Genomic DNA, 54,240 nt, shown 5'->3' with positions numbered 1-54,240 from the left:
ACCGACGCCATGGGTCAGGCTGCCTCGGGCACGGCTTCGCCACTGGCCTGTTCGCGCGACTCCATCGGGATGAACTGCGACAGGATAGTGACCGGGATCGCGGCCACCAGCACCCATAGGAAGAAGTTCTTGTAACCCAGCGCCATCTGGATGTCGCCGCTGATCCAGCGGAACAGCACGAAGCCAAGCTGCATCACGCCGGTGGAGAAGGCGTAATGGGCGGTGGTGTAGCGTCCCGGCGCCACCACCTGCATCATGTACAGGATCACGCCGACGAAACCGAAGCCGTAGCCGAACATCTCGACGCTGAGCGCGACGCCGATCAGGGTCAGGTCGGTCGGCAGCGCATGCGACAGGTAATAGAACACCAGGTTGGGCAGGTTCACCGCCAGGATCAGGAACAGGATGGCGCGGCGCAGGCTGAGCCAGGAAGTGAAGTAGCCGCCGGCAATGGAGCCGATGATGAAGGCGATAGTGCCGCTGGTGCCGTACACGGCGCCCACTTCGGTCGTGCTCAGGCCAAGTCCGCCCGCTTCGCGTGCTTCGCGCAGGAACAGCGGGCCGATGGTCTGCACCTGGGCCTCGCCGGCGCGGAACAGGATGATGAACAGGATCGAAACCCAGATGCCCGGTTTGCGGAAGTAGTCGAGGATCACTTCCTTCAGCGTGCGCGCTACGCCCGCCACAGTATGGTCGTCCATGCGTGCGTTGGGGCTGAGCGGCAGCGCCCAGAAGTTGTAGGCGCCCAGCGCGCACATGGTCAGGCCGAGGATGCCGAAGATGACGGTCCAGGCGGAAGTGACGCCCTGGGTCTTTTCCAGGTAACCGGCCAGCATCAGCAAGCCGCCCTGCGCCAGGAAGCGCCCGGCGTTGAAGAAGGTGCCGGTCCAGCCGGCATACTGTGCCTGGGCCTTCTTGTTCAAGCTGGCGATGTACAGACCGTCGCAGGAGATATCGTGCGTAGCCGAGGCAATCGACACCAGGAACAGCACGCCGATGCTGGCGCTGAGCCAGAACGGGAACTGCAATGCCAATGCCACCATGCCAAGGCACACGCCGCCGAACAGCTGCAAGCTGACCACCACCAGCTTCTTGCTGGACGCCAGTTCCAGGAAGGGACTCCACAATGGCTTGAAAATCCAGGCGCCGCCGAGGAAGGCCAGCCAGTGGCTGATCTCCGCGTTCGACATATTCATGCTCTTCATCATCTGCCCGAAGACGAGGGCAATGGCGAAGTAGGGCAGGCCCTGCGCCAGGTATAGCGTGGGAATCCACTTCAGCGGGTTGTTGCGTGCGGCGTCCATCTTGTCTCCTTAAGCTTCAAGCAAAGCCGGGAACCGGGCAGCGCCCGGTGGCTTCGAGTTCGCCCGACAGCCAGGCGTTGATGGCTTCCAGCGCGGGCGCGGCAAAGCCGTAGGTCATCAGGGCGGGGGACTGGATGTCCAGCGCCTGGTAGGGATTCCACAGCGCGAGATGCAGGTCGGGCTTCCAGTTGTTGCGGGCGTTGTCGCCGTAGCGCAGGCGGGAAGTGGAGGCCAGCACGGTAAAGCGGCCATCCTGCGGCAGCGAGGACCAGTCGAAAGTGTTGGCGTCGGCGAAGGTGAGCAGTTCCACGTCGTACAGCTTGCCCAGCGAGGCGGCCACGCCGGCTGCCGGTACGCCCGCTTCGGACACGCCGTCGCTCACCACGTCCTGCCGCACCACCAGGCGCAGCCTGCTGCCCGCTGCCGGGCGCTGTGGGTTGCCGCGCGCCGTCAGCGCACGGCGCCAGCCTTCGGCCATGATCGCGCGGTCGGCGGCATCTTCTTTATAGGAGCGCTGCTGGCAAGGGTAGGCTTGCGCCAGGGCGTTCAGGCGCGCCAGGCGTTCCTCCACGGCGCCTTGCGGCAGGGAGCCGTCGGCCAAAGCGGCCGCAATGGCGTCCAGGGTTTCATCCTGGGTTTCCGTGGTGCCGAGCGCCATCACCATGTCGGCGCCGGCCAGCAGGGCGCGCACGGCAGCATTGCCCACGCCGTAGCGGCCGGCGATGGCATGCATGTCCATGCCATCGGTGATGATGATGCCCTTGTAGTTCCATTGCTTGCGCAGGATGCCGTCCAGGATGGCGGGCGACATGGTGGCCGGATTGTCAGGGTCGATTGCCGGGTAGACGATGTGGGCGGTCATCATGGCTGGCGCCACCGGCGCGGCGGCGCGGAACGGCGCCAGTTCCAGCAGGTCCAGTTCGGGCAGCGCTTTGTCGACGGTCGGCAGGTCGCGGTGCGAATCGACGTGGGTGTCGCCGTGGCCGGGGAAATGCTTGACGCAGCAGGCTACGCCCTCGGCATGGCTGCCGGCCATCCAGGCCATGGCCAGTTCCACCGCGCGCTGCGGTTCGGCGCCGAAGGAGCGTTCGGCGATCACCGGGTTGTTCGGATTGTTGTTCAAGTCCAGCACGGGCGCGAAGTTCCAGTTGAAACCAAGCGACTTGGCGGCGCGCGCGACGGCGGCGCCGGTACGGTAGGCCAGGTCGGTATCGTTGGCGGCGCCCAGGCCCATCGCCGCTGGCGGCGCAGGGACCCAGGTCGAGCGCACCACGGCGCCGCCTTCCTGGTCGATGGCGATCAGGGAATTCGGGCCCATGGCGCCTCGCAGGTCGGCGGTCAGCTTGGCCAGCTGCGCGGAGTCGGTCATATTCCCGCGGAACAGGCACACGCCGCGGATGCCGTTGGCGCGGATGAAGTCTGCCGTCGCCGGCTCCAGCACTGTGCCGGGGAAGCGGATCATGATCAGTTGTCCCGCGATTTTTCGTAATTCTTGTGTGCTCATTTAACTGCTCCGTCCATGCCGCGCATGAAGTAACGTTGGGTGAAAAGGAATGCCGCCAGTGTCGGCACAATAGTGATGATGGTACCTGCCGCTATGACGCGCGTGCTGCTGCCGAAGGTGCCGCGCAAATACAGCACGCCTACCGACAGCGGGAATTCGTCCGGCTTGCTCATCACGATCGAAGGCCAGATGTACTCGTTCCAGGCTTCGACGGCGGTCAGGATGCCGACGGTCGCCAGCCATGGTGCGACCAGCGGCAGCATGATTTTCGTGAAGATGGTCCATTCGGACGCGCCGTCGACGCGGGCGGCATCGACCAGGTCCTGCGGCACTTCCTCGAACGCTTGCTTCAGCAGCAGGATGGCGACCGCGTTCACCACGTTCGGCAGGATCACGCCGGAGTAGGTGTCGACCAGACCCAGTTCGGTCACCGTGATGAAGTTGACCAGGAAGTTGACTTCGGACGGCAGCACCATGGTCGCGACGATCAGCCCGAAGACCAGTTTCTTGCCTTTGAAATGCAGGCGCGCCAGAGGATAGGCGGCCATGGAGCAGAGCACCAGTTTCCACAGTACGGTAAAGGCGGTGATCAGGATGGAGTTTTTCAGGAAAGACCAGATCGGGATCACGCGGAATACCTCCGCGAAGTTTTCCAGCGATGGCTGCTTCGGCCAGAAGGTCGGCGGGTACGAGAAAATATTGCCCTCAGTCGACAGCGCCGTGACCAGCGTCCACCAGAACGGGAATATGCAGAGCAGCGCGATGGCGGCCAGCAGAAGGTATTGTGCGGTCTTTTTCATCGGTGCTTTGGCTTCAGGTAGCGCAGGCAAAGCAGGGCGATGCCGATGCAGATCAGCGAGACGATGAAGCTCGCAGCCAGGGCGCGCGGCAGCTTCAGGTGCTTCAGGCCCTGGTCGTAGGCGTAGTACAGGGCGGTGAAGGTGGAATTCATCGGGCCGCCCTGGGTCAGCACGTCGACCTCTTGGTAGGCTTTGAGCGCGCCCAGCACGGACAGGATGGTGCAGACCATGATGGTGGGGCGCAGCATCGGCACGGTGATATGCCAGAAGCGCTGCCAGCGTGAAGCGCCGTCGAGGATGGCGGCTTCCTGCATTTCCTGCGGCACCGACTGCAGCGCGGCCAGGTACATCACCATATACCAGCCCAGGCCACGCCACAGCGTGACGAACATGATCGCGGCCAGCGCAAAGGTATCATCCTGAAGCCAGCCGATGTTGGTGCCGAGGATGTAATTCAGCGCGCCCTGTTCGTGGAACATGAAGCCCCACATGATGCCGACCACGGAGACGGTCGTCACCACCGGCACGTAATAAGCGGCGCGGAACAGCTTGATGCCGGGGAGCTGGTTGTTCACCATCACCGCCAGCGCCATTGCGCCGAGCTGCACGCAGGGGACGATCAGCAGGAACAACAGCGAATTTTTCAGGCCGGTGACGAACATCTCGTTGTTGAAGATGTAGCGGAAGTTGTCGAAGCCGACCCAATGGGTCGGACGCACCAGCGAAAAGTCGGTGAACGCCAGCACCGACCCAAACAGCACCGGCCAGAACGCAAAAACCGCCAGCAGCACCAGCGCCGGCGCCAAAAACAGCCAAGCCGCAATCGAGCGCCTCATCGCGCATTCCCCCGCGAAATGTCCACTTTCGTTCCTGACCCCGGGGTGGACAATTTGCGGTTCCAGATAGCGACGGCGGTGTCCAGCGCTTGCTGGATGTCTTGGCGGCCGGTGACGCCGGCTTCCACGGCTTTTGCCAGCGCGCGGCGCAGTTCGTCGTAGTCTTCGATGCCGGCCACGTACATGGTGCGCGAGTAGGGCATGGACACGGCACCGGCGGCGACGGCTTTCTCTGCCGCGCCGGCATTGGGCGGCACCACGGTGAAGAAGGGATCATTGGCAGCCTGCGCCGAAGCGGGAAATACGCTGGCCTGCCGGGCGAATTCCAGCTGGTTCGCGTCGCTGGTCAGAAAGCGTGCGAACTTGCCGATGCCCGGCAAATCCCCGGCCGGCACGCGCGCCGGTACGCCGAAGTGGATCAGCCAGCCGCCATCGGCAATCCCGGTCGGCCCCAGCGGTGCGGGCGCCACATCGGTAATCGCATACACCTCGTGCGCATCGGCCTGGATGCGCTTCAATGCCGTCGGCGGCGCCAGCAGCATCCCAAGGCGTCCGCTCTTGTAAGCTTCCACTGCAGGCGGGAAGTTATCCTCCGCAAACAGGCCGTCTTTCAGCAGGCCGCCCGCGCGATACGTCTCGGCCAGCTTGCGCACAAAGGCGACGTGCGCAGGGGAGTTGAACACCGCGCGGCCGCCAGCCAGCACCGGCAAGCCTTGCTGCAGCATCAAGCCATCGACTTTTGCGAGGGCAGGGCATAGCCCCGCCTTGCCGGTGCGCTGGGCGATCTGGCGCGCGAAAGCGAGCTGTTCATCGAGGTTGCGCGGCGCCCGAGCAATGCCTGCCGCACGGAAGATGTCGCGGTTGTAGGCAATCACAGCGACATTGCTGTACATCGGGAAGCCGTAAGTCTTGCCGCCGAAGGAGAGGTCCTGCAATGCGCTGGCCAGGTAGCGCGGACGTTCGCCGCCGAGCATCGCATCGACAGGCGTCAGCAGCCCGTCGCGCGCGAACTCTTCGGCCCATGGCACATTCAGGTTGACCAGCGCCGGCGGCTTGCCAGCCACGATGCGTGTCACCAGCTTGGTCTGGATAATATCCCAGGGGAAGTCGACCCATTCTAGCTTGACGCCAGGGTTGGCCGCTTCGTAGCGCTTCACTACGTCCTCGAAATAAGGCGTGAAGCGCGGCTTCATGCTGAAGGTCCAGAACTCGATGCGCTGCGCCGGCGTCGCGAGCGCGGCGCCGGCAACGGCCATCAATGCAGCAAGCAGGAGACTGTTCTTCATCGATGGCCGCGCGCTGGAATCTCAGTGGATCAATGGGTTTTGGTGACTTTGTTCAGGTGACGCGGACGATCCGGGTCCAGGCCGCGCGCTGCGGACAGCTTGGCCGCCATCACGTAGAAGGCCTGGATCGCGACGATCGGATCAAGATCCGGTGTTGCCGCCACAGGCAAGGTCAGGTCGCGCGTTGCCACGTCTTCCGGCGCCGCCAGCAGCACGCGCGCCCCGCGGCCGCGCATCTCCTCCGCCAGTGCCAGCAAGCCGGCCTGGGTCGGGCCGCGCGTTGCGAAAATCAGCAGCGGATAGCCTTCTTCAATCAGCGCCATCGGGCCGTGCTTGATCTCGGCGCCGGAGAAGGCTTCCGCCTGCAGGGCCGAAGTCTCCTTGAATTTCAGCGAGGCTTCCAGCGCAACCGGGAAGCTGATGCCGCGGCCAACCACCATGATGTTGCGGGCCGGCGCCAGCACTTCAATGGCCGCCGTCCAGTCCACGTTGCAGGCTGCGCGCAGCGCTTCGGGCAGGGCCGCCAGGCCCTGCAGCAGTTCAGGATCGTTCTGCCAATGCGCGACCATGCGCGCGCCGGCGACCAGGGAAGTGATGAAGCTCTTGGTCGCAGCCACGCTTTGCTCTTTGCCGGCACGCAGCGGCATTGCCCATTCGGCGCTATGCGCCAGCGGCGAATCGGCATCGTTGACCAGCGCCACGGTGGTGGCGCCGCCGTCGCGGAAGTAGCGGATCGGCTCCACCACGTCCGGGCTCTGGCCGGACTGGGAGACCGACACCACCAGGGTGTCACGCGTAATCAGCGGCGACTTGTGCAGCGTTACCAGCGACATCGGCAGCGAAGCCACCACCCGTCCCAGGCGCGACATGATCAGGTAAGCGATGTAGTTGCAGGCATGGTCCGAGCTGCCGCGGGCCACGGTCAACGCGGAGTTGAACGGAGTGCTCCTCAGTTTGCGGCCCAGTTCCGCGTAGCGGTCGGTGTCGTTCGCCAACTGCTGTTCCACGCAGTCGGCGGCAGACAGGGCTTCTTTAAGCATCATTGAGGTCACAACGTTCTCCTTCGATATAAACGGCTTTCAGTTTCAAGTCCCGGTCCATTACGACCAGGTCGGCATACGCACCGCGTGCCAGGCGGCCGCGGTCCTGCAGGCCGAGGTAATCGGCTGCATGGGTGGAAACTCGTTTGGAGGCGTCGGCCAGGTCCAGGCCCAGCCCGACCAGGTTGCGCAGGGCCTGGTCGAGCGTCAGCGTGGAACCGGCCAGGGTGCCGTCGGGCAGGCGCACACCGCCCATGCATTTATGCACGATGTGGCGGCCCAGCATGTACTCGCCATCCGGCATGCCGGTGGCAGCGGTGGAATCGGTCACGCAGTACAGGCGCGGGATGGCGCGCAGCGCGCCCTTGATTGCGCCCGGGTGCACGTGCAGCAGATCGGGAATCAGTTCGGCAAATTCGGCATGCGCCAACGCGGCGCCGACCATGCCGGGCTCGCGGTGGTGCAGCCCGCTCATCGCGTTGAACAAATGGGTGAAGCCGGTGGCGCCATGGTCCAGTGCTGCCACGCCTTCTTCATAGGAGCCCAGCGTGTGGCCGATCTGCACGCGCACGCCGTGGCCGGCCAGGTCGCGCACCAGTTCCAGGTGGCCGGAAATCTCCGGCGCCACGGTGATCACGCGCATCGGCGCCAGCTTTTCCAGGCGATGCACTTCTTCGATCGTGGCGGCGCGCGCAAAGTTCGGCTGCGCACCCAGCTTGCCGCTATTGATATACGGACCTTCCAGGTGGGCGCCCAGCACGCGGGCTTCGCCTTTGCCGCGCTGGCGCACCGCCTTGCCAATGGCGGCCAGCGCCACGTCGATATCCTCCGGCGGCGCGGTCATGGTGGTGGCCAGCATCGAGGTGGTGCCGTGGCGCGCGTGGATCGCGGCAATCGCATGCACCGCGTCGCCGCCTTCCATCACATCCTTGCCGGCGCCGCCGTGCACGTGCAGGTCGATGAAGCCGGGCAGGATGTAGTCGTCGCTGTTTGATTTCGGGTCGCTGCCGCTGCCCGCGACGTCCTCGATCCGCTCGCCGAAGGAAATGGTTCCGTTCAGCCAGCCGGACGGTGTCAGGATATTACCTTTGATTGCCTGGTTCATCGACGCGACTCCGCTACAAATTCATAATAGTCACTCCGGCAGTAGGAGTGGGTAAGTTCTACCGCTGCGCCGCTCTCCAGGTAGCTCACGCGCGTGATGTGCAGCATGGCGGTGCCGGGAGCGATATTGGCCAGGCGGGCTTGCTCGGCATTGGCGTTGATGGCGCGGATGTGCTGCAGCGCGCGCATCGGCACATTGCCGCCGGCTTCCAGGTAGCCGTACAGGGAGCCGTGCACCGTGCCCGGGTCGGGCATGTACATGGCTGGAATGGTCGAAGTCTCGATCGCCATCACCACGTCATCGGCCGTGCGCAGGCGCTTCAGGCGTGCCACCGGCATGTTCGGCGACAGGCCGAGCGACAACAGCTCGAGCGGCGCCGCAATGCCGATTTCGCGCTGCAGCCAGCGCGAGCCCGCAGTAAAGCCGCGCTGGCGCAGTTCTTCCGAAAAACTGGTCAGGCGCGACAGCGGCTGTTCCAGCTTGGGCGTGATGTAAGTCCCGGAACCGCGGCGGCGCGTCAGCATGCCGCGCGCGCACAGCATGTCGATCGCCTTGCGCGCAGTCACCCGCGAGATATTGAGTATTTCCGACAGCACGCGCTCGGACGGCAGCGCTTCGTTGGCGCGCCAGTCGCCACTCGCTATGCCATCGGACAGCTTGTTAGCCAACTGCATGTACAGAGGGGTGTCGCTGTCGGCGTCAGGCCGGAAATCGCTCAACTGGGATAGCACGGGCTACTCCTTCAAATGTTGTTGGATCAGGCGCAGGCCACCCGCGGCCGAATCGCCCCTGGGTGGAACAATCCGCTGCAACAGGGCAGGCGGCAGGAAAGCGCGCAGCGGTTCACCGAGCCCGCCGCACAGCGCGATCGGCAAGGTGCCGCTCGGGTCCAGGCCATGCGCGATGAGCGCCACTTGCTGGCCTGCCGCGGACAGGATGCCGTGCGCGGTCGCATCGCTGCCAGCAAACTGCAGGACGACGCGCGCCAGTTGCGCAAAGGCGGTCTGGTTGGCATTGGCCAGCCAGACCTGGATGCGGTCACGGCTGCCGCCGCAAGCATCGGCCACTGCCTGGGAGAAGGCGCTGCCGGGCACGCGGCCATCGGTAACCTGCTGCACATGGTTGATCGCCTTCATGCCGATCCAGGCGCCGCCGGCTTCATCGCCGGATGGGAAGCCCCAGCCGCCCACTTCATGGCGCGAGCCATCGGCATGCAGAATCTCGCCCACGCTGCCGGTGCCCAGCGCGATGATGGCGCCCGGCTGGCCTTCGTGCGCACCAAGCACGGTGGTAAAGGCATCGGTTTCCAGGGCCACGGCGGCATAACCAGGATTGGCGGCCACGAAATTGGCGGCCCATTGTTTGTTGTGCACCCCGGCCAGGCCCAGGCCAATCGCGATGTGCTCGCGCGCCGGTTGCGCCAGGCCGGCCGCTTCGAAGGCGCGCGCAGTGGCTTCCTCAACGGCGGCCCACGCATTCTTAATACCGTGCAGCAGGGCGGATGGACCGGCCTGGCCTTCGCCCAGCAACTGCCCGTTGGCACGCGCCAGGCGTACCCGTGTACCGCTGCCGCCGCCATCGACGCCTATCAGGAATTCGATCATTTTTTCAAGGGTTGAAAAGAACTGTGGCGACTATATGAGGAGCACACCAGCTTGTCAACAGGTATTTAACTGGTATTGTTTAGGTCTGCGGGTAAACGTCGATATGCAAAGACAAGTCGTTGATTTGTATGTGAAATTGCGCTGGCTGGAATGGTATGCACTTTGGTATGGACTGTGGTGCCAAAGTTGCAATAGAGACGAAAAAAAGCCCGGCACGTGGCCGGGCAATAGGGAGAAAAAGCTAATCGCTGCCGGCGCCTCAGGCGTCAGCAGCGATGTCGTCAATCATTCAGCGTGGGCGCCGCGACGGTCGACCGTCACCACACGCTGTTTGTCGGAGATCAGTTGCTGGCCCTGTGCTGCGACCTTGCCTTCCACGTTGACCGTGGCGTTGCCCGGGCCGCGTACATTGACTTCGGCCTGTTTGGCCAGCATGTCGCGCGCATCCAGGCTGCCGGAGCCGGTCACCTGCGCATTCAGGGTGCTGGTCCAGCCGCGCAATTGCACGCCGCCTGGACCGCTCATGGTGACTTTGACGTCCTTGCATTCCGGTTCGGCATGCAGCTCGCCCGAGCCGCGTACGTCGGCATCCAGCGAATCGCTTACCTTGCTCAGGTAGATATTGCCGGGCCCTTTGCTGCGGGCGATGGCCTTGGCCACCTTGAGCTGCTTGGCGTCCAGGTCGCCGGAGCCGCTGACATCGGCGCTCAGGGTTTCGCTGCTGCCGGACAGGTTCATGCCGCCGGGACCGCTCAGGCTGACGCGGGTATTCTGGGTTTGCAGTCCGCGCGCTTCCAGGTCGCCGGAACCATGCACTTCGGCGTCGAACTTCTTGATCTGGCCGTTCAGGCAGGCGCCGCCCGGTCCATTCAGCATGGCGCTGACGTTTTCCACCTGCAGGCTGCAGGCTTCCAGGTCGCCCGAGCCGGAAATCTCGACGCGGATATCGCGGCTGCTGCCACGCAATTCCACCGAGCCGGGACCGCTCAGCACGGCATTCACCTTGTTGGCACGCACATCGCCCGCCTCCAGGTCGCCCGAGCCGGACAAGACCGCGTTCAGGTCGCCGGTAATGGCCGGTGCGCTGACGTCGCCAGGACCGGTCATCACCAGGTTGAAGTTGGCGGTACGCATGCGGTGCAGGTGCATGTCGCCGCTGCCGCTGGCTTTGACGGTCAATTCGGTGGCGCTGCCGGAGGCACTGAAGTCGCCCGGTCCGGTGGAGATCAGTTTCAAGTCGCTGCCCTCCACGCGTTCCAGTTCCACGTCGCCGCTGCCGCTGTTGCTCAGGGCTTTCAGGCCGCTGGTGCTGATTTTTACGATCACAGGCTCGCGCTGCTTGCCAAAGCTGAACACCCAGTGGTTGCGGCGCAGCGGCCGCACGTGCAGGGTATCGCCCTGGACCACGGTTTCAAGCTGCTCAACCTGGCGTTTCGGGCCGCTGACTTCCACCGCCGGCGCGCCCTGGGCGTTGATCAGCACCTTATAAGGGCCGTCAACTTCTATGCGCGAGAACGCCGCCACCGGCCGGTTTTCCCTGGTCGGGGTGTAATCAGCCTTCTTTTCGCTGTCCGGAGGGCTCGCATGCAGGGCCGTGACGCCCAGCGCGATCAGGGAAACAGCGGCGCCGTAGGTGATCAGCTTATTCATTTTGATTGTCACTGTTCAGGATTGGTGATGCTGCAACGATATGCGAATTGGCCTTGCCGCCGCGGCGGAAAAAGACAGACGCGCAAAAACGAGGCGCCAACTGCATTTTTCCGCTACTGAAATGCACACGGTACCGGCCAAAAAGTTGTGATTTCGCCTTGAAATGTCATAATGCTCGTCAGGAGAGACACTTATGATCAAGTACTTAGGGACCAAAAAGACCGACCAGGGTGGAACGGTATACGTGTTCCTGATCAATGGTTTGCAGAAGGAAGTCCGCGAAGGTTCCCTGAAGCAATACCCTGGCTGCTACGAAGCGTTGCCTCCCGCGGCCAAGGCCAAGATCAGTGCCAACCGCGCCTGGATGCAGAAGCTCTGAATGATGCGGCGCTTCCTTACGGCGGCGGGCCTGCTGGCTGCCAGTCTCGCGGCGCAGGCAGCGCCGCCTTCCCACTTCGGCGACGTGCTCGGCAACGGCTTGCTGTGCCGCGACCAGACCTCCAACCGTTACTTTTTCGACTACCTCAGCCAGTACTTCGGGCGCCCCTACAAGCGCGAGGGCGGGGCCTACTGGTTCCGAACCAATGACGCGATCCTGTGGGGCTTTCCCGTGCTGGAGGTGATCATCAGCGACGAGAGCTTCCCCTACAGCTTTGTCGGCGCCGTGACCGATACTACGCCGGAGGAGCTGGAAAAGGCCATCCTTCGCCAGGATGGCCAAGCCTATGCGAAAATCGACACCTCGCGCTATCCGGTGCGGGAGTCCAAGCCAGGCAGCCGCATCGTCTATTTCAACACGCGCTCCAAGATATACTGCGCAAAATTCAAGCAACTGCCGCCCGCGCTGCGCTAAGCGCCGACCATGTACACGCAATACTTCAACCTCAAACAGCAGCCGTTTTCGATTGCCCCCGACCCGCGATACCTGTTCATGAGCGAACGGCACCGCGAAGCATTGGCGCACCTCCTGTATGGCGTGGGCAGCGGCGGCGGCTTCGTGCTGCTGACCGGCGAAATCGGTGCCGGCAAGACCACCGTCTGCCGCTGCTTCATGGAGCAGATTCCGGCCGATTGCCGCCTGGCCTATATCTTCAATCCCAAGCTGACGGTGGAAGAACTGCTGCAGTCGGTATGCGATGAATTCGGCGTGGCGCCGGAGGGGGCCAGCGTCAAATCGTATGTGGATGCGGTCAACAGCTACCTGCTGGAATCCCACGCGGCCGGCCATAATAATGTGCTGGTCATCGACGAGGCGCAGAACCTGTCAGCCGATGTGCTGGAACAGCTGCGCCTCCTGACCAACCTGGAAACCAGCGAGCGCAAGCTGCTGCAGATCATCCTGATCGGCCAGCCGGAACTGCGCCAGATGCTGGCGCGGCCTGAACTCGAACAGCTGGCGCAGCGCGTGATTGCGCGCTACCACCTGGGGCCATTGTCCGAAGCGGAAGTCGGCAGCTACATCCAGCACCGGCTGGCGGTGGCTGGCGCTGGCGCGGTGGAACTGTTCCCGCGCGGGCTGCTGCGCCGCATCCACCAATTGAGCAAAGGCGTACCGCGCAGGATCAACCTGTTGTGCGACCGCGCGCTGCTTGGCACTTACGTTGAAAATCGCGCGCAAGTGAATGCCACCATCCTGCGCCGCGCGGCGCAGGAAGTGTTTGCGGGCGAGAGCGCGCCCATCAAGTCGCGCGCATGGCGCGTGGCTGCCGCCGGCGTATTGACCGGCGCCGCGCTGACGGCCGCCGCCGCGTGGCAGATGATGCCAGCCGTGCGGACGCCAGCCGCCAGCGGGCTTGCCGCCGCGCCGCCCGCGGCTGCCCGTAGCGCGCAAGCGACCGGGCGGATTTCGCAAGCTGCTGCCGCGCCTGCAGCGAGTGCGGCTGCTGCGCCCCAAACCATGGCCAGCGCAGCGCCGCAAGCAGCCGCCGCGCCGGCCATGCCCACAGCCGCGCAAGCCGCTGCGCCGGCCTGGCTGACGATGGATGCCGCCTTGATCCAGCTGGCTGAAAAGTGGGAGGTGGCGTTGCCCGAAGGAGAGGGCTGTGCCGAAGCGGCCAAGCGCAACCTGCGCTGCATGCAAACCAAGGGCGGCCTGGAGGAAATCCGCAAGCTTGACCGTCCCGTCATCATCAAGCTGCGCGACGGCCAGGCGGTGCCGCGCAACGTCCTGCTGACTGCCCTCGACGACAAGAGCGCCACGCTGGTGGGCACACGCGGCAGCGAAAAGGTCCCGCTCGACGCATTGGATGCCCGTTTCGACGGTTCCTTCACCACGTTCTGGCGTGTGCCGCGCTCCTGGCGCGAGGAAGTCAGCGAAGGTGACAAGGGGCCGGACGTCGACTGGCTGGCGCGTCGCCTGGCGCAGGTGAACGGGGTCAAGAAACCGCGAGAAAACCAGCCACTATCCGGTGAAACTTTGCGATACTTGCGCGAGTTCCAGCTTGCCCAAGGCTTGAAGGCCGACGGCGTGGCGGGACCAAGAACTTTCATCCGCCTGTCGCAGCCGGGCAGGGAGACCGAGCCGCACCTGTTGGCCGAGGCGGGTAAATAATATGTCCTACATTCTCGAAGCACTGAAAAAGGCGCAGGCCGAACGCCAGATCGGCAGCACCCCGACCATCCATGCACCCGCGCTGGCCAGCGTATCGGCAGGGCAGGGCGCGCGCAGCAGGCGCGTGCCAGTGATCGCAGCAATGGCACTGATGGCCGCCGCCATCGCCGGCCTCGCCATCATGCTGGTGCGCCAGCAGCCGGCAGCCAACCAGCCGCCAGCCGCCGTCGCAGCTGCCCCCGCGGCAACTGCCGCAGCCATCGTCGCCCCTGCGCAGCCACCAGTTTCAGCGCCCGCCGCCCCTGTCGCTGCCGCGCCCCCACCCATTGACACTGGCATTGCACAACAGGCCGCGACCCCGGCCGTCCAGCAAGCAGCCAGCCAGCGCGTCGCCGACACCCGCGCCGCGCCGCACGCCGCTGCGCCAGCCGCCACCAAGCAAGCTGGAAGCGCGCCGCGCGGGGCAAGCGTAGCTGCTGCGCCGGCTCCCGCAACAGCCCCTGCGCCAGCCCGCGCAACGGCCCCGGCACCGGCCCCGCTAGAAGAACAAGTGCAATCCCTGCGCGAGCTCCCCGAGCCAATCCAGCGCGCCATCCCGCAAATCACCCTTGGTGGCTACATGTATTCGAAGAACCCCGCCGATCGCCTGCTGCTGATCGACAAAGTCCTGCGCCGGGAAGGCGAAGAAGTCGCCCCCGGCCTGATCCTGGATAAACTCCAGCCCAAGCAGGCAGTCTTCAGCTTCCGCGGCTACCGCTACCGGGTGCCGTTATGAGCGGCAAGCAGAACGTCGTTGGCGTTACCGGCCCCTCGGGCAGCGGTAAAACCACCCTGATCGAATACCTGGTCACCGAGCTGGCCGCACGCGGCTGGAAAGTCAACGTCATCAAGCACAGCCACCACGACTTCGAGCTCGAGCCGCCAGGGAAAGACAGCGCCCGCTTCCGCCACGCCGGCGCGGCCGAAGTGATGATCGCCTCGCCATATCGTTTCGCCATCATCCACGAACTGCGCGGGGCCGACGAACCGGGAGCCGACGAACAGTTGGCGCGCCTGCAACCCGCCGACCTGACCCTGGTCGAAGGCTTCCATGCATGGCAAATCGACAAGCTTGAAGTCTATCGCCCCCTCGCCGGCCAGCCGCCGCGTTACCTGGACGATCACACCATTGTCGCCGTCGCTTCCGACCAGCCCGCCCCGGAAGGCCTGCCACCGCGCCTGCAATGGCTCGACCTGAATCGTCCAGACAGCGTGCTGGCCTGGCTGATTAAAAAAATCCCGCGCCAAGCCTAAAGTTTGCCCAAAGCTGTCCGTAAATTAGGATAGGTATATCTGGGAGACATAAATGGATGCAATGAGCATTGCAAGGCTGGCAACGACAATGGCCGATACGAGCAATCGTACCGAGATCGGTTACGCCGTATTGAAAAAAGCACAAGACGTGCAAGCCTCCAGCGCCCAAGCCTTGATCGAAGCGATCCCGCCAGCGCCGGCAGCGGCCAGCCTGCCATCCCACCTCGGCCAGAACATCAATACCACCGCCTGATCGCGCAAGACGCGCAGGCCACAGGAAACCCGCCGCACCGGCACCGGTGCCAGCGGGTTTTTTTATGGTCTAATCCCACACCTGCAAACCTACCGAGGAAACCCTGCATGAAAAACCGTCAAGCCCTGATCGCCGCCGCCCTGGCCACTGCCTGCGCCACCGCTACCACCGTCGCCACCGCAGCCCAGGAAAAGCCAGCGGAACAGGAAAAGTGCTACGGCATCGCCAAGGCCGGCCAGAATGACTGCGCCACCGGCACCCACGGCTGCTCCAACCAGGCCAAGTCCGACAATATGGCAGGCGAATGGAAGCTCGTCGCCAAAGGCACTTGCGAAAAAGCCGGCGGCAAGACCAGCGCACCTGCCAAATAACCCATGGCGCCACATGCCGCGGCCCATGGGGTTGGCATTGGATTGCGGGCGCCGCATTACCGCCAATTCCTTGAGCAGCGGCCGCGCGCCGCCTGGCTCGAAGTCCACACGGAGAACTACCTCGACCAGGCCGGCGGCGACTTCCACGTATTGCAGGAGTTGAGGCGCGACTACGCGCTCAGCCTGCACGGCGTTGGCCTCGGCCTTGGTTCCGCACGCGGCTTCAGCACCGGCCACCTCACACGCATCGCCAGCCTGGCCCAGCGCATACAGCCCGCGCTCATCTCCGAGCACCTGTGCTGGGGCGCCGTCTTCGACCGCCACCTGAACGACCTGCTGCCGCTGGCGCTGAACCACGCCGCGCTCGACTTGCTGGAAGAGCGGGTAGGGCGCATGCAGGACGCGCTTGGCCGCACCATCCTGCTCGAAAACGTCTCCAGCTTCGTGCGCTTCGCCGACGACGCCATGAGCGAAGCCGAATTCCTCGCCGCCCTGGCAGGCCGCACCGGCTGCGGCCTGCTGCTCGACGTGAACAACCTCTACGTCAACCAGTGCAACCACGAAGAAGACGCCATGGCAGCGCTGGCGGCAATCGCCCCCGGCACGGTCGGAGAAATCCACCTCGCCGGCCACCTCGTCACCCCCGATGCCGTAGTCGACCACCACGGCGCAGCCGTCGCCGATCCCGTCTGGCGCCTGTACGAAGCAGCGCTGGCCCGCTTCGGCGCCGTCCCCACGCTGGTCGAATGGGACACCGACATCCCGTCCCTGGAAGTCCTGCTCGGCGAAGCCGCCAAAGCCGCCACCATCGCCACCCGCTTCCCCCCAGCAAATGTCCACCCCGGGGTCAGGAACGAAAGTGGACATTTTCCCCGCGGCAGCGAAGACGCGCTGGCCGCGCAGCAGCAGTCATTTGCCGAGGCCTTGTTCGCCCCCGCCGCCGAGGCAGCCCTTCAGCTCAGGCACGCGGAACGATTCGCCCTATACCGGGGCAACCTGACGTCGACCTGGACCAAGGCCCTGGCCGCCGCCTACCCCGTCATCGCCCAACTGGTCGGCGAGGAATTCTTCACCGGCCTGTCGCGCGAATACGGCCGCGCCCACCCCTCTGACAGCGGCGACCTGAACCGATTCGGCGCCCACCTGGAATCCTTCCTGCGCAGCTTCGAGCACGCCAAAGACCTGCCCTACCTGCCCGACATGGCCCGCCTGGAATGGCAACTGCACCGCATCCACTACGCGCGGCACGAGCTGGCGCTGCAAGCGCAGGACATCAACCCGCACACCGTGGAAGAGCAAAGTTTCCCCTGGCAGCCCACAGCCCGGCTCTTCGAGTCGGCATGGGCCGTCGTGCCCCTCTGGCTCGCTCACCAGGGCATGGAATTCCCGCAAAAGATGGATGAGCCAAGCCGCGCACTGCTCAGCCGCCCCGCCTGGACAGCCCAGGTCACGCCGCAGCAAGCAGCGCAATTCGCGGCGCTGCAGGAACTAAAAGAAGGGAAAACATTCGGCGCCGCACTAGACGCCGCTTTTGCGCTGGATGAAAACTTCGATCTGGCCGCCAGCCTGCAGCAATGGCTGCAGCAGCAAATCCTAGTCAAACGCCCGCATTAACTTGTCCTCGCCGGACAAGTCCTGGTGCAGCAGGTTAGCGCGGTGGGTCGTTTCGATCATGCGCAAGAGCTGCGCATCCTCGCACCGTTCCAGCTCTTCATTCGCAGCGAGCAAAGCCTGGGCGAGCTTGGCGCGTGCTGACTGGTACAGCACGCTGGTGTAGTGATCGGTGTTTTTCAGCAGCTCCTCGGCATTCTCGATGACCTGCCGCAGGTCGCCGATCAATTGTTCCTGGGACTGCACATGCTTCTCGTCGGGACCATTCATGGAGCTACCCCTCCGCGCGGATCAATCAGGCCGCACTGCCCTCGGCATGAACCTCGATCTGCACGTCGCCCAGGCGAACCTTCTGGCCCGCCCGGATCTTCGCCGTCTTTCGCAACTCCTGTTTGCCGTCGACCTTGACATCGCCGCTAGCCACAATCTGCTTGCCGGCGCCGCCGCTGTCGCACAGGCCAACCACCTTCAGGAGCTGGTTCAGCTCGATGTACTCGCCTGTCAATTCGAAATCTACTTTCTGCATTTTAATCCTCTTTCTGTTGGGTTGGCGCGGAGGTGTTGTATTCCCACCTGGCATTAACCCTTGCCGCCTGGCTTGGTCATCTCCAGTGGAACAATCCACGCATTGAACTGGCTTTCGTTCACAAAACCCAGGGCTAATGCCGCTTCTTTCAAGGTGGTGCCCTCATGCTGCGCCTGCTTCGCAATTTGTGCGGCGCGATCATAACCGATATGCGGGGCCAGCGCGGTCACCAGCATCAGGGAGCGCGCCATCAGCTCTTCAATGCGGCCCAGGTTCGGTTCGATGCCGTGGGCGCAATGCTCATCGAAGCTGCGCATGCCGTCGGCCAGCAGGCGGGCGCTTTGCAGGAAGTTGTGCGCAATCAGCGGCTTGAAGACATTCAGCTCGAAGTTGCCGGACGAGCCGCCGACTGTAATTGCCACGTCGTTGCCGAACACCTGGCAGCACAGCATGGTCAACGCTTCGCTCTGGGTCGGGTTGACCTTGCCCGGCATGATCGAGCTGCCCGGTTCATTTTCCGGGATGCTGATTTCGCCCAGGCCTGAGCGCGGACCGGAGGCCATCCAGCGCACGTCGTTGGCCAGCTTCATCAAGGCGGTAGCCAGGGTTTTCAGTGCGCCATGGGCGGATACCAGGGCCTCATGCCCGGCCAGCGCGGCGAACTTGTTATCGGCGGTGCGGAAGGGGAGCTTCAGGCGGCTTGCCAGTTCGGCGGCAATGCGGGTTGCATATTCAGGATGCGAATTCAGGCCGGTGCCGACCGCAGTCCCGCCGGCGGCCAGTTCCAGCACGGCGGACAGGGTGGCTTCGATCGCTTTTTCGGCATAGTCCAGTTGCGCGACGTAGCCGGAAAACTCCTGGCCCAGGGTCAGCGGCGTTGCATCCTGCAGGTGGGTGCGGCCGATCTTGACGATGCCCTCGAACGCCTGCGCCTTCGCCTGCAGCGTGGTGCGCAGCTGGCGCAGGGCCGGCAGTACGTTGTTCGCCACAGCCTGCGCGGCCGCCACGTGCATGGCAGTGGGGAAGATGTCGTTCGATGATTGGCCCTTGTTGACGTCATCGTTCGGGTGCAGCTTGCGCCCTTCGCCGCGCTCGCCGCCCAGCAGCTCGGAAGCACGATTGGCCAGCACCTCATTCATATTCATGTTCGACTGGGTGCCGGAACCGGTCTGCCAGACCGCCAGCGGGAACTCACCCGCATGTTTGCCCTCCAGGACTTCATCGGCTGCCTGCATGATGGCATTGGCTTTGCTGCCATCGAGCACGCCAAGATCGACGTTCACCTTGGCTGCGGCGCGCTTCACGCTGGCGAGAGCGGCGATCAGTTCGACCGGCATGCGCTCGCTGGAAATGCGGAAATGCTCGAGCGAGCGCTGGGTCTGGGCGCCCCACAACTGGCTGGCTGGAACTTCAATCGGACCAAAGCTGTCGCGCTCGGTTCTGCTGTTCATGTAAAGCTCCCTCGTTTGAAAGTGATGTCTGAATTCTAACGCCAATGCGACTCGCCCTGCCGAGGCCTACAAAATCGGGATATTCTGCCGTTAATGAATACATTGAAGTAATAGGCCTGTCTTCCATGCTAAGCAAACGATTGACCATTCATGCCCTCGCGCTGCCGCTGCTTGCCGCCTTATGCGGCTCGTTGCGCGCCGCCGAACTGGGCGAGATCAAGGTCAATTCCCACGTTGGCCAGCAGCTTTCGGCGGATATTGAACTGGTCGACCTGACGGCGGCCGACCTGGCCGATGTGCAGGCAAAGCTGGCAAATCCAGACGTCTTTAAAGGCGCCAACGTGGCGATGCCGCCCGCGCTCAGCGGGCTGTATATTTCTATCGCCAGGCGCGATAACAAGCGCTTCGTGCACTTGACCACGCTGCAGCCGGTGCATGCCGATGCTTTGCACTTGTTCCTGGAGTTGAATAGTGGAGGACGGCAGATCATCCGCGCTGCCTCGATCTGGCTGACGCCGGAGCCGCCAGGGCAGCGGACAGTCAATCTAGCTGCGACGCCGGCTGCGGAGCCAATGCCTGCTGTTGCTGCTGCTGTTGCTGCGAAACCCGTCGTGCCGGATAACGGCGAGGCCGGATTGAGCGAGGCGGCGCAACGCGCCTTCGCGCACCGCCAGCAAGTCGCCTTGGCGAAGGCCCAGCAGCAGGCCGCCAATCCGGCACCGCAGGCGGCACCGCTTCCTGTGCCGAAGGCCGAGGCGAGCCGCGCGACCGAGGCGCCGCCGCCTTCCCGCAAGCCGACCGCAAAGCCCGCAGCCTCACCTGCGCCAATTGCCACTCCGCCTGCCAGCGCATCTGCCCAATCCTGCGCACCTGCCAAAGTGGTAGAGGCCCAAATCCGGCAATGCGAAGCCATGACAAGCAAACTGGCTGATATCGAAAGCAAAGTGCAGCGCCTGCAGACTGCCGTGGTGGCGCCCGCCGCCGTTGCGGCTGTCGCCAGCGCCACACCTGGGCCGGCGCCCGTACCCAAAACCGAAGCGGTTCCAGCGCCGGCCAAGCCAGGCGCAGCACCCGGCAAACCCGGCGCGACTCCAGTCAAGCCAGGTGTCGCCGCGGACCTGGCGGCCAACCCACGCAGCCGGCTGATGATGATTGCAGGTGGCGTGCTCGCCGGCCTGGCAGCACTTGCAGGCCTGATCTACTTCCTGCGCAAACGCCAGGCGAAGGGTCCGTTAAAGATCTGGCAATCCTTCCGCAGCAAGGGGAGTACGGAAGATGATGTGCCAGTCCTGGAAGACGCGGTGGAGGTTGCTGCACACTAGTAACTACCGTTGCATTCCAGTGCTGGACAAGATTTTTTTACCTGCGTTATACTGGGTTCACACGGACCGGGTTCTGCCGCAGTCACCACCGATAGTGTGACGCGAACCGCAGAGCGACGTTGATGAAACGACCCCTTCCGGAAGCAGTTCATAGCCGACTGAGGCGATCTGAACGCCGGGTGCAACCGGCGCTGAGGCGACACCAGGAGATACCTGGTGCTCGCCCCTCCCAATTCCAAGGCGCCCCAAGCGGGCGCCTTTGTTTTGTCCGCATTCGTTCCTGACCCCAAGGTGGGCAAAATAAAAAAGCGCCCGGAGGCGCTTTCTTTGCGTTTGCTGGAATCAGCCGTTCAGGCGATCCTGCCAGGCATCGGTCACGTCGCGGATGGCGCGGTCGTTGGCCATGATCTGTTTCAGCAGTTCAATCTTGCGCTGGCGGGCATCGCCCTGCAGCGGAGCCGCACCACCCATCAGGGCTACCGAAGTCGCTGCGCACTGGTTTTCCATGCGGTCGAGCGAATCCCAGTCGCTGGCTTGCGCGGCGCCTACCATCTGGCTGGTCAAACCGGCAATTTTTTCGTAGGTAGCGAGAACTTGGGTCGAGGACATTTTGAGCCTTGGATTCTGTGCGCGGAGTACCGCATGTCAGGATTAACGTCAGGCTCGGAAGGGACTTTAGGGTCGTTTTGAAAAATAATTGGAAAATTCCCAAAAAAATTGCCGTTGCGCCCCCATCCCAAGGGTCGCAACGGCAAATCTCAAGCAAAGCGGTCAGGAGATCAGTTCGTCGAGGCCGGCGCTCAGTTCATCCAGCGATGGCATTTGATCAATCAGGGCGTTTTCTTCCAGCCCCAGGCTTTCGGCCACTGCGCTTGGATAGCAGGCAGCGATTTGTTCTGGGGTCAGTTTGTTCTCATCAACGCGGGCGCGCCAGCCAGCCAGGTGAATCACCGCAGCCAGCTCGTTCTCACCCGGATTGGGGATGGCGGCAATGGTTTCGGCGAAGGTCGGCGGGAATTTCCAGCGGCTGGCCAACTCGGCACCGACGTCGGCATAGGTGTAACCCAGCGCGGCTTTTTCGGTGTCCAGGCGGCGCTCATCCAGCGGGCCGGCTTCCTTGTCGAGCGCTTTGGCCTGCTCAGGCATGCCGGCGTGGATCACGAGCTGGCCGATCGCATGCATCATGCCGATGGTGAAGGCGAGGTCGGTGTTTTGCTTGCAAGCCTTGGCGATGAATTTGGCTCCCACCGCGGTGCGCAGGCTGTAGCGCCAGAACTGGCGCAGGTCCATCCCGGGCACGGTCTTGAAGCCGCTCACCAGCCCGGAGCTGATCACCAGGGTGCGCACGGTGACGAAGCCCAGCATCAGGATGGCATCTTCCACGGTGCCGATCGAGCGCGACACATGGTAATAGGCGGAGTTGGCCAGGCGCAGCAGCTTGGCACTCAGCACCGGGTCGGCTGACAGTTTCTTGGCGATTTCCTCGGTGGAGACGCTGGCCTTGTCGAAGCTGCTGATCAATTCGTCAACAACCTTCGGGGCGGTTGGCAACGCAGTTGGATTCTGGAACAGTGCTTCGAGCTTCATGAAAAATCTCCTCTAAATTCGGCGTTGCTGTGGGTGAAACTATATAGCGATTCCAGAGGGGAGTGCAGCAAGTTTTTCGACAAACGTTGACAGGGCCGCACAGCATTCCCAGCTTTTTGCATTTGATCCCCGGAATTTGCAGTCTGTCGCAATTGGGCGATGCTGCGCCTGTGTTGCCGTTAGAGTGCAACCTGGCTCATTCCGCCACTTATAACTAGATAGGGATACAAAAAATGCAAGCATCCACTCGCGTCACGCCGCTCAAGCTGGCCATTACCCTGGCCTTCTGTGGAGCCGCTTTCGGGCTGGCCCCGGCGATTGCCCAACAGGCAACCCCGGCCCCAGCCGCGCAAACGCAGGACGCCGCCCCGCTGCCGGGCGACGATTTCTTTGGCCATGTGAACGCCGAATGGCTGGCCAAGACCCAGATCCCGGCCGACAAAGGCAGCTGGGGCGCAGGTTCCGCCCTGGGCGACGCGACCAATGAGCGCATCGTCAAGCTGATCGACGAAACCGCTGCCAAGTCGCCCACCGGCGATACCCGCCGCGTGACGGACTTCTATCGCAGCTTCATGGATGAAGCGGCCATCGAAGCGCATGGCCTGAAATCGCTCAAGCCGGAGCTGGAAAAGATCGACGCCATCAAGGACAAGGCCGCCCTGGTGCGCGCGCTGGCCGCTTCCATCCGCGCCGACGTGGACCCGTTGAATTCCACCAATTTCTACACCGAGAACCTGTTCGGCATCTGGATCGCCCAGGGCCTGACCGACCCGAACCACTACACCCCCTACATCCTGCAAGGCGGCCTGGGCATGCCGGACCGCGCCTACTACCTGGACGACAACCAGCGCATGCACCAGTTGCGCACCGCCTACCAGGCCCACATCGCCGCCATGCTGAAACTGGCCGGCTACAGCGAACCGGAAGCCCGCGCCGCGCGCGTTTATGAACTGGAGCGCAAACTGGCGCAGGCCCACGGCAGCCGTGAAGATTCCGCCGATATCCAGAAAGCCAACAACAGCTGGACCATGCGTGACTTCGCCGCCAAGGCGCCTGGCATGGACTGGCGCGCTTTCTTCCGCGCCGCCGGCCTGGGCAAGCAGAACAAATTCATCGTCTACCACCCGAGCGCGATCACCGGCAGCGCAGTGCTGGTGAACGAGATGCCGCTGCAGGCCTGGAAAGACTTCCTGGCCTTCCACACTGTGAATCACTTCGGCGGCTTCCTGCCGAAAGCCTTCGTCGACCAGCGTTTCGAGTTCTATGGCCGCACCATGAACGGCACGCCGCAGCTGTCGCCGCGCTGGAAGCGCGGCCTGGGCGCAGTCAATGGCGCGCTGCCGGATGCTGCCGGCAAGATGTACGTCGAGCGCTACTTCCCGGCAGAAGCCAAGGCACGCCTGCAAACCATGGTGTCGAATATCGTCGACTCCTTCCGCAAGCGCGTCGATGCGCTGGACTGGATGGCGCCGGCCACCAAGAAGGAAGCGCAGGAAAAGCTGCGCACCCTGTATGTGGGCGTAGGCTATCCGGACAAATGGACTTCCTACGAAGGCCTGGAAATCAAGCCTGACGACGCAATGGGCAACGCGCTGCGCGCCGAGCAGTTCCACTACAAGCAGCAACTGGCAAAACTGGGCAAGAAAGTTGATCCAACCGAATGGTGCATGCCGCCCCACGTGGTGAACGCGGTGAACATGCCGATGCAGAACGCGCTGAACTTCCCGGCCGCGATCCTGCAGCCGCCGTTCTTCGACATGAAGGCCAGCGATGCGCTGAACTACGGCGCGATCGGCGCGGTGATCGGCCACGAAATCAGCCACAGCTTCGACGACCAGGGCGCCCAGTTCGACTCCAAAGGCCGCCTGCGCGACTGGTGGACCAAGGAAGACGGCGAGCACTTCAAGCAAGCTGCTGCCAAGCTGGTAGCGCAGTACGACTCCTATGAAGCCTTCCCCGACCTGAAGCTGAACGGCACACTGACCCTGAGCGAAAACCTGGCCGACCTGGCCGGCCTCGCTGCAGCGCTGGATGCCTATCACGTTTCGCTGGGCGGTAAAGTCACCCCTGCGCAAGACCGTGATTTCTTCAATGGCTACGCCGCGAGCTGGGCCAACAAAGCGCGTGACGCCTCACTGCGCAACCAGGTCATGACCGACGGCCACTCGCCGGCAAAGTGGCGCACTTACACCGTGCGCAACCTGGACGCGTGGTACCAGGCCTACGACGTGAAGCCGGGGCAGAAGCTTTACCTGGCGCCGGAACAGCGCGTGCGCGTCTGGTAAAGTAGGGGAATGGACGACATCGAGCAGATCACCCGCCGCACGCTGGAGCATTACGAGCGCAATGCGCAAGCCTTCCTGGAAGGCACGCGCGACCACGACGTAAGCCAGAACATCGCGGCGCTGCTCGATGCGATTGAAGGAACACCTCCGTTCCGCATTCTTGATTTGGGCTGCGGCCCCGGCCGCGACCTGCGCACCTTCAAGTCACTTGGGCATGAGCCGGTCGGCCTCGACGGCTCGGCTCACTTCGTGGAGATGGCGCAGCGCTGGAGCGGCTGCACCGTACTGCACCAGGATTTTGTCGCGTTGGACTTGCCGGCTGAATCGTTCGACGGCATCTTCGCCAATGCATCCCTGTTCCACGTTCCCAGTGCCGTATTACCCGCTGTAATCGCGCACCTGCTTGCAGCGTTAAAGCCGCGCGGCGTGCTGTTCAGCTCCAACCCGCGTGGCCACAATGAAGAAGGCTGGAACGGCCCACGCTACGGTTGTTACTACGATTTTGAGACCTGGTCGGAAGTGCTCACCACGGCAGGCTTCGAACCAGTCAACCACTATTACCGCCCGGCAGGCTTGCCGCGGGACCAGCAACCATGGCTGGCTTCAGTCTGGCGTAAAGGTTAGTTCTGTTAGCTTGCGTACAGTGGCTCTCGATGCCTGTTCGTATGATTTGCTCGTCGCACTTTTTTAATGAGGAGTGGATCATGAACAAGGACCAAGTGAAGGGCAAGGCTAAGGAAATCGGCGGTAAGATCCAGGAGGAAGCCGGTGAACTGGTGGGCAGCTCGAAGCAGCAGGTGAAGGGTGTCGCCAACCAGGTCGAAGGCAAGCTGCAGAAACAGCGCGGCGACCTGCGTGAAGCGATCGACGACGCCACTGACGAGCTGATCGACCGAGGCAATCGCCAGTAATAGCTGCCAAGGGCCAGGATGCACGAGGTGCACGCTGGCCCTTTTCTTTTTTGCTGATAGGTCAGTCAGCTGCCGATGGTGACATACGACTCTACCCCGACATGCTCATCGAAGGCCGCTCTTTCCGCATCGCTCATTTTGGAGCGCGCATATCGCAAGGAATATCCGCCGTGGAGCTTGCCCTCATCATTGATCATCCAATCTTTGACTTCGCTATCTGGCACTTCAATTTGGTCCCCCACAAGGTATTCTTTGAACCCTGAAGGCAATTCAAAAATCTCGCCGACAAATCCGACGCTATCGTGAGAGACAACAGACAGCCATATATAGGCGCGGTAGTCGGGCTCCGAAAGCAACGTTTTCACCAGAGGGAATTTCTGCTGTGAGGCGTCGACGAGCAAATGTCGAAATTCTCCCAACGTATCTTGTGCAGCGACGATCGTCGCTTGAAATTCCTCATTATCCTTGCTGACGAATGAGAATCGTGCCCCGGGGTCCAAATCGGGCTTTCTGCCTAATTTGCGCCTCAGCATCTGCCAATCGTACCAACAATTTTCCGGATCAAGATCCGCATACCCGCGACTTTCCGCCATCGATTCGAAATGTTCTTTGGAGACCATCATGACGGAGGCCTTATCCCTGAGGGCGAGTACCTCATCCTCATCGAGCGGACTACCCTTCTCGTCTTCCATATTCACCAACAGCACGCCAAGTGCTGGGATAAATAGAGGAACCAGTTCTTCGTTGCTCATATTGTTCAGTCCTAATGCCCGTCTTGATTGCTGGATGGGCAATTGTAGATGAACTTGTTCATCAAGATGAGCCAAGGCTTATTCCTCTCCGGCAGGTACGCCGAGCGGGAACATGTGCCGGTATGGCTTCGCTTCCGCCCAGCAGCGGACAAATGAAGGGCGTTCGCGCAGGCGGCGCAGGTAGGCCACGACGTGTTCGTGTTTTTCGGGAATCGGGTGCGACCAGTGGGCGTACAGCAGGAATGGGGCGGCGCCGCAGTCGGCCATGCTGAACTCTTCTCCGGCAGCCCAGGTGCGGCTTGCCATGATTTTGTCCAGCCAGGCGTAGGCGCTATCGAGCTTGCGGCGTGCTTCGGCCACGCCATGCGGGTCGCGTGCACCCTCGGGGCGGAGCACGTCGGCGACCAGCTTTTGCTGCGGTGTGGCGATGTGGTTGTCGAAGAAGCGGTCCATCATGCGTACTTCCAGCGCGCCTTTGGGATCGGCGGGCAGCAGCTTGACCGGTCCCGGATAGTAAAGCGCCAGGTGCTCGATGACGATGCTGGCCTCGACCACCATGCGCTCGCCGTCCAGCAGGATGGGGAACTTCTGGATTGGCCAGATTTGGGCGAACTGCTGGCAGTTGCTGGCGTGGTCGGGTGACAGCATGCGGTACTCGAACGGCGTGCCGTTTTCATAGAGCGCAATCAGTGCTTTCATCGAATAGGAAGAGAGGGGATGGTAGAACAGCTGCAGGGACATGATGCCTCCGTCGGTAGTGGGTGATCGTATCACTACGACGGATGAGGCATTCCTAATTCGACAGTGCTCCGCTTATTTCATGTAGGAGATTAATAGGATCTCCAGGACGAAGCACACCATCAATATGCCAACCATCCAGTTTGCAATGATCCTGGATGCGCGATCTTCATCACTCAAGGATCTTGATAGCCATTGTTTCATTGGTGACCTCCTGATATGGACTGAGTTTGACATGCCCTGGCTTAATTGCAAGCAAGCTCAAGCGAAAGGTGGACTTTGTAAAGTACGAACGCGGCAACAACGACTGCAATGATGGAAGTGCATAAGTTGGGATAATGCCGCGTCCACGGCAAAGAAAAAGCCCGCCGGCTTGCGCGGGCGGGCTGGCAGGCGAGGGCGCTTGCCCGGGCCTTAATTCGATTCCGGTTTCAGGTGCTTGCGGAAGAAGGCGTCGATGTAGGTTTGCACGTGGCGCTTGGCGAGGCGGTTCGACACGCCGTGCTTGGCGCCCGGGTAGGTCATCAGCTCGAACTGCACGCCGCGGTTCACCAGCGCGTCGATCATCTTGGTGGTATTGGTGAACAGGACGTTATCGTCCGCCATGCCGTGAATCAGCAGCAGCTTCGACTTCAGGCCATCGACGTGGTAGAACACGTTCGATTGCTTGTAGCCTTCCACGTTGTCGCTTGGACGATCCATGAACTGCTCGGTGTAATGCGTGTCGTACAGGCCCCAGTCGGTCACCGGCGCGCCGGACACGCCAGCGGCGATCTTGTCCGAACCTTGCGACAGCAGGCGCAGGGTCATGAAGCCGCCGTAGCTCCAGCCGTACACGCCAATGCGCTTGGCGTCCACGAACGACTGCTGGCCCAGCCAGTCGATACCGGTCAGCTGGTCTTCCACTTCCACCTTGCCCAGGTTGCGGTAGATGGCGTCGGTGAACACCCGTTCGCGGCGCGAGGAGCCGCGGTTATCCAGGCGGAAGACCACATAGCCTTGCTGCGCCATGTACTGGTCGAACTGCGCGCCATCCCACTTGCGGGTCACGTGCTGCGAGTGCGGACCGCCATAGGTGGACAGGTAGACCGGATACTTCTTGCCGGCGTCGAACTTGTACGGCTTGATCATCGAGTAGTACAGGGTCTGGCCATCCTTCGCCTTCATATTGCCGAATTCGACCGGCAACTGGTCCGGCTTGTACTTGAAGTAGGGATGCGACTCGTTGACTTCATTCTTTTCCAGCCAGCTCACCAGCGCGCCGTCCGGGCGGCGGATCGCCACTTGCGGCGGGGTTGCCGGGTCGGACCAGGTATCCACGAACACTTCACCGTGCTTGGAGAAGGACGCATCGTGCCAGCCGTCCGCCTGGGTGATGCGCTTTGGCTTGTCGGCAGTGGAACCATCCAGCTTCAGCTCGTAGACCTGCTTGTCGTAAGCCGCATCCTTGTTGGAGGAGACCAAGACCTTGCCAGCCTTCTCGTCGACAGCCAGCACGTCGTCGAAGCCCCACTCGCCTTTGGAGATGGCGTGTTTCAGCTTGCCGTCCATGCCGTAGAAGTACAGGTGGTTGCGGCCAGTGCGCTCGGACGACCAGATGAAGCCCTTGCCGCTTTCGAGGAAGCGCAGGTCGTCATTGATGGTGGTCCAGGTCTGCGCGGTTTCCGCCAGTACCGGGCGCTGCGCCAAGGTGGCCGCGTCGACCGCAATCAGCTCCAGCGTCTTCTGGTCGCGCGACTGGCGCTGGAAGAACAGCGACTTGGAATCCTTGCTCCAGTCGGCACGCACCAGGTAGATATCCTTGTTGGCGCCCAGGTCCACCTCGCGGATCTCGCCGCCGGCAGGCGAGACGATCTTCAGGCCCACGATGGCGTTCTTGTCGCCGGCGGCTGGATAACGCTGCTCCACCACATCGGTGCGGTCGGCATAGATCTCGAAGCGGCGTGCCACCGGCACCTGCGCTTCATCGTACCAGCGGAAGGCGATCGCGGAATCGTCCGGCGCCCAATAGTAGCCGGTGAATTGGTGCATCTCTTCCTGTGCCACGAACTCGGCCTCGCCGTTATGCACGGTGCCCTTGCCGTCGGTGGTCAGCTGGCGTTCCTTGCCGGTCGCCAGGTCGATCACGAACAGGTTCTGGTCGCGCACGAAGGAAACGTATTTGCCCTTGGGCGAAATCTTCGGATCGATCACGCTGCCCGATGCCACCAGGCGCGCGCTGTCAGGCTTGGACAGGTCCACCAGGTACAGGTTGCCGGCCAGCGGCACCAGCAGTTGTTTGCCATCCGGCGACCAGTTGTAGGAAATGATGCCTTTCAGCGCCGCGGTGCGGGCGCGTTCGCGCAGCGCTTTTTCAGCGTCGGACAGGTTCTCGACCGGGACCAGGGCCTTGGAGTCGACCAGACGGCGCGTGGTCTTGTCCTTCATATTGTATTCCCACAGGTCCATCTGGTACTGGTCGTCCGCGCGGGCGCGCAGGAAGGTGACGCGGGCGCCGTCCGGCGAGACTTTGAGGGCACGCACGCCGGGGCCGGATAAGGCCGGATCGGCGTACAGGCGATCCAGCGTCAGGCGTTCGGCGGAAGCAGTACCGGCGGCCAGCAGGGCTGCCAGGGTGAGGATAAGGCGCATTGTTTGTCCCGGAATGGTTTACTTACGAATCGCAAGACAATACCAGAACCCTCTCCCGCGGATATTCGGAATGCTAAGCCCTATGCCGTTTTTCCTTCGGCCACCCGGGAATTCGACAGTGTGCGCAAATAGGCTGTGAGCAAAATGGCAGCAATCGTCAGGCCAAGTACCAGCCCGATCCAGAAGCCGGCCGCCGCCATTTCTTTCCCCAATCCCAGCAGGCAGCCGACCGGCAGCGCAAAGACCCAGAAGGCCAATAGCTGGATCAGCATCGGCCCGCGCGTCACCTTGTAGCCGCGAATCGCGCAAGCCGCCGCCACTTGGGTTGCGTCGGGCAGCTGGAACAGCGCGGCAAACAGCAGCAGGGTGACGCAAGTCTGCTGCACGGCGGCATCGCTGGTGTAAGCGGCCGCGATCTCATTGCGGAACAGGGCAATGAAGGCTGCCGACACCACCGCAAACGCCAGCGACATGCCGAGCCCGACCCACGACGCCGAACGGGCGCGGTGCGCATCGCCTTCGCCCAGCGCCTGGCCGACGCGCGTCACCATGCCGATGCCCAGGCTAAGCGGCACCATGAATACCAGCGACGAAAAGTTCAGCGCAATCTGGTGCGCCGATTGTTCGATGACGCCGAAACGGGCCACCAGCAGGGCCACCGCACCGAACGCGCTGACCTCGGCGAAGTAGGTGACGCCGATCGGCAGGCCGAGCTTCAGCATGCTGCGGATTTCCGGCCAGTGCGGCCACTCCCAATGGGTGAAAGGGAAGGTGGCGCGATAGGCCGGCGAAATGCGCATCCACAGCAGCATGGCGCCTAGCATCAGCCACATGCAGATGCCGGTCGACACCGCGCAACCCACGCCGCCCATGGCCGGCAGGCCCCAATGGCCAAAGATCAGCAGCCAGTTGACGAAGACATTGAAGGCGAGCCCGAACAGGGCGATCACCATCACCGGCTTGGTCTGGTTGATACTGGTGCTGTAGCCATACAGCGCACGGTAGCAGGCGAACGGCGGCAGGCCGATGCTGATGAAGTGCACAAACAGGGACGCGCGCTGGTTCACTTCCGGCGCCAATTGCAGGTGGTCGAACAGCAGGGTGCACAGGTTGGCCAGCACCATGGCGAGCAGGCCGACGCCCAAGCCTTTCCACAAGCCCTGGCGCACCAGGTGTGGAATGCGGTGGTAGCTGCCGGCGCCCACTTCATGCGCCACCAGCGTGTTCATTGCCATCATGGTGCCCATCACGGTTACCAGTACGATGGACCAGATCGCGGCGCCGGTCGACACCGCAGCCAGCTCGGAAGCCCGGGTGTGGCCGGTCATCGCCACGTCCGCCACCGCCATGCCGACAGTGGCGAGCTGCCCAATCAATACTGGCCAGGCCAATTTCCATAATGCTGTTGCTTCGTTGCGTAAATTGGCGGTCAAAATCGTGGTTGGCATGTGTTGCGCAGTAGGAATTTGTTACAAGGTAGGGTAGTCTAACGGCCTTTGCGCCGCGTTAGAGCGCTTAGGATGCCTGAATACCGGAGATTTAGTAATGAAGAATACCTTGACCGCCGCTTTCCTGCTGGCCACTTCCCTTCTTGGCCAGGCCGCTTCGGCTGGTGAAATGCAGCTCTTCTCGCGCGAAGACTTCCGCGGCCAGCGCGTGGTGATCGCCGACGGCGCCGCCAACGATTTCCGTGACTTCGATTTCAACGATCGCGCCTCGAGCCTGGTGGTACGTTCCGGGACTTGGGAGCTGTGCGAGCACGTGAATTTCCAGGGCCATTGCGCCGTGTTCGAGCGCGGCGAATATCCAAACCTGCGCCAGTTCAACAATAACTTCTCGTCCGCGCGCGAGATTGACCGCCGCCGCGACCGGGACCACGGTGGAAGCGGGGGCTGGGGCCGTGCAATTCGCGGCGACCGCGACGACCGTTGGCAAGAAGAGCGCCGTGAAGAGCGTCGCGAAGAACGCCGTGACTACCGCGAAGAGGCGCGCGGCCCGGCGGTGGAACTGTTCAATGACAACGGCTTCCGCGGCCGCGTCGTGCAGATCAACAATGACCTGAACACCATGCGCAACGTCAATTTCAATGACAACGCCAACTCGATGGTCGTCAACTACGGCACCTGGGAAGCCTGTGAGCATGCTGATTTCGGCGGCCAGTGCCGCGTGTTCGCGCCAGGCCGTTACCCGGACCTGAGGGACTTCAGCGACCGCATCTCGTCGATCCGCCGCGTCCGCTGATCGCCACATGCCCCCGAAAAAACGCGCTTCCCAGCGCGTTTTTTTTCGTTGGTGCGGCGCGCGTATTTTGCGCAACACCAGATTTGAAGCGGCTTCCCGGCCTGTGTTAGCATTGCTTTCTAGTACTAATAGTTGTGAGATAGAAATATTAATAGTGACTATTAGACAAAAATAGACGATGCTAACAACCCGAGGGAAGAATGAAATTCAACAAACTGATTTTGGCTGGTGCCGTGAGCATGGCATTGGCCGCATGCGGCGGTGGCGGCAGCGATTCGAACAGCGCGGCGCCACCGGTGCAGACGTCGCCGGTTTCGGTAGTATTTAACGGTACGGCAGCCGTGGGCGCCCCACTGGCCGGCAGTGTGACCGTCAAGGATTCGAAAGGCGCCACCAAGGTCGCCCAGATCGGCGACAACGGTGCTTACTCGGTCGATGTGACCGGCATGACCGGCCCGTTCGTATTCCGCGCCTCGGGCATGGCCAATGGCCGTACCTACACGGTGCACTCAGTCGCCACCAGCGCCGACGCCACCGGCAAGATCAATATCACCCAGCTGACCGACCTGATTGCCGCAAACGTGGGCGGCCAGCTCGCAGCCGACTATTTCGACCAGTTCGACAAAAACGCTGCCACCGCAACTGCAAGCACGATCGATGCCGAAGTCGCCAAGCTGAAAGAAAAGCTGCAGCCTATCCTGACCGCGCTGGGCGTCGATGCCAATGCCGACCTGCTGCGTACCCCGTTCACCCCGCTGACCAGCCCGCTTGATAAAGCCCTGGACGCGATCCAGGTGTCGGTCGATACTACCACCTCCGTGGCAACCATCAGCACCACCGCCAATGCCTCCGTCATCACCGACGACCTGAAGCAGAAGGCCACCGCCGAAACCAACCCGCTGAAACTGGCTGCGGACAATATCAGCACTGCGACTACCGATGCCCCGCTGGTGAAGAAAGCGCTGACCGACTTTATCGGCCAGTTCGCCAACGGCCAGCCGACCGTTGAAGCGCTGCTCCCATTTGTTTCCGACGGCTTCCTCCACGATGACGTGGGCGCCAAGGACTTCCTCCGTCAGCTGGTCAGCGAAACTGTACTGGTAGGCGCGACCTTCAGCGATTTCGAGATCCACCAGGTCGATTACAGCGATCCGGCCAAGGTCACTGCACGCGTGTCGTTCACTGTGAAGACCAAGGGCGGCCAGATCCTGGACCGCCTGGAAAACTGGAAAATCCGCAAGAGCCCGACCGACGGCGTATGGCGCCTGCACGGCAACCAGCGTGCGCTTGAACTGGAAGCGTTTGCCAGCATGACCAAGCTGGTTAATGCCGGCGGCACCTGCTACCGCACCGGCCTCAACTTCAACATCGTTGACCGCAACCCGGCCAACAACACGACCGCTGGCCTGGTCGACCACATCGTAGTAATGGGCCCAGGCTTGCCGCAGGCAGGCCTGCGCTATAACGTGGCAGGCTGGGGCCAAGAGTGGCGCAACACCGTCAATTCGTCGACCACCTATGTCATGGGCACCGACTGCAGCGGCACGATTTCGCCGATGGGTGATGATGGCATTGCGCGCCTGCCTGACAACGCGGCCTATGTGCTGACCGCGTACGACGCATCCAATGCCAAGCTCTCCTTCGCTTCCGGCAGCGCCGACGGCACTTACGTGCTGAAAGTACAGCGCCGTCCACTGAACCTGAGCGAAACGAAAGCCAGCACCGGCTTCCCGACGCTGTCGGAGCAGAGCCTGGCAGCGCTGGCGAGCTTCAGCACCCGCGACCTCACGCTGGCAGTCTCCGGCGTCAATCCAGGCACGGTGACCTGGCTCTCCATCTGGGAAGAAACCTCGCTGATCGGCAACGGTCTGGAATCGACCGAATCGCCGACTGCGGCAGGCACTTTCAGCACCAATTTCAAGCTCACGGCACTGGCAGCAGGCGAGACAGTCAAGGCGCGTTCGGTGCGGATCGAGTCCACGGATACTTACCGCCGCTATATGCAGACCGTATATAACCGCTAAGCTGCGGCTACTCCACGACAAGAAGCGCCTTCAATTTGAAGGCGCTTTTTTTTGGCAATGTTTATTGCTGTTTTGAGAATGAAACCGTACACTGGCGCGCTCCCAACAATGGAATTGCGGACGTATGAAAGTTCTTTCCTTGAAGTGCGTGAACTGCGGTGCCGGCCTCGAAGTGAAGCAGGACATCGACGACTTTGCTTGTGGCTACTGCGGTGTTCAGCAACACGTTGAACGCAGTGGCAGTATTGTCTCCTTGAGCCGATTGGAAGACGCACTGGACGACGTCAAGCTGGGTACAAACCGGGCTGCATCCGAACTTGCACTTGAGCGCCTTCAAACCGACGTCGTAGCCATTTACAAGAAAAGAGATCGTGAAGTGCGCGCTTTGCTGGATGCCAATCACAAGAATAATGTTCGAATCGGATTGGGGCTCACTCTCTGCGTAGCCTTCTCCATGGGAATCTTTGGCCCGTTGTATGGCATGCCGCTCATCTTTATCGGCTGTTTTATTGGGTCGCGCTTCATGAAATCTGTCGCCAGAGATAAAAGGGCCATCGAAGCAAACGCCGAAGCAACGGCCAGCCCCTTGAAGGCGCAGATAGCTCGCCATCAGTCGATCATTGACTCCTATGACTTCGGAACCCAGGGTGCGAAATGAACGAATGATCGCGAAGCCACATCCGGCGATTTCCTGATAACCTATCCTCTCCTTCACAGAGAGGGTAAAGCGTGGAATACAAGGACTACTACGCCACGCTGGGAGTCGCCAAGACTGCCAGCGAAGACGAGATCAAGAAGGCTTACCGCAAGCTGGTCCGCAAATATCACCCGGACGTCAGCAAGGAAGCGGATGCCGATGCCCGCACCAAGGAGCTGAACGAAGCTTATGGCGTGCTGGGCGATGCCGAAAAGCGTGCTGCCTACGATTCGCTGGGCAGCGGCCAGTACCATGCTGGCCAGGAATTCCGTCCGCCACCGGACTGGGGCGGCGGCTTTGAAGGGGCCAGCGCCGAAGACTTCTTTGCCGACCTGTTTGCCCATGTGGGCGGGCAGCGCGGCGGCCGCCAGGGCTTCCGCATGCGTGGCGAAGACATCCATGCCGTCCTCGAAATCAGTCTGCTCGATTCCTATCATGGCGCCCAGCGCGAGATCTCCCTGGGCCGCCAGCGCAATCTCAAAGTCAGCATTCCAAAAGGCGTGACGGCCGGCCAGCAATTGCGCTTGGGAGGGCAGGGCCAGCCCGGCGCGAATGGTGCCGAGGCAGGTGATCTTTTCCTCGAAATCGCTTTCCAGGCCGATGACCGTTATCGCGTCGAAGGCCGCGACGTTTATGAGAAGGTCCCGATCCCGCCGTGGCTTGCTGCGCTGGGCGGCGAGCGTGATGTGAGCACGCCCTCCGGCCGCGTGACCGTGACCGTACCGTCCAATTCGCAAAGCGGCCGCAAGCTGCGCCTGAAAGGGCGCGGCATTCCCGCTGCCAATATCTCCGGTACGGCCGGCGACCTCTACCTCACGCTGGAAATCTTTGCCCCGCCGGCCGATACACCCGAGCGGCGCGCGCTATACGAACAAATGCAACGCGAAATAGGAGGATGAGCGATGCCAAAGGAAGAGATTGTGGAAGGCGTTCCGCTTGAATACCAGGCGTTGACGCTGGATGAACTGGCGCGGGCCTGTGCCGTCGATCCGGAATGGGTCGTGCACCACGTGCAGCGCGGCATCCTGATCGGCAGGGAAGGGGGCGGCATCGAAACCCTGCAATTCACCAGCGTGGACTTGGGGAGGGCGCGTCGCCTGGCCCAGCTTGAGCGGGATTTCGATGCGGACGAAGATTTGGCGGCGCTGGTAGTGGATTTGTGCGACGAAGTCCGCCGCCTGAAATCGCGCCTGCGCGCCGCCGGAATGGCCTAGCCGCTTGGCTGCCTAGCGTTGCTGGTCACGGCCGCCACGATTGTCGCGCTTGCCGGTGTTGCCTTCTTCCTCATCCATCAAGTCATCGCGACTGCCTTGGCGCTGACCCTGGCCGACGTCGCTCTGCTTGTTGCCGCGGCCCTGATCGGATTGCTGGTTGCCGCTCTCCTGGTCGGATTGCTGATTGCCTCCGGTCAGGTTTTCGTGCTGGCCTTGTTGACGGTTACCGCCACTTTGGCCTGCTTGACCAGCCTGGTTGCGCCAATCATCCGATTGCTCGCTATCTTTGCGTGATGCCATGATCGCTCTCCTTTGTGTTGAAGCGATTCCATGCTAGGCCGATGCTGCAGGCCAGCCTGTAGGTGCACACGCCGCTGGCCTGTAGGAATGCTTAGAAAGCGTCCTGCGGCAGCGTGTGATCGAGGTCGATGAATTTCTGGCGCAGCCATTTGCCGGCTGGACCGAGTTCATCGTCACTGCGATGGATCACGAACAGCGGGTATTCCAGCTCACGGCCTTCCTGGGTATGCAGCCGCAGCAGGCGCCCCTCCGCCAGGTCGCGCATCACCGTATGCTCGGGCATATTGCCCCAGCCAAGCCCGCCGACCAGCAGCGCGTGCTTGGAGCCGAGGTCGCCCAGCCGCCAGTCGCGCAAGCCCAGCACGCCGAAATCGCGGCCTTCCGTCAGCGGGCTGCGGTCGGTCACCACCAGTTGCAAATGCTCGCGCAGCACCGAGGTCGGGATTGGCGCGGCCTCGCGCGACAGTGGATGCAATGGTGAGCAGACCGGCATCATTTTCACAAAGCCCGCCGCATGGCGTTCGATAATTGCGGGCGCGCTGGCAGCCATGCCGGCCACGCCCAATTGGCAGCGGCGATCAGCCACCATTTGCGCCACCGCGCCCAGTGCTTCCGTATGCAGGCGCAGCGAAACGGTCGGGAACTCGCGCTGGAATTGTTCGAGCGCGCGCACCAGCACGCAGGCCGGGAACATGACGTCGACCACGATGCTCAGTTCGGCCTCCAGGCCCATGCCAAGCGCTTTGGCGCGCGAACGCATGCCATCCACCTTGCTGGTCACTGCGCGGGCGTCGGCCAGCAGCGTCCTGCCCGCTTCGGTCAGGGTCGGCTTGCGCGAGCTGCGATCGAGCAGGGTGAGATTCAGTTGCTCTTCCAGGTTGGCAATGGTGTAACTGATGACCGATTGGGTGCGATGCAGGGCGCGCGCGGCATGGGCAAACCCGCCGTGGTCAATGACGGCGATGAAGACGCGCAACTGGTCGAGGGTGGGGTGGCCGGGATCTCGCATATCAATAAAATCGATAATTTCTATCGTTATAAAACCTATTTCGTCGATAATAAACCCGTTCTAAGATGGCTGCAATCACCCACTTTCTTGGAGCAAGTACATGGCAAACGTTCTCTACATCAACAGCAGCGTGCGTAGCGCTGGTTCCCTGTCACGCCAACTGTCGGCTGAATTCATCGCCAAATGGAAGGCTGTCAACCCGTCCGACACCGTGGTCGAGCGCGACCTGGCAGCGAATCCGGTGCCACACCTGACCGAGCAGATGATGGGCGCCTTTTTCACTCCGGCTGAGGCGCGCAATGCCGAACAGGCGCAGGTGGTCAAAGTATCGGACACCCTGGTCGACGAACTGCTTGCAGCGGATGTGGTGGTGATCGGCGCGCCGATGTACAACTTCTCCGTACCATCGTCGCTGAAGGCCTGGATTGATCACGTAGCCCGCGTCGGCCGCACCTTCCAATACACCGCCAACGGCCCGGAAGGCCTGCTAAAAGGCAAGAAGGTCTACGTCTTCACCGCCAGCGGCGGCGTGTACAGCGAAGGCGCAGCAGTGGCCTATGACCACCTGACCACCTTCCTGCGCACCGTGCTGGGCTTCATCGGCCTGGTTGACGTCCAGTTCATCCGCGCCGAAGGCGTAGCGATGGGCGAGCAAGCGGTAGCCGACACCTTGGCCAAAGCACAGAAGTCGATCGAACAACTGCTCGCCGCGTAACTACAGCCCAGCCCGTGTCACACCTTGGGGTCACACCCTAGGTGTGACACGGACTCGACTGCTACGTGCTTGAGCCCGTGTCACACTTGGGGTGTGACCCCATGGTGTGACACGGGCTCGACCATTCACTTTCCCGTAGTGGACTTGGCAGCACTGGCCCGCCGGCCGTGCTGCCTTTTTTATCATTTGCTATCATTGCAAAATGAAACGCCACTATCACTTGCTCATCATCGATCCGCAGAACGATTTCTGCGATTTGCCACCACCGGCTGCGCCGGCTTTGCCGGTTCCGGGCGCCCATCAGGATATGCTGCGTGTCGCCAGCCTGATCGAGCGGGGCGGCGCCGGTCTTTCTGCCATCACCGTTACGCTCGATTCGCACCACCGCTATGATGTGGCGCACCCGACCTTCTGGCATACGGCCGAAGGCGCGGCGCCGGGACCGTTCACGCAGATTTCGGCCGCTGACGTGCGCGCGGGGCGGTTTGCGCCGCGCGATGCTGCCGCTTTGCCGCGTGTGCTGTCCTATCTCGATGCGCTGGAATCGGCCGGCCGCTACCAACTGATGGTCTGGCCGGTTCATTGCGAAATCGGCAGTTGGGGCTATAACGTGCACGACGCAGTGCGCGCTGCCTATAACGCTTGGGAAGAGGGGCGCCATGCCGTAGTTGCCAAAGTCGGCAAAGGTTCCAATCCCTGGACTGAACACTATTCCGCTGTCATGGCCGAAGTGCCCGATCCGTCCGATCCGGCCTCGCAACTGAATCGCGAACTGATTGCCAGCCTGGCGCAAGCGGACACCATCTACATCACCGGTGAAGCCGGCAGCCATTGCGTGAAGGCGACCACCGAACATATTGCCGATCATATCGATCCGCGCAAGCTGGTGCTGGTGACCGATTGCATGAGTCCTGTGACCGGTTTTGAAACCCAATACCTCGAATTCGCGCAAGCTATGCAGCGCCGCGGTGCGCGCCTTGCCGCTTCGGCTGAAGTGCTGCCGGAACTGCTGGCCAATGCGGAGAGCAAACAATGATCCCTGTCGTCCGCAGCCTGCTTGAAACTGACCTGTACAAATTCACCATGTGGCAGGCCTTGCTGCATAGCCACCCAAGCGCGCATGCCGAATATGAATTCGTGTGCCGCAACCAGACGGCCTTCCCGCTGTCGGCGCTGAAGGAAGAAGTCGAAGCCCAGCTTGACCACTTGTGCAGCATGTCCTTCATCGAGGACGAACTGAATTACCTGCGCTCCCTGCGCTACATCAAGAGCGACTTCGTCGATTTCCTGACGCTGTTCCGCTTCCAGCGCAAGTTCATTGAAGTGCGCGCGGAAGGCGACACGCTGGTGATCCGTGCCGAGGGCCCGCAAGTGCACATCATGGCGTATGAGATCTTCGTGCTCTACATCGTCAATGAACTGTACTTCCGCCGCGTCGGCACGCCGGCTGCGCTGGAAGAGGGGCGCAGGCACCTCGGCGACAAGATCGCGCAGCTAAAGGCTTTCGGGACTGATCCGGCGCTGCGCCATCCCTTCGAGTTTTCCGACTTTGGCTTGCGCCGCCGTTTTTCGGCCGTATGGCACGATGAAGTCGTCGAGCGCCTGGCACGCGAGGTGCCGGAGTGCTTCAAAGGCACCTCTAACGTCTACATCGCGAAAAAATTTGGCCTGATCCCGATCGGCACCATGGCCCACGAGTACATGCAGTCCTTCCAGGCTTTCGGCGTGCGGCTGCGCGAATTCCAGAAAGCTTCGCTCGAGGCGTGGGTGCAGGAATACCGTGGCGACCTCGGTATCGCGCTGACCGACGTGGTGGGGATGGATGCTTTCCTCGACGACTTCGACCTGTACTTCGCCAAGCTGTTCGACGGCTTGCGGCATGACTCGGGCGATCCGATCGTGTGGGGTGAAAAGGCCATCGCGCATTACCAGGCCTTGCGTATCGACTCCAACACCAAGCGCCTGGTGTTTTCGGATGGGTTGGACTTCGACACGGCGTTCCGCCTGTACCGCCAGTTCGCCGACCGCATCATGGTGGGCTTCGGCATCGGCACCTGGCTGACCAACGATGTCGGCATCAAGCCGCTGAATATTGTGATGAAGCTGATTCGCCTGAACGGGCAATCGGTTGCCAAGCTGTCCGATTCGCCCGGCAAGACGCTGTGCAAGGATGAGACTTTCCTCGCCTACCTGCGGCAAGTCTTCAACCATCAAGCTTCCTGAGGATGGAAGCGCTGGCGGTAGTCGCCCGGCGTCACGCCGAGGCGGCGCACGAAGGCCCGCCTTAAGCTGTTCTGGTCGTGGAAGCCGCTGCGTGCCGCTACCCGCTTGAGCGGGCTGGCGGTTTCCTCCAGCATGCGGCGCGCTGCGTCGAGCCGCGCGGCTTCGACGAAATCGGCTGGCGTTTCACCCGTATCGCTTTTGAACGCGCGTGAGAAATTGCGTACGCTCATGCCGGCTTGAGCGGCCAGTTGGTCCACGGTCAAATCTTCTTCCAGGTTTTCCAGCACCCATTCCTGTACTTGGCGGATCGGGTTGCGTTGCGCCGTTTGCGCGGCGAGGTGGGCGCTGAACTGCGCCTGGCCGCCGGGGCGCTTGATGAACATGACCAGCTCACGTGCCACGGCCAGGGCGACGTTGCGGCCCAGGTCTTCTTCCACCAGGGCCAGCGCCAGGTCCATGCCGGCCGTGACGCCGGCCGAGGTGTAAAGGTTCCCGTCGCGCAGGTAGATCTGGTCATGCTCGACCTGCACCTGCTCGAAGCGCAGTGCCAGCGAGGCTGAAATATTCCAGTGGGTGGTGACGCGGCGGCCGTCGAGCAGGCCGGCGTGGGCCAGCAGCCAGGCGCCGGAACATACGGAACCGAGGCGGCGCACCGTGGTTGCCTGCTGCTGCAGCCACTGCATCAGGCGCGGGTGGCCGGTTACTTCCTGCACCGCGTGGCTGCCGGTGACGAGCAGCGTATCCACCGCGTGGCCGAGCGTATCGATGGTGGCCGTCGGCTGGAACAACATGCCGTTGTCGGCGCGCACCGGTCCTTCTTCCAGGGCGACCAGGTCGAACTGGTAAGTGCCCGGCTTGCCCGACTGGCGGGCCGCTTCATGGAAGACATCCATCGGCCCGGCCACGTCGAGCAATTGCACGCCAGGGAAAACGAGTAAAGCGATACGCATGGTCAGCCTGCCAGGAGTTTGCCGGTGTAAAGGGAATATAAGGTACGCACCAGCAGCACGGCAATCGTTACGGTCAGGAAGGCGAGCAGTACGCCGGCCAGCACCACGACAGCTGCGCTATCGGCCGTGGCGGCGTACTTGATCGCGGCATTCACCAATGCTGCGATCGGGAAGCTGATGCCCCACCAGGCCGGGCCAAATGGTACCGAGCGGCGGAATACACGCGGGGCCAGCACCAGGAACATGAACAGGCCAAAGTAGAACAGCATGGCGGCGAACATGTCGACGTGCTGCGTGACGTTGACGTAGGCCAGGAAGCCGACTTCGAACGGTGCAATCATCACCATCAGCGAAGGCAGCATGCCGGTCGGCAGCGGGTCGCCATGCACCAGGCGGCTGAAGATCATCACATAAAACACGATGGCGATGGCCGTGCCGATGCCGAGGGCCAGCATATTCATTTCATGGCCCCAGGTGCCGCCGGTCACCGCGATATCAAGCGAGGCCACGCCGGGAATCAACCAGGCCGGCACGACGTTGGCTGGCGTCATATTCCCTTGCAGGACGCGTGACACTACGACATAACCCAGCACCAGCGTGGCGACCGCGCCGGCCGTCCACACCAGTTTTTGCAAGGCGGCGCTCCACGGTGCGACGACGTTTGATAACAGCAGCACGGCGATGCTGATCGTGCCGAAGAAGTTGCCAGCAACAGGGTGCGAGAACTCGGCCTTCACAGCTTCAGGGAACGCGGCCCATTTCGACAGGTAGGCCACGGCCAGCACCGCAAACACCAGCAGCGACAGGAGCCCGACGCCATCGGCGATCAGCGTGCTGCTGCCGAACAGGTGGGCCGCGCCGCGCCAGGCCAGTGCCAGGCCGGCAATGCCCATGACGGAGCCAAACAGGTTGACGGGCAGGTTTTTGACCGAGGCGCTGCTGGTGGGCAGGGCAGTGGCAATGGTGGTTTGCATGATGTTTGTCCGATGGATTAGCGATGAAATCATTATCGGACGCCGAGCATTTGGCCGATAGTGCGCATATGCGTCAATTTCAGCCAACCCTGCGCCACCCTCGGCCAGTCAGGGCGCCAGCTCGGCCACCTGGTTGTTATAGGCGACCGGGATCCAGCGGAAGGAATCGCCGTCCTTGCGCAGGTGCCCCACGCCGGGGAAGGAAAAATGCGGCGACGCTACCACCACGCCGCTGGCGGCCACTTCGTCGAACAGTTTGCGGCGCGCGGCGGCGGCTTGCGGCTGGCTGTCGTCGTAAGAGATGGTGATGCCGGGGTGCGCCAGCTGGACTTCCGCCACATGCACCGTATCGCCCCAGAACAGCATGCGGTGACCTTTGCTCTCCACCAGGTAGGCGCTATGGCCCGGCGTGTGCCCCGGCACGGCGCGCGCTGTGATGCCAGGCAGGACTTCGCCGCTCGCCGGCAGGTACTTGATGCGCCCCGCGTCGTAGTAGGGGCCGACGGTCGCTTTCGGCGCGGGCTCATTGATCCAGCGCGCCACTTCGCGCCGGTCCACATACACCTGGGCGTTCGGGAACAGCATCTTGCCGCCGTTGGAAAGCCCGCCGGAGTGGTCGCCATGGATGTGCGTCAGCAGGATGGCCTCGATCTGTTCGGGCTTGAATCCTGCCGCGGCGAGGTTGGCCAGCAGGTGGCCGCTGGTGGCGCCAAACAGTTCGCCCGCGCCGGTATCGATCAGCACGCGGTGTTTGCCGGTATCCACCAGGTAGACGTTGATCGACAAGGCCAGGGTGTCGTGCAGGTGGCTGGCGCGCAGTTCGGCGCGGGCGGTGGCCGCGTCGCTCAGGATCGTCGTGACATCGCGCGGGGCGACACCGTCCGATATGGCGGTGACCTCGAAATCACCCAGCAGGGCGCGGTAAAAACCTGGCGCCTGGTCGGCAGCCAAGGCCAGGGTGGGGGCTTGTGCGGCAAGGGCCATCAAGGCGGTGGCGATCATTCGTTTCATGGCAATCTCCGTTTGTCGGTTGGTGGATGATTGCCATTGTGGCTAGCCTTGACATATACTTGAAATCGATCGTTGATATTCGACCTATAATTCATATGGATATAAGGCCTTCCGACCTCGCCTTGCTGGTATCGCTCAACGCCCTGCTGGAGGAGAACAATGTGACGCGCGCCGCAGCGCGGCTGCATATCAGCCAGCCCGCCTTGTCGGCCCAGCTGGCGCGTCTGCGGGACCTGTTCGGCGATCCGCTGCTGGTCCCGTCCGAAAGCGGAAGGGGCATGGTGCCGACGGCGCGGGCGCTGGCGCTGCGTGACGGCTTGCGCGATTCGTTGCGCCTTCTTGAAGCCGCTGTGCGCGATCCGGAATCCTTCGATCCGGCGCGCGCCGAACGCACCTTCATGATTGCCGCCAACGACAATGTGGTGACGATGTTCGGCATTGAACTGGTGCGGCGCATTGCGGCGAGCGGCGGCGACGGCCTGCGCGCCGGTTTTGTTGAACCAAACGCGGATGGCATCGTGGCGCGCATGGAGCGCGGAGAGCTTGACCTGCTGCTTGGTGCAGCGCAGACCATTCCGCAGGCATTGAAAGCCGTGCCCTTATCGAGCGAGCGTTATGTCATGGCGCAGCGGAGTGGCCATCCGCGCGGCATGCGTGCGCCGTCGCTGAAGCAGTTTTGCGCGTTGAAACATGTGCTGGTGTCGGGCAGGGGAGAATTCCACAGCTTCCTGGACCAGCGGTTGAAAGACCTGGGCCAGCAGCGGCAGGTGGCTGTGGTTGTGCCGCATTACAGCCTGGTGCCGACGATCCTGGCCAATACCGATTATGTCTGCACCTTGCCGGTACGCTTCCTGCAGCGCTTCAGCGGCCAACTGGATATCTTCAAGCTGCCCTTCGACCTGCCGGAATTTGCGATTGCCATGGCCTGGCATCCGCGCAGCGAGCACGATGCCGGGCACCGCTGGCTGCGCGAGCAATTGAAGTCGGTCCAGCTTTAGGCTTCCTGCGCGCCGAAACTGGCCATGATGCGGTCTGCCTGCTCGCGCTGGGCGTCGTCGTCCACGTCCACCGACAGCAGGGCGGCGGGGCGATCCGGTTTGTCGGTGTTGTCGACATCGTCCGGCGTAAGGGAATCCATGATGTTTTTCACGGCAGACGCGGTGGTGCTCAGCGCGCGCGCTTCATGCAGGTTCAGTTGTACAGCCGAATTGGCAAAGCCTTCGGCCAGCAGGGCGCTGCGCGCGCCTTCGGCATCGGCGATCTGGCGGAAATTTCGGTAAATAGTGCTTGGCATGATAAGTCTCCTGTTTGGCGGGATTGTCGCGTAAGGCGCTGCAACGTGGCGCGCGCTTACTTGGCCTGGGCTTTGCGTGATGACCAGTGCAGGTGCACGATCTGCCAGCCGTCGCCAACCTTTTCCAGCACGGCAGTTTCGAGCCCGAACACGTGGACCTCGGCGTCCTTGTAGCTGCCAGTGGTTTCCGTTTCGCGCATCACGATTGCGGTCGCGCCATCGCGGCGTTCTTCGTGACGCAGCAGGTGCGACCTGGTCGTGCGCAGGAAGTCGATATCGCTGTCGAGATGGTGCGCGGCATATTCGTCGCGGCTATTCTCGGTATAGCCGGATTCGAATATCCTGACCTTGGGGCTCAGCAGGGCCAATGCCGCGTCGCGCTTGCCCTCGGCCAGCGCGCGCTGGAACGCGTCCATGGTTTCCGCCGGGGTGGCAGCAAAAGCAGGCAGGCTGGCCGCGGCCAGCAGCAGGCAGGCGAGGATTCGCATCAGAATCCGGCGACAACGTTGGTGGTGTGCTCGACGCGTGGGGTGTTGGCGAAGTATTGGCCAACCATGCCGCGCCATGTCTGGAAGTCTTCGCTGCCGCGGAAATCGACGGTGTGGTTTTCCAGCGTCTCCCACACGATGACCAGCATATAGGTATTGGCGCGCTCGATGACGCGCTCCAGCCGCATCGACTTGCAGCCCTTCGCGCGCTGGAACAACGGTACGGCTTTCTGCACCGCTGCTTCAAACTCGCCGCCCTGGCCATCCTTGATCTCAAATTCCGCCAGCTCATAAATCATCGGGACATTCCTTTCGCAAAGTAATGTCCCGATTGTGCCTCAGTTGGATCAGAAGCGGTAGCGGGCCGTTACGCGGAAATTGCGCGGCGCGCCCGGCAGGTTAAGCAGCTTGCTTGACCCGTGACCGGAAACAATGTAGTCGCGATCGAGCAGGTTGTTCACGTTCAGCTGAACGTCGAAGGACGCGGTGCGGTAGGCCAGCATGGCGTCGACCACGGTGTAGCCAGGCAGGGTGGCGGTGTTGCCCGGGTTGGCAAAGCGGTCGCCCTGGTAGTTCACGCCGGCGCCGGTGAACCAGCCGCCGCCCAGCGCCTTGTTCAGCCACAGGTTCGCGCTGCGCTTAGGCGTGAGCGTCGGTTGCTTGCCTTGTACATCCTGGCCGTCGTCGCGTGCGATGGATTTGATGATTTCCGCATCCATCAACGCCAAGCCGGAAGCTACTTGCCAGCCTTGGCCCAGTTCACCGGTGAAGGTCAGTTCCAGGCCGTCGGTGCGCTGGGTGCCGACTGGCATGACGATGCTGGTGATTGGATCGGTCGCCTTGATGCCGGTGCGCTGCAGGCGGAACAGCGATGCGCCAACGGTGGCCTGGCCGCCCAACAGGTCGATCTTCGCGCCCACTTCCTTGTTGGTGGTTTCCTCCGGCTCGATGGCGGCGTTGGTGGCGGCCAGCGCGAAAGTTTCACCCGAAGGCTGGAAGGATTTGCTGAACGAGGCGTAATAAGAAACGGTGCCGCTTGGCTGGTATACCAGGCCTGCGCGCGGGCTCCAGGCGCGGTCGGTGCGTTCCAGGTTTTTCTGGCCTACGCGGCGCTCGCGCGTCTCCTGGCTGAAGTCATCGTAGCGCACGCCGGCCAGCAGCTTCCACTGCGGCGTCAGCGTCGCCAGGTCCTGCACGTAGACGCTCTTGTTCTTCATGATGCCCAGGTTGTCGGTGCCTGGCGCGACGTTGGCCGCCAGTTGCAGCACCGGCAGCACTGGATTGAACAGGTTGACCGTCGCCACATTGGTCTTCGAGCGGTTGACCTGGTCCTTGTCCTGCTTGCCGATCTCCACGCCGTACAACAGCTGGTGCTGCATGCCGAAGAATTCTGCGCGCTGGGTCAACTCGGTCTGGTTGAAGTAGCCGTCTTCCTCGCGGCGTACATTGCCGTGGGTGAGGGACGCGGTTTGCGCCGTTTCGTTGACGCTGCCCACCAGGGTGTTGTTGCGGTTCAGCGAGTAGTCGTAGCGGCGGAAGGCGTTGCGCAGCGACCAGTTGGCGTTGATGCGGTGATCCAGCACCACGGCCAGCGATTTCACGCGCGCCTGGCTGAAGTCCACATCGCGCGCATTGGCGGCGCCGAAGTAGGTGCCTGGATCCACGTCGACCGGCGCGCCCTTATACGAAGGGATGCCGAAGTCGGTCAGGCGGCGGTCGGACAGGTATTCGCCCTGCACCAGCAGGGAGGTGTCGGCATTGATCTTCCACAGCACGGATGGCGACAGTGCCTCGCGCTTGAGGAATTGCTGGTCGCGGTAGCTGTCCGAATCTTCCTTGGCGCCGGTGACGCGGAAGGCTACGCCGCTATCCTTCAGGTTGCGCGCCAAGTCGAATTCGCCGCGCTTTTTGCTCCAGCTGCCGAAGGTCACGCTGGCTTCCGTGCGGTCGATGCCGGGCTTCTTGGTGATGCGGTTGATCATGCCGCCCGAAGAACCGCGGCCATACAGCACCGAGGCCGGGCCCTTGATGACTTCAATCTGTTCGATGTTGGACAGGTCGCGAAAATACAGCGCATCGTCGCGCATGCCATCGATGAACTGGTCGGCAATCGCGGTAAAGCCGCGGATGGTCACCTGGTCGCGCTGGCCGTCGCCGTGCGACAGGCCGACGCCTGGAATGCCCTTCATCACGTCTTCCATCGAGCTCGCGCCCTGGTCGCGCAGCAATTCCTGCGGCACCACGTTCACGGTCTGCGGGATGTCGCGCAGCGGCGCATCGATCTTGGTCGCGCTGGTGGCGGTGCTCGGGTTGTAAGCGGCTTCGCGGGCGGCGGAGACGGTAACGGAGGGGAGGGTAGCGTCTTCGGCGAAAACGGCGAAATGCGGCATTGCCAGCGCAACGGCAAGCGCCAGCGGGGACTTGTTCAACGACATGCTATTTCCTAAGTGGCTGCGTAATGAGAATTGTTATCATTCTCAATTATGCGCCACCCGGGAAATTTGTTCAACCGTAAATCTTGTACTGGGTTAAGAAACTAGCGTTCGCTGCGCCGCACGGTATCGGGGCCCGTTTCGTGCGATTCACCTTGGCGATATTGCGTGCCGGTCTGGAAACCATGCTCGCGTTTATCCTCATCGACGCAGCCGGACAGCAGGTCGTCGGTGCGGCCGGCAGAATCTTCCGATTGCTGGTTGCCTTCCTGGGAACGGGACAGGTTGCGGCGGCCAGTGCATCCGGCGCCCATGGTCGCGATGCTGCTGGTGCCATCGTGGGTTTGCTGCTCCAGGCTGCGTCCCTTGTTGAGTGTGGACATGATTGCCTCCTTGTAGCTACGGCCAATAGTCCATTCTAGGCCTGTAGGGAGGAATATCCTAGTTCTCGGTGTATTTGCGAAGCAGCAGGTTGAAGCGCTTGTTGCCATTGGTGCCGAGCCAGTTCCAGAGGGTATCGACTTGGTGGCGGTGCGCCTCGTAATAGGCGGTGCTGGTCGCGATCCAGTTATGGGATTTCAGCACAGGCTTTTCCAGCCGCACCAGTTGGCCCTTGTAGCGGTCAGCCACGTACTTGTCCAGGTCTGTAGCGGCGATCATCGGCACGACGAAGGCATCGATGCGGCCAAGCTGGAGCTTTTCGAAATTGCTCGGCACGGTAGGCGCGCCCTGGTCGAGGATGGCGCCGGACTTCTCCAGTTGCACGCCGTAGGATGAGCCATACATCACGCCAACCCGTTTTCCGCGCACCATTTCCCCCGGATCGAGGTCGCGCGGGTAGCCGTCCTTGGCGCGCACAAAAGCCATCACGACCAGGCTGGTGGCGCGCCTGGTGTCCGGTTTGCCTTGCGCATCGCGCGGGATCACGATGCCGGGCTGCCCATCGGCCGTGATGTCGACCGGGACAAAGTCCACCGCACCGCTGACCAGCGCACTGCGCAAGCGCATCACCGGCAGCCGCGCCAGTTCAATTGCGCAGCCACCGCTGGCGGCGAATTCGCGAATCCACTCCACGCTGGCGCCAGCAGGTTCGGGCACGGTCGCGCCATTGCCCATCCAATACGGCGGGCGGTGCTGGTCGGGGTAGGCGAAGCGGATCGTGCCGCAGGCGGCCAGCACATTGTTGGCAGCGAAAGCGAGGAGGATAGTCGCAGTGAAAGGTTTCCATTTCATTCTGTCGCTATTCTAAGTCAACAGTAATGCGCCTGGCTGCACGGTAGTAGAATCAAAGGACAGGAGGCGACTATGGAAAATACTATGCGCCCGATCCATCCGGGCGAAGTCTTGCTGGAAGAGTTCATGGACCCAATGGGGCTGACTGCGAACACGCTGGCCGGCGTGCTGCACCTCGAACCTGGATACCTGACTGGCATTGTGCGGCAGGAGCGCAGCATCTCGCCCGCCACCGCCCAGCAGCTCGCCAGCTATTTCGACACCACGCCGGAGTTCTGGCTCACCCTGCAGACCACCTACGACACCCGCCGGGCCTTGATGAAAAGACGGCGCGCGCTAAAACGCACGCTGCATTGAATCGCTGCGGCGGTCGCTGGAGTGCCAGGGCAGGGAAGCCACCGACCTGACTTGCGTCGGGAAACGTTCCGCGAAAGAGCGGATCAGCATGTGCTCCACACCGCAGATGGCGAGGTAGGAATAAGCCGCGCCCTGGTCGAAGGCCAGGGCGGTGCGCACTGCCATGTCGAAACGCTCGGCAGTACCGCTGTCGTGACGCCGTTCCTTGTGACTTCGTTGATCCACGCTGCCTCCTTGAGCCAGCGGATAGGCTACGTCGCGCGCGGGAGCGCGGTCTGTGCGTCAGTCCACATCGTGCATCCACATAGGCCCACGCAACAGTTCCGGATGCGAGCGTGATGCGATGGCGCTTGTACGCGGCCACCTCGTACCGGTCCGCCTGCTGCAGTTCCGCTGGCGTGACCAGAAGAATCGAGCCGGCTACGGCATCCATTGCACTGCTGCTCCGCGCGATGATCGGATGATGCGTCTTGCCGCTGGTCGCAATTACTTCGGGATCATCGATCTCCAGCAGCCCAAGCTTATAGCCATTCAACTGGTCTGCCATGCCTTCGAGCTTGCGCCCGAACGTCGCAAGCTGCACCCCTTGCTGTTGCAGCGTCCCATATGAAAACAGCTTTCGAATTTCTCCATCTCGCCTCCCATGCGATCGATTAATTGTTTTAATGATAATGTGCTTCGGCTGTCTACCATTCAAACACCACTACCGGAGCAAAGAATGCGACAAAACATCCTGCCACGTTCCCGATCATTCCTGCGCCTGTTCAGCGGCCTGCTGCTGGCCAGCGCCGCTGGCCTCACAGCAGCAGAGCCTTGCCGCAAAATCAGCACAGAAGCCGAGCTTTCCAGCTATACCCAAACTCAAGGAACCCAGGCCACGGTAGCCAGGGATATCTGCTATGCAGAGGGCACCGAGTGGAAGGAGAAGTCGCCGGCCGGCGCTTACGATGTGACGCTGGACCAGCGCTTCGACTTCTACCGCCCCGCCTCGCTGCCCGCATCGCAACGGCTGCCGCTGATCATCTGGGCACATCCGAATGGCGCCACCGATAACTTGCCCCAGCAGGGCGACTTGTATCCGAAGCTCGTAACACCCGCGCTGGCGCTGGGCTTCGCCTTGATGTCGATCGAATTCCGCCACCCGGTCGCGAGCCAGGAGTATGGCAAGTCGCCTAATCTCGATATCCCAAACACGGACATCGCACGCGCCGTCCAGTGGGCACGCCACAGGTCCGGCATGCTCGGCATCGATGGCAGCAATATTTTCATCGTCGGCCAATCACGCGGCACGCTTGGCCTGATGAATGCGCTGTCGAAGAACCTGGCCGATGACCAAGCCCAGCTCCCTTACCAGACCAAGTCGTCGCGCGTCAGGGCGGTGTATGCGGTGCAAGCGCAAACCACGTATGAAAAGGAGCAGGTCAAGCAGACCTTCATTCATCCGGACAGTTGGCCTGCGTTTGAGGCGCTCTATGCGAACTTCCATCAGCCAGGCAGCTCGATCAACGAAATCACCACCGACGACCCACCCGTCGCGATGCGATATGAGCGGGCGCCGACTGATCAATCGCTGCAAACAGTCGTGCCGCTTCATTTGCCAGCGCAAAACGGCAACTGCGCCTATCCGGAGGGATGCTTCGACTTTCATCATCCGAACTTCGGCTTGAAACTGCATCTCGCGTTTAAGTCCCTCTCACCAACACAGCCGGCTTCGAAGTTCGACATTGCGTACAACGTGCCGACCGACTACCTCTACGTCGACCAGGTCACTAGCCGGCCCTATGCCTGCTTCTTCGCTAAGAACCTGACGCCGGAAGGGCGTGCGAATCTAAGTGCATACGCAGTTGAGGTTTGCGGGCTGTAATTCGAAAACTGCGAGGGAAAACGACCTTGGTGGTAAGTTGTCGTGGTTCAGATCTAATCGCCCAGCAAGTTCTTGTCACGGGGGCGATCAAGTCTACCGGTGCGACAAACCAAATTCGTGCGTGTCATACTTCTAAGTAGCAAGGAGGTGACCATGTCCGAAAAACTCACCAACTATCGCCGATTGGATCGCGTAACTGCTGATCGAGTCCAATACGGCCTGTCCCTGCTATATCTTGCAGGTGCCGCAGAAGCCCGTCAGTTCATGGCTCTTAATGGAATTCCAGATCCGATTATTGAAAGAGTACTCTCTGCTCAATACGTTCGAGGAGCTAAAAGTCCTGTTCGTATCGTCGTTAATTCACGACGTGCAGCAAAATTGCGTGAGAGTTGATCGAGGTCCCACTGGCATCGATCAGTGCCAGGGACTACCGATCCCTTTTTCGACGGTCTTTGCGGACTAATAAGACCAAGCCAATCCGCGTTTGTGCGCTAGGGCGTCGGAAGACTGTTTGCAATGGTGCGAGACCAAATCCTGAGCGCGTCACGCAGACGCGAAATGACTGCGAACACTGCCGGGCTCTACCCATTGCCTGGCAAAGCGGTCGCCTGCCTATGTTGAATCGTGAAAGCAAAAAAAATAGCCGCAAAATGCGGCTATTTTAGGGTTGTCATTTTGTTGTCATTTCGGTGCCAAATCAGCCTCCAAATACCCCAATCAATGACAGCATTAAAATCATAACTTCATGATTTTAAATGAAATAGTGGTGGAGACGGCGGGAATCGAACCCGCGTCCGCAAGCACTCTACAGACAGTTCTACATACTTAGCACTATCATTTAATTTAACCTGTACGGCACGGATGTGCACGTTCCGGACAGGCGATTCACCTTAGATTTAGGACTTCTCGAAGTGAACCCTCGAAGTCCGATCCCTTATAAATGACCCAACACGACCTTGCGGTCACACCCTAAGGGCGAGGTGTTGTCGGGCAGGTCAGCGATTAAGCTGCCAGTGCGTACGAGTTATCGTTTGCAGTTAGTTTGTTTCTGGGTGTATTTACGAGGTAACCAGCCCTCGGTATGCCCTGTTCTGCTTTGCAACCCACGTCGAAACCAGGTCGTCCCCACAGAAGGAAGTTGTATTTTACCTGAATCTTTTCGAGAGCGTTACTCTTCGAGCGAAATCAGCGGGCGGGCGTCGTCGGGAAGTCGGTTGGCGCGGATTTCGCCGCCGGGGCCGAAGGTGAATTCGACCAGGTGGCGGCGCGAGACCGGGGCAGTGGCGGACTTGAGGTCGTGGAAGCTGTCGGCTTCCTTGAAGCCGAGGTCGATGGTCAGCCCCTGGAGCTGGTAAGTCTCGACCAGCTGCTCCACGCGGTTGCGCCGGGTGTTGGTTTCGATGGTGCCATGGTGGGCCGGCTTTTCGCCTTCGAAGTAGCGGATCAGTGCGCCTTCCATGACTTCCACATGCGAGCGGGTGGAGGCTTCACCGAGTGCGTCCTGCACTGCGGATTCAACTTTCACATCCATGCGCTTGACCAGCAGGAACGTGTCGAGCGTGCCGTCGTTCTCTTCCATGATGCGGTTGACGGCAGGGAGGCGGCCTTTGGCCAGGCGGGATTGCGTGTCGCGCGTGATGCCGACGTACTCCACCATGCTTTCGTACTTCAGGTCGTTCGGGAATTTCTGCAGCAGGTCGTGCGCGGAATAGCACTCCGTCAGCGCGCCCCAGTTCAGCGTGATGTACTTGTCGTGCAGGGTGACGATCGGCTTCTTGAAAGTGGCTTCGAATGGCACTTCCAGTTCGAGCGTGATCGATTCCTTGCGGTTGTCGGTGCCGGCCAGCAGCGGCACGGTCAGCTTCAGGCCGAAGAAGCCCCAGCTGGTGCCTTTCTTGATGTCGAAGCGCAGGCGCTGGCGCGAGATGACGAAGAACAGCAGCTGCTTTTCCATGGTCGCGTCGAGCGCGAACTGCATGCGGCGCTGGTAGCGGCCGATCGGGTCGCGGAAGTCGGGCACCAGCGGGTCGTTCACCAGCAGGTCGTACCAGTAGAAGCGGCTCTCGGCAACGGAGGCATCCCAAACCTGCGGCGCACTGCTGCGTGGTGGGAGCGCCGCCTCGATGTTGTCGTCCCCGTCCATAAAGTCTCCAGGTGCCTTTTTCAGTATTCGCTACTGACTATAGTATAGAAACTTATTGCTGTTGGGCAAGTTATAACGCAGTTTCTACGCTGCCAACGGTGTCGGCGATGGTACGGTTGCGCGAATCAGGGCCAGCAGGTCGGCTGGCGAGGCGAGCAAGTGGTCGGCACCCCAGGCGGCGGGTTCGACTGGTCCGCAATAGCCCCATTGGCAGGCTATGGTGCGCATGCCGGCGGCGTGGCCGGCCTGGATGTCGCGCAGGTCGTCGCCGACGTACCAGCATTCTTCCGGCGCCAGGCCAAGGCGGGCCGCGGCTTCCAGCAGCGGGGCAGGGTGGGGCTTGGCGTGCGCGGTGGTGTCGCCGGAGACAACGCAGCTCGCCAGTTCCAGGCCGATCTGCGTTACCAGCGGGTCGGTGAAGCGGGCTGGTTTGTTGGTGACGATGCCCCAGCGCAGGCCTGCTTCGGTAATGCCGGCCAGCAGTTCATGCACGCCGTCGAACAGGCTGCTGTGCACTGCCATGGCGGCTTCGTAGTTGGTGAAGAAGCCATCGCGCAATTCCTCAAAGCCTTCATCCTGCGGCTTGAGGCCGAAGGACACACCGATCATGCCGCGTGCGCCGTGCGATGCCTGCGGGCGCAGCACCTCGTATGGCGTCGGCTCCAGCCCGCGCACGGTGCGCAGCAGGTTGATGGCGGCGGCCAGGTCGGGGGCGGTGTCGGCCAGGGTGCCATCGAGGTCAAACAGGATGGCGCGCGGGGCTGGAAACAGGCTCATGATAGGGAAAGACTTTCGAAGCAGGCGGCGCGCGGGCCGCCTGGCTTTATGCTGGGCGGGTGCAAGCCACCAGGTAATTAACGCTGGTGTCGTTGTTCAGGGAGTAGACCTTGGTGAGCGGATTGTAGCCCATGCCCTTCAAGGCATCCACTTGCAGACCAGCAGTGCGGACATATTGCGACAGTTCGGCTGGAGTGATGAACTTTTCATAATCGTGCGTGCCCTTGGGCAGCATGCGCAGCAGGTATTCGGCGCCGATCACCGCGAACAGGTAAGCCTTGGGGTTGCGATTCAGGGTTGAGAAGAAGACATGGCCGCCCGGCTTTACCAGGGTGGCTGCCGCGCGCACGATGGCGCCTGGGTCGGGGACGTGTTCCAGCATTTCCATGCAGGTCACAACATCGTACTGGCCGGCCTCCTGGGCTGCCATTGCCTCGGCGGCGATCAGTTTGTAGCGCACCGGCACGCCGGATTCCAGGCTATGCAGGTCGGCAACTTTCAGGGCTTTTTCCGACAGGTCGATGCCGGTGACCTTGGCGCCTTTGCGGGCCATGGATTCGGACAGGATGCCCCCGCCGCAGCCGATATCGATCACGTTCTTGCCGGCCAGCGGGGCGCGGGCGTTGATCCATTCCAGGCGCAGCGGATTGATTTCGTGCAGGGGTTTGAATTCGGACGTGGGATCCCACCAGTGATGGGCCAGTTCGCTGAATTTTTGCAGTTCTAATGGGTCGGCGTTCATGCCGGGATGATACTGGAAAAATGTCCACCCTGGGGTGGACAAAAAAAGGTTCATCGCGGATTACCGGGATGACCGAGCTGTAAACGCAAGAGAGCAGTAAGGAAGAGTTATTGTGTTTGTGCGACCAAACCCACTAACCCC

The 54,240-nt window shown here is 61.9% G+C and carries 59 protein-coding genes, 1 other RNA gene and 1 pseudogene (1 of these 61 only partly in view); 24 read left to right on the top strand and 37 right to left on the bottom strand.

What is annotated here, in order from left to right:
• The 11 genes from ASE26_RS16830 to ASE26_RS16780 all read right to left on the bottom strand — a co-directional run.
• On the bottom strand, positions 1–11 hold the start of the coding sequence (locus ASE26_RS16830; protein WP_057246596.1) for an ABC transporter ATP-binding protein. Its footprint begins 1,087 nt before the window's first position; only the first 11 of its 1,098 coding nucleotides appear in the window; it begins with the start codon at positions 9–11; its stop codon lies off the left edge, out of view.
• A 3-nt stretch (positions 12–14) separates the two neighbouring features.
• Positions 15–1,304 (bottom strand): MFS transporter, encoded by a 1,290-nt coding sequence (locus tag ASE26_RS16825; RefSeq protein WP_055936895.1) that lies wholly within the window; start codon positions 1,302–1,304, stop codon positions 15–17.
• 16 nt (positions 1,305–1,320) lie between these two features.
• Complete coding sequence (locus ASE26_RS16820) at positions 1,321–2,808, bottom strand: glycoside hydrolase family 3 protein (protein WP_057246595.1); 1,488 nt, start codon at positions 2,806–2,808, stop codon at positions 1,321–1,323.
• Positions 2,805–3,608 carry a carbohydrate ABC transporter permease gene (locus tag ASE26_RS16815; RefSeq protein WP_055936901.1) on the bottom strand — a complete coding sequence of 268 codons (804 nt, stop codon included), beginning with the start codon at positions 3,606–3,608 and terminating at the stop codon, positions 2,805–2,807. The genes ASE26_RS16820 and ASE26_RS16815 overlap by 4 nt, the downstream gene beginning before the upstream one ends.
• On the bottom strand, positions 3,605–4,444 hold the full coding sequence (locus ASE26_RS16810) for a carbohydrate ABC transporter permease (protein WP_057246594.1): 840 nt from the start codon (positions 4,442–4,444) through the stop codon (positions 3,605–3,607). Before ASE26_RS16810 ends, ASE26_RS16815 begins: the two co-directional genes overlap by 4 nt.
• Positions 4,441–5,730 carry an ABC transporter substrate-binding protein gene (locus ASE26_RS16805; RefSeq protein WP_057246593.1) on the bottom strand — a complete coding sequence of 430 codons (1,290 nt, stop codon included), beginning with the start codon at positions 5,728–5,730 and terminating at the stop codon, positions 4,441–4,443. The genes ASE26_RS16810 and ASE26_RS16805 overlap by 4 nt, the downstream gene beginning before the upstream one ends.
• Before the next feature lie 29 nt (positions 5,731–5,759).
• A complete protein-coding gene (locus ASE26_RS16800) occupies positions 5,760–6,773 on the bottom strand; it encodes an SIS domain-containing protein (RefSeq protein ID WP_057246592.1) in 1,014 nt (337 codons plus the stop codon).
• Entirely contained in the window at positions 6,763–7,875 is a 1,113-nt protein-coding gene (nagA, locus tag ASE26_RS16795; protein ID WP_055936913.1) for an N-acetylglucosamine-6-phosphate deacetylase, read from the bottom strand. Before nagA ends, ASE26_RS16800 begins: the two co-directional genes overlap by 11 nt.
• Positions 7,872–8,549 (bottom strand): GntR family transcriptional regulator, encoded by a 678-nt coding sequence (locus ASE26_RS16790; protein WP_055937541.1) that lies wholly within the window; start codon positions 8,547–8,549, stop codon positions 7,872–7,874. The genes nagA and ASE26_RS16790 overlap by 4 nt, the downstream gene beginning before the upstream one ends.
• Positions 8,550–8,609: 60 nt before the next feature.
• On the bottom strand, positions 8,610–9,479 hold the full coding sequence (locus ASE26_RS16785) for a BadF/BadG/BcrA/BcrD ATPase family protein (protein ID WP_055936915.1): 870 nt from the start codon (positions 9,477–9,479) through the stop codon (positions 8,610–8,612).
• A gap of 285 nt (positions 9,480–9,764) precedes the next feature.
• Positions 9,765–11,129, bottom strand: coding sequence for a GIN domain-containing protein (locus ASE26_RS16780; RefSeq protein WP_055936918.1), 1,365 nt, complete (start codon positions 11,127–11,129; stop codon positions 9,765–9,767).
• A gap of 193 nt (positions 11,130–11,322) precedes the next feature.
• Between ASE26_RS16780 and ASE26_RS16775 the strand changes: the two genes are divergently transcribed.
• The 8 genes from ASE26_RS16775 (at position 11,323) to ASE26_RS16740 (ending at position 17,211) form a co-directional block, all read left to right on the top strand.
• On the top strand, positions 11,323–11,508 hold the full coding sequence (locus tag ASE26_RS16775; protein WP_055936922.1) for a hypothetical protein: 186 nt from the start codon (positions 11,323–11,325) through the stop codon (positions 11,506–11,508).
• Positions 11,509–11,982: a hypothetical protein gene (locus ASE26_RS16770; RefSeq protein WP_055936924.1), complete on the top strand. Its 474-nt coding sequence runs from the start codon at positions 11,509–11,511 to the stop codon at positions 11,980–11,982.
• A 9-nt stretch (positions 11,983–11,991) separates the two neighbouring features.
• The gene (locus ASE26_RS16765; protein WP_055936927.1) at positions 11,992–13,680 is read left to right on the top strand and encodes an ExeA family protein; all 1,689 of its coding nucleotides are present in this window, start codon (positions 11,992–11,994) and stop codon (positions 13,678–13,680) included.
• 1 nt (position 13,681) lies between these two features.
• Positions 13,682–14,455 carry a general secretion pathway protein GspB gene (locus tag ASE26_RS16760; protein ID WP_055936930.1) on the top strand — a complete coding sequence of 258 codons (774 nt, stop codon included), beginning with the start codon at positions 13,682–13,684 and terminating at the stop codon, positions 14,453–14,455.
• Positions 14,452–14,973: a molybdopterin-guanine dinucleotide biosynthesis protein B gene (mobB, locus tag ASE26_RS16755; protein ID WP_055936933.1), complete on the top strand. Its 522-nt coding sequence runs from the start codon at positions 14,452–14,454 to the stop codon at positions 14,971–14,973. Before ASE26_RS16760 ends, mobB begins: the two co-directional genes overlap by 4 nt.
• Before the next feature lie 52 nt (positions 14,974–15,025).
• Complete coding sequence (locus ASE26_RS16750) at positions 15,026–15,226, top strand: YjfB family protein (protein ID WP_055936936.1); 201 nt, start codon at positions 15,026–15,028, stop codon at positions 15,224–15,226.
• A gap of 107 nt (positions 15,227–15,333) precedes the next feature.
• Positions 15,334–15,597: a DUF2282 domain-containing protein gene (locus ASE26_RS16745; RefSeq protein WP_057246591.1), complete on the top strand. Its 264-nt coding sequence runs from the start codon at positions 15,334–15,336 to the stop codon at positions 15,595–15,597.
• 3 nt (positions 15,598–15,600) lie between these two features.
• On the top strand, positions 15,601–17,211 hold the full coding sequence (locus ASE26_RS16740) for a DUF692 family multinuclear iron-containing protein (RefSeq protein WP_057246590.1): 1,611 nt from the start codon (positions 15,601–15,603) through the stop codon (positions 17,209–17,211).
• Here ASE26_RS16740 and ASE26_RS16735 read toward each other — a convergent pair.
• From ASE26_RS16735 to fumC, 3 genes are read right to left on the bottom strand one after another with little or no spacing between them, the layout of a single operon-like run.
• Positions 17,191–17,478, bottom strand: a complete 288-nt coding sequence (locus tag ASE26_RS16735) for a DUF883 family protein (RefSeq protein WP_055936944.1) — start codon at positions 17,476–17,478, stop codon at positions 17,191–17,193. The two genes, ASE26_RS16740 and ASE26_RS16735, sit on opposite strands and share 21 nt — an antisense overlap.
• Positions 17,479–17,503: 25 nt before the next feature.
• Positions 17,504–17,734, bottom strand: a complete 231-nt coding sequence (locus tag ASE26_RS16730; RefSeq protein WP_055936947.1) for an RNA-binding S4 domain-containing protein — start codon at positions 17,732–17,734, stop codon at positions 17,504–17,506.
• Positions 17,735–17,787: 53 nt separating this feature from the next.
• Positions 17,788–19,185, bottom strand: a complete 1,398-nt coding sequence (gene fumC, locus ASE26_RS16725; protein ID WP_055936950.1) for a class II fumarate hydratase — start codon at positions 19,183–19,185, stop codon at positions 17,788–17,790.
• 140 nt (positions 19,186–19,325) lie between these two features.
• Here fumC and ASE26_RS16720 point away from each other — a divergent pair, with 140 nt between their 5' ends.
• Positions 19,326–20,507, top strand: coding sequence for a FimV family protein (locus ASE26_RS16720; protein WP_057246589.1), 1,182 nt, complete (start codon positions 19,326–19,328; stop codon positions 20,505–20,507).
• A 342-nt stretch (positions 20,508–20,849) separates the two neighbouring features.
• Here ASE26_RS16720 and ASE26_RS16715 read toward each other — a convergent pair whose 3' ends face one another.
• Together ASE26_RS16715 and ASE26_RS16710 are read right to left on the bottom strand one after the other, a co-directional pair.
• A complete protein-coding gene (locus ASE26_RS16715) occupies positions 20,850–21,116 on the bottom strand; it encodes a flagellar protein FliT (protein WP_055936956.1) in 267 nt (88 codons plus the stop codon).
• Between the two features lie 162 nt (positions 21,117–21,278).
• Complete coding sequence (locus tag ASE26_RS16710; RefSeq protein WP_057246588.1) at positions 21,279–22,094, bottom strand: HDOD domain-containing protein; 816 nt, start codon at positions 22,092–22,094, stop codon at positions 21,279–21,281.
• 233 nt (positions 22,095–22,327) lie between these two features.
• Between ASE26_RS16710 and ASE26_RS16705 the strand changes: the two genes are divergently transcribed.
• The 3 genes from ASE26_RS16705 (at position 22,328) to ASE26_RS16695 (ending at position 25,290) form a co-directional block, all read left to right on the top strand.
• The gene (locus ASE26_RS16705; RefSeq protein ID WP_082507560.1) at positions 22,328–24,379 is read left to right on the top strand and encodes a M13 family metallopeptidase; all 2,052 of its coding nucleotides are present in this window, start codon (positions 22,328–22,330) and stop codon (positions 24,377–24,379) included.
• A 9-nt stretch (positions 24,380–24,388) separates the two neighbouring features.
• Positions 24,389–25,003, top strand: coding sequence for a bifunctional 2-polyprenyl-6-hydroxyphenol methylase/3-demethylubiquinol 3-O-methyltransferase UbiG (locus ASE26_RS16700; protein ID WP_055936963.1), 615 nt, complete (start codon positions 24,389–24,391; stop codon positions 25,001–25,003).
• An 80-nt stretch (positions 25,004–25,083) separates the two neighbouring features.
• Positions 25,084–25,290, top strand: a complete 207-nt coding sequence (locus ASE26_RS16695; protein WP_055936965.1) for a CsbD family protein — start codon at positions 25,084–25,086, stop codon at positions 25,288–25,290.
• Between the two features lie 65 nt (positions 25,291–25,355).
• On the opposite strand, the gene ASE26_RS16690 is transcribed toward ASE26_RS16695, so the two are convergent.
• The 4 genes from ASE26_RS16690 to ASE26_RS16675 form a co-directional block, all read right to left on the bottom strand.
• Complete coding sequence (locus tag ASE26_RS16690; protein ID WP_229208169.1) at positions 25,356–26,117, bottom strand: DUF2314 domain-containing protein; 762 nt, start codon at positions 26,115–26,117, stop codon at positions 25,356–25,358.
• A 3-nt stretch (positions 26,118–26,120) separates the two neighbouring features.
• Positions 26,121–26,783, bottom strand: a complete 663-nt coding sequence (locus ASE26_RS16685) for a glutathione S-transferase family protein (protein ID WP_057246587.1) — start codon at positions 26,781–26,783, stop codon at positions 26,121–26,123.
• 411 nt (positions 26,784–27,194) lie between these two features.
• Positions 27,195–29,411: a S9 family peptidase gene (locus ASE26_RS16680; protein WP_057246586.1), complete on the bottom strand. Its 2,217-nt coding sequence runs from the start codon at positions 29,409–29,411 to the stop codon at positions 27,195–27,197.
• Between the two features lie 80 nt (positions 29,412–29,491).
• Positions 29,492–30,859, bottom strand: a complete 1,368-nt coding sequence (locus ASE26_RS16675) for an MATE family efflux transporter (RefSeq protein WP_057246585.1) — start codon at positions 30,857–30,859, stop codon at positions 29,492–29,494.
• Between the two features lie 97 nt (positions 30,860–30,956).
• Between ASE26_RS16675 and ASE26_RS16670 the strand changes: the two genes are divergently transcribed.
• From ASE26_RS16670 to ASE26_RS16650, 5 genes are all read left to right on the top strand, one after another.
• Positions 30,957–31,652 carry a beta/gamma crystallin-related protein gene (locus tag ASE26_RS16670; RefSeq protein WP_055936980.1) on the top strand — a complete coding sequence of 232 codons (696 nt, stop codon included), beginning with the start codon at positions 30,957–30,959 and terminating at the stop codon, positions 31,650–31,652.
• A gap of 200 nt (positions 31,653–31,852) precedes the next feature.
• The gene (locus tag ASE26_RS16665) at positions 31,853–33,676 is read left to right on the top strand and encodes a hypothetical protein (RefSeq protein WP_055936985.1); all 1,824 of its coding nucleotides are present in this window, start codon (positions 31,853–31,855) and stop codon (positions 33,674–33,676) included.
• Between the two features lie 124 nt (positions 33,677–33,800).
• On the top strand, positions 33,801–34,334 hold the full coding sequence (locus ASE26_RS16660; RefSeq protein ID WP_055936988.1) for a hypothetical protein: 534 nt from the start codon (positions 33,801–33,803) through the stop codon (positions 34,332–34,334).
• 71 nt (positions 34,335–34,405) lie between these two features.
• Positions 34,406–35,272, top strand: coding sequence for a DnaJ C-terminal domain-containing protein (locus tag ASE26_RS16655; protein ID WP_057246584.1), 867 nt, complete (start codon positions 34,406–34,408; stop codon positions 35,270–35,272).
• Positions 35,273–35,275: 3 nt separating this feature from the next.
• Positions 35,276–35,587, top strand: a complete 312-nt coding sequence (locus ASE26_RS16650; RefSeq protein ID WP_057246583.1) for a chaperone modulator CbpM — start codon at positions 35,276–35,278, stop codon at positions 35,585–35,587.
• Between the two features lie 12 nt (positions 35,588–35,599).
• Here ASE26_RS16650 and ASE26_RS16645 read toward each other — a convergent pair whose 3' ends face one another.
• Positions 35,600–35,887, bottom strand: a complete 288-nt coding sequence (locus ASE26_RS16645) for a hypothetical protein (RefSeq protein WP_057246582.1) — start codon at positions 35,885–35,887, stop codon at positions 35,600–35,602.
• Between the two features lie 91 nt (positions 35,888–35,978).
• On the bottom strand, positions 35,979–36,896 hold the full coding sequence (locus ASE26_RS16640; RefSeq protein ID WP_055936999.1) for a LysR family transcriptional regulator: 918 nt from the start codon (positions 36,894–36,896) through the stop codon (positions 35,979–35,981).
• Between the two features lie 100 nt (positions 36,897–36,996).
• Between ASE26_RS16640 and ASE26_RS16635 the strand changes: the two genes are divergently transcribed.
• From ASE26_RS16635 to pncB, 3 genes are all read left to right on the top strand, one after another.
• Entirely contained in the window at positions 36,997–37,611 is a 615-nt protein-coding gene (locus tag ASE26_RS16635; protein WP_055937002.1) for an FMN-dependent NADH-azoreductase, read from the top strand.
• Positions 37,612–37,813: 202 nt separating this feature from the next.
• Positions 37,814–38,647: a hypothetical protein gene (locus tag ASE26_RS16630; protein WP_055937005.1), complete on the top strand. Its 834-nt coding sequence runs from the start codon at positions 37,814–37,816 to the stop codon at positions 38,645–38,647.
• Positions 38,644–39,834 (top strand): nicotinate phosphoribosyltransferase, encoded by a 1,191-nt coding sequence (pncB, locus tag ASE26_RS16625; RefSeq protein WP_055937008.1) that lies wholly within the window; start codon positions 38,644–38,646, stop codon positions 39,832–39,834. The genes ASE26_RS16630 and pncB overlap by 4 nt, the downstream gene beginning before the upstream one ends.
• Here pncB and ASE26_RS16620 read toward each other — a convergent pair.
• The 3 genes from ASE26_RS16620 to ASE26_RS16610 form a co-directional block, all read right to left on the bottom strand.
• Positions 39,822–40,784 carry a GlxA family transcriptional regulator gene (locus tag ASE26_RS16620; protein ID WP_055937011.1) on the bottom strand — a complete coding sequence of 321 codons (963 nt, stop codon included), beginning with the start codon at positions 40,782–40,784 and terminating at the stop codon, positions 39,822–39,824. The two genes, pncB and ASE26_RS16620, sit on opposite strands and share 13 nt — an antisense overlap.
• A gap of 2 nt (positions 40,785–40,786) precedes the next feature.
• Complete coding sequence (locus ASE26_RS16615; protein ID WP_057246581.1) at positions 40,787–41,758, bottom strand: SLAC1 anion channel family protein; 972 nt, start codon at positions 41,756–41,758, stop codon at positions 40,787–40,789.
• A gap of 108 nt (positions 41,759–41,866) precedes the next feature.
• Complete coding sequence (locus ASE26_RS16610; RefSeq protein ID WP_200960821.1) at positions 41,867–42,769, bottom strand: MBL fold metallo-hydrolase; 903 nt, start codon at positions 42,767–42,769, stop codon at positions 41,867–41,869.
• Positions 42,770–42,864: 95 nt separating this feature from the next.
• Here ASE26_RS16610 and ASE26_RS16605 point away from each other — a divergent pair, with 95 nt between their 5' ends.
• Positions 42,865–43,767: a LysR family transcriptional regulator gene (locus tag ASE26_RS16605; protein WP_055937018.1), complete on the top strand. Its 903-nt coding sequence runs from the start codon at positions 42,865–42,867 to the stop codon at positions 43,765–43,767.
• On the opposite strand, the gene ASE26_RS16600 is transcribed toward ASE26_RS16605, so the two are convergent.
• The 6 genes from ASE26_RS16600 to ASE26_RS16575 all read right to left on the bottom strand — a co-directional run bounded on the left by ASE26_RS16600 (position 43,764) and on the right by ASE26_RS16575 (position 48,216).
• A complete protein-coding gene (locus tag ASE26_RS16600) occupies positions 43,764–44,063 on the bottom strand; it encodes a hypothetical protein (protein WP_055937021.1) in 300 nt (99 codons plus the stop codon). The genes ASE26_RS16605 and ASE26_RS16600 overlap by 4 nt on opposite strands.
• 56 nt (positions 44,064–44,119) lie before the next feature.
• Complete coding sequence (locus tag ASE26_RS16595) at positions 44,120–44,551, bottom strand: nuclear transport factor 2 family protein (protein WP_055937024.1); 432 nt, start codon at positions 44,549–44,551, stop codon at positions 44,120–44,122.
• A complete protein-coding gene (locus ASE26_RS16590) occupies positions 44,551–44,850 on the bottom strand; it encodes an antibiotic biosynthesis monooxygenase (protein WP_055937027.1) in 300 nt (99 codons plus the stop codon). The genes ASE26_RS16595 and ASE26_RS16590 overlap by 1 nt, the downstream gene beginning before the upstream one ends.
• A gap of 48 nt (positions 44,851–44,898) precedes the next feature.
• Positions 44,899–46,986, bottom strand: a complete 2,088-nt coding sequence (locus ASE26_RS16585) for a TonB-dependent siderophore receptor (protein ID WP_055937029.1) — start codon at positions 46,984–46,986, stop codon at positions 44,899–44,901.
• A 101-nt stretch (positions 46,987–47,087) separates the two neighbouring features.
• Positions 47,088–47,366, bottom strand: coding sequence for a hypothetical protein (locus tag ASE26_RS16580; RefSeq protein WP_055937032.1), 279 nt, complete (start codon positions 47,364–47,366; stop codon positions 47,088–47,090).
• A 58-nt stretch (positions 47,367–47,424) separates the two neighbouring features.
• A complete protein-coding gene (locus ASE26_RS16575; protein WP_055937033.1) occupies positions 47,425–48,216 on the bottom strand; it encodes a hypothetical protein in 792 nt (263 codons plus the stop codon).
• Positions 48,217–48,288: 72 nt separating this feature from the next.
• Here ASE26_RS16575 and ASE26_RS16570 point away from each other — a divergent pair, with 72 nt between their 5' ends.
• Complete coding sequence (locus tag ASE26_RS16570; RefSeq protein ID WP_055937035.1) at positions 48,289–48,573, top strand: HigA family addiction module antitoxin; 285 nt, start codon at positions 48,289–48,291, stop codon at positions 48,571–48,573.
• Here the strand turns inward: ASE26_RS16570 and ASE26_RS31590 are convergent.
• Together ASE26_RS31590 and ASE26_RS31585 are read right to left on the bottom strand one after the other, a co-directional pair.
• Positions 48,553–48,798 (bottom strand): hypothetical protein, encoded by a 246-nt coding sequence (locus tag ASE26_RS31590; protein ID WP_229207299.1) that lies wholly within the window; start codon positions 48,796–48,798, stop codon positions 48,553–48,555. The genes ASE26_RS16570 and ASE26_RS31590 overlap by 21 nt on opposite strands.
• Positions 48,799–48,928: 130 nt before the next feature.
• A pseudogene (locus tag ASE26_RS31585) lies at positions 48,929–49,156 on the bottom strand (gamma-glutamylcyclotransferase); the annotation flags it as partial.
• A gap of 135 nt (positions 49,157–49,291) precedes the next feature.
• Here ASE26_RS31585 and ASE26_RS16555 point away from each other — a divergent pair.
• Together ASE26_RS16555 and ASE26_RS30675 are read left to right on the top strand one after the other, a co-directional pair.
• Positions 49,292–50,437: a S9 family peptidase gene (locus ASE26_RS16555; RefSeq protein ID WP_057246579.1), complete on the top strand. Its 1,146-nt coding sequence runs from the start codon at positions 49,292–49,294 to the stop codon at positions 50,435–50,437.
• A 153-nt stretch (positions 50,438–50,590) separates the two neighbouring features.
• On the top strand, positions 50,591–50,830 hold the full coding sequence (locus ASE26_RS30675) for a hypothetical protein (RefSeq protein ID WP_156398182.1): 240 nt from the start codon (positions 50,591–50,593) through the stop codon (positions 50,828–50,830).
• 371 nt (positions 50,831–51,201) lie between these two features.
• Here the strand turns inward: ASE26_RS30675 and ssrA are convergent.
• From ssrA to ubiG, 4 genes are all read right to left on the bottom strand, one after another.
• Positions 51,202–51,564, bottom strand: a transfer-messenger RNA (tmRNA) gene (gene ssrA / locus ASE26_RS30030).
• A gap of 41 nt (positions 51,565–51,605) precedes the next feature.
• Positions 51,606–52,580 carry a hypothetical protein gene (locus tag ASE26_RS16545; protein ID WP_055937058.1) on the bottom strand — a complete coding sequence of 325 codons (975 nt, stop codon included), beginning with the start codon at positions 52,578–52,580 and terminating at the stop codon, positions 51,606–51,608.
• 84 nt (positions 52,581–52,664) lie between these two features.
• Positions 52,665–53,357, bottom strand: a complete 693-nt coding sequence (locus ASE26_RS16540) for an HAD family hydrolase (protein ID WP_055937060.1) — start codon at positions 53,355–53,357, stop codon at positions 52,665–52,667.
• Positions 53,358–53,403: 46 nt separating this feature from the next.
• A complete protein-coding gene (ubiG, locus tag ASE26_RS16535) occupies positions 53,404–54,099 on the bottom strand; it encodes a bifunctional 2-polyprenyl-6-hydroxyphenol methylase/3-demethylubiquinol 3-O-methyltransferase UbiG (RefSeq protein WP_055937063.1) in 696 nt (231 codons plus the stop codon).
• Positions 54,100–54,240: the final 141 nt, after the last annotated feature.

It is taken from the genome of Duganella sp. Root198D2 (genome assembly GCF_001428585.1).
Classification (GTDB): Bacteria; Pseudomonadota; Gammaproteobacteria; order Burkholderiales; family Burkholderiaceae_D; genus Rugamonas.
This window is presented reverse-complemented; position numbering and strand designations above follow the sequence as displayed.

Excerpts from the sequence above, each read along its gene's own strand:
- ASE26_RS16790 (WP_055937541.1), bottom strand. The coding sequence starts at position 8,549 with ATGCAGTTGGCTAACAAGCTGTCCGATGGCATAGCGAGTGGCGACTGG.
- ASE26_RS16545 (WP_055937058.1), bottom strand. The coding sequence starts at position 52,580 with ATGGACGGGGACGACAACATCGAGGCGGCGCTCCCACCACGCAGCAGT.
- mobB (WP_055936933.1), top strand. The coding sequence starts at position 14,452 with ATGAGCGGCAAGCAGAACGTCGTTGGCGTTACCGGCCCCTCGGGCAGC.
- ASE26_RS16590 (WP_055937027.1), bottom strand. The coding sequence starts at position 44,850 with ATGATTTATGAGCTGGCGGAATTTGAGATCAAGGATGGCCAGGGCGGC.
- ASE26_RS16600 (WP_055937021.1), bottom strand. The coding sequence starts at position 44,063 with ATGCCAAGCACTATTTACCGAAATTTCCGCCAGATCGCCGATGCCGAA.
- ASE26_RS16700 (WP_055936963.1), top strand. The coding sequence starts at position 24,389 with ATGGACGACATCGAGCAGATCACCCGCCGCACGCTGGAGCATTACGAG.
- ASE26_RS16585 (WP_055937029.1), bottom strand. The coding sequence starts at position 46,986 with ATGTCGTTGAACAAGTCCCCGCTGGCGCTTGCCGTTGCGCTGGCAATG.
- nagA (WP_055936913.1), bottom strand. The coding sequence starts at position 7,875 with ATGAACCAGGCAATCAAAGGTAATATCCTGACACCGTCCGGCTGGCTG.
- ASE26_RS16630 (WP_055937005.1), top strand. The coding sequence starts at position 37,814 with ATGAAACGCCACTATCACTTGCTCATCATCGATCCGCAGAACGATTTC.
- ASE26_RS16800 (WP_057246592.1), bottom strand. The coding sequence starts at position 6,773 with ATGATGCTTAAAGAAGCCCTGTCTGCCGCCGACTGCGTGGAACAGCAG.
- ASE26_RS16745 (WP_057246591.1), top strand. The coding sequence starts at position 15,334 with ATGAAAAACCGTCAAGCCCTGATCGCCGCCGCCCTGGCCACTGCCTGC.
- ASE26_RS16615 (WP_057246581.1), bottom strand. The coding sequence starts at position 41,758 with ATGCAAACCACCATTGCCACTGCCCTGCCCACCAGCAGCGCCTCGGTC.
- ASE26_RS16555 (WP_057246579.1), top strand. The coding sequence starts at position 49,292 with ATGCGACAAAACATCCTGCCACGTTCCCGATCATTCCTGCGCCTGTTC.
- ASE26_RS30675 (WP_156398182.1), top strand. The coding sequence starts at position 50,591 with ATGTCCGAAAAACTCACCAACTATCGCCGATTGGATCGCGTAACTGCT.
- ASE26_RS16665 (WP_055936985.1), top strand. The coding sequence starts at position 31,853 with ATGAAATTCAACAAACTGATTTTGGCTGGTGCCGTGAGCATGGCATTG.
- ASE26_RS16730 (WP_055936947.1), bottom strand. The coding sequence starts at position 17,734 with ATGCAGAAAGTAGATTTCGAATTGACAGGCGAGTACATCGAGCTGAAC.
- ASE26_RS16640 (WP_055936999.1), bottom strand. The coding sequence starts at position 36,896 with ATGCGAGATCCCGGCCACCCCACCCTCGACCAGTTGCGCGTCTTCATC.
- ASE26_RS16710 (WP_057246588.1), bottom strand. The coding sequence starts at position 22,094 with ATGAAGCTCGAAGCACTGTTCCAGAATCCAACTGCGTTGCCAACCGCC.
- ASE26_RS16715 (WP_055936956.1), bottom strand. The coding sequence starts at position 21,116 with ATGTCCTCGACCCAAGTTCTCGCTACCTACGAAAAAATTGCCGGTTTG.
- ubiG (WP_055937063.1), bottom strand. The coding sequence starts at position 54,099 with ATGAACGCCGACCCATTAGAACTGCAAAAATTCAGCGAACTGGCCCAT.
- ASE26_RS16805 (WP_057246593.1), bottom strand. The coding sequence starts at position 5,730 with ATGAAGAACAGTCTCCTGCTTGCTGCATTGATGGCCGTTGCCGGCGCC.
- ASE26_RS16575 (WP_055937033.1), bottom strand. The coding sequence starts at position 48,216 with ATGAAATGGAAACCTTTCACTGCGACTATCCTCCTCGCTTTCGCTGCC.
- ASE26_RS16825 (WP_055936895.1), bottom strand. The coding sequence starts at position 1,304 with ATGGACGCCGCACGCAACAACCCGCTGAAGTGGATTCCCACGCTATAC.
- ASE26_RS16705 (WP_082507560.1), top strand. The coding sequence starts at position 22,328 with ATGCAAGCATCCACTCGCGTCACGCCGCTCAAGCTGGCCATTACCCTG.
- ASE26_RS16635 (WP_055937002.1), top strand. The coding sequence starts at position 36,997 with ATGGCAAACGTTCTCTACATCAACAGCAGCGTGCGTAGCGCTGGTTCC.
- ASE26_RS16695 (WP_055936965.1), top strand. The coding sequence starts at position 25,084 with ATGAACAAGGACCAAGTGAAGGGCAAGGCTAAGGAAATCGGCGGTAAG.
- ASE26_RS16810 (WP_057246594.1), bottom strand. The coding sequence starts at position 4,444 with ATGAGGCGCTCGATTGCGGCTTGGCTGTTTTTGGCGCCGGCGCTGGTG.
- ASE26_RS16620 (WP_055937011.1), bottom strand. The coding sequence starts at position 40,784 with ATGCGTATCGCTTTACTCGTTTTCCCTGGCGTGCAATTGCTCGACGTG.
- ASE26_RS16775 (WP_055936922.1), top strand. The coding sequence starts at position 11,323 with ATGATCAAGTACTTAGGGACCAAAAAGACCGACCAGGGTGGAACGGTA.
- ASE26_RS16645 (WP_057246582.1), bottom strand. The coding sequence starts at position 35,887 with ATGGCATCACGCAAAGATAGCGAGCAATCGGATGATTGGCGCAACCAG.
- ASE26_RS16780 (WP_055936918.1), bottom strand. The coding sequence starts at position 11,129 with ATGAATAAGCTGATCACCTACGGCGCCGCTGTTTCCCTGATCGCGCTG.
- fumC (WP_055936950.1), bottom strand. The coding sequence starts at position 19,185 with ATGAACAGCAGAACCGAGCGCGACAGCTTTGGTCCGATTGAAGTTCCA.
- ASE26_RS16740 (WP_057246590.1), top strand. The coding sequence starts at position 15,601 with ATGGCGCCACATGCCGCGGCCCATGGGGTTGGCATTGGATTGCGGGCG.
- ASE26_RS16815 (WP_055936901.1), bottom strand. The coding sequence starts at position 3,608 with ATGAAAAAGACCGCACAATACCTTCTGCTGGCCGCCATCGCGCTGCTC.
- ASE26_RS16650 (WP_057246583.1), top strand. The coding sequence starts at position 35,276 with ATGCCAAAGGAAGAGATTGTGGAAGGCGTTCCGCTTGAATACCAGGCG.
- ASE26_RS16595 (WP_055937024.1), bottom strand. The coding sequence starts at position 44,551 with ATGCGAATCCTCGCCTGCCTGCTGCTGGCCGCGGCCAGCCTGCCTGCT.
- ASE26_RS16605 (WP_055937018.1), top strand. The coding sequence starts at position 42,865 with ATGGATATAAGGCCTTCCGACCTCGCCTTGCTGGTATCGCTCAACGCC.
- pncB (WP_055937008.1), top strand. The coding sequence starts at position 38,644 with ATGATCCCTGTCGTCCGCAGCCTGCTTGAAACTGACCTGTACAAATTC.
- ASE26_RS16750 (WP_055936936.1), top strand. The coding sequence starts at position 15,026 with ATGGATGCAATGAGCATTGCAAGGCTGGCAACGACAATGGCCGATACG.
- ASE26_RS16765 (WP_055936927.1), top strand. The coding sequence starts at position 11,992 with ATGTACACGCAATACTTCAACCTCAAACAGCAGCCGTTTTCGATTGCC.
- ASE26_RS16735 (WP_055936944.1), bottom strand. The coding sequence starts at position 17,478 with ATGAATGGTCCCGACGAGAAGCATGTGCAGTCCCAGGAACAATTGATC.
- ASE26_RS16680 (WP_057246586.1), bottom strand. The coding sequence starts at position 29,411 with ATGCGCCTTATCCTCACCCTGGCAGCCCTGCTGGCCGCCGGTACTGCT.
- ASE26_RS16770 (WP_055936924.1), top strand. The coding sequence starts at position 11,509 with ATGATGCGGCGCTTCCTTACGGCGGCGGGCCTGCTGGCTGCCAGTCTC.
- ASE26_RS16610 (WP_200960821.1), bottom strand. The coding sequence starts at position 42,769 with ATGAAACGAATGATCGCCACCGCCTTGATGGCCCTTGCCGCACAAGCC.
- ASE26_RS16685 (WP_057246587.1), bottom strand. The coding sequence starts at position 26,783 with ATGTCCCTGCAGCTGTTCTACCATCCCCTCTCTTCCTATTCGATGAAA.
- ASE26_RS16670 (WP_055936980.1), top strand. The coding sequence starts at position 30,957 with ATGAAGAATACCTTGACCGCCGCTTTCCTGCTGGCCACTTCCCTTCTT.
- ASE26_RS16580 (WP_055937032.1), bottom strand. The coding sequence starts at position 47,366 with ATGTCCACACTCAACAAGGGACGCAGCCTGGAGCAGCAAACCCACGAT.
- ASE26_RS16785 (WP_055936915.1), bottom strand. The coding sequence starts at position 9,479 with ATGATCGAATTCCTGATAGGCGTCGATGGCGGCGGCAGCGGTACACGG.
- ASE26_RS16760 (WP_055936930.1), top strand. The coding sequence starts at position 13,682 with ATGTCCTACATTCTCGAAGCACTGAAAAAGGCGCAGGCCGAACGCCAG.
- ASE26_RS16660 (WP_055936988.1), top strand. The coding sequence starts at position 33,801 with ATGAAAGTTCTTTCCTTGAAGTGCGTGAACTGCGGTGCCGGCCTCGAA.
- ASE26_RS16820 (WP_057246595.1), bottom strand. The coding sequence starts at position 2,808 with ATGAGCACACAAGAATTACGAAAAATCGCGGGACAACTGATCATGATC.
- ASE26_RS16675 (WP_057246585.1), bottom strand. The coding sequence starts at position 30,859 with ATGCCAACCACGATTTTGACCGCCAATTTACGCAACGAAGCAACAGCA.
- ASE26_RS16540 (WP_055937060.1), bottom strand. The coding sequence starts at position 53,357 with ATGAGCCTGTTTCCAGCCCCGCGCGCCATCCTGTTTGACCTCGATGGC.
- ASE26_RS16570 (WP_055937035.1), top strand. The coding sequence starts at position 48,289 with ATGGAAAATACTATGCGCCCGATCCATCCGGGCGAAGTCTTGCTGGAA.